The organism is Neptuniibacter sp. 2_MG-2023 (assembly GCF_030547495.1).
GTDB lineage: Bacteria > Pseudomonadota > Gammaproteobacteria > Pseudomonadales > Balneatricaceae > Neptuniibacter.
Window position 1 is genome coordinate 173,015 of record NZ_JAUOQC010000004.1, and the last position, 57,671, is coordinate 230,685.

Genomic DNA, 57,671 nt, shown 5'->3' on the forward strand with positions numbered 1-57,671 from the left:
TTAACGGCCTGACAAAAACGTCAGTTATTAGTGTGGAAGGAGATATAACTAAATACAATTAACCAATCAATTTTTCTTTACTAAATGCTTTAGCGACACTCATCCGATTAAGATGGGTTAAACCGAGTATGAGGGTGAGTAAAGGTTTGCATCTGTTGGATCAGATTCTGAATATCAGAAGATACAATCAGCATATCTAAATAATCGGCGTGGATAAAACCTTGATCTTTTGCTTTAACAAGAAAGCTAATTAAAGGCGTATAAAAGTCATTAATATTTAAAAAGGCTGAAGGCTTTGTATGCTCCCCCATTTGGGATAGCGTTATCACTTCAAATATTTCATCTAAAGTTCCACTTCCCCCCGGTAAGGCAATAAAGCCATCACTCAGAGAAAGCATTTTACATTTACGTGTTTGAAGCGAATCCACTTCAATAAGCTGAGTTAAACCTGGCTGTATAGACTCTTTCTTTTCTAAAGAGACCGGCATTACCCCCGTCACTTTACCGCCTTGGGATAAGCAACTTGAAGCGATGGCCCCCATTAATCCTGAACGAGCACCGCCGTATACTAAATGAATATCATTTTCAGCCAAATAGACACCAAGCTTTTTTGCTTGATCAATATAAATGGGATCAGCCCCTGACTTTGATCCACAAAATACGGCTAAGCTATTAAGCGAAGAGAGCATTCAGTCAATTAGACCTATACAAAAAATAGCAATCATTGCTACAGATAATAAGGCGATCCTTACGAGTCGCCTACCCTTTAATTTCACATAGCCCTCGTTATTCAACGGGTAATACGGGCATTAGCTGTTTTTAAATTCCGTATTCAAACGATCAAGTATTGTAGCAACTTCTACACTCGCTTTTTCCATCAAAGCCAAATGTGATGCTGCCGATTTCATATCACCGGAACGCGCAGCTTCTACAGCAGCAAGGCCCGACGAATGTACACGCTCATGTGGTGCATCAAGATTATTAAAGCTAGGTAATTGGCTATATTTATCTCGGCCAATACCATTAAAATACCAATTACCTAAGCGACAAGAGGTGTGATCAGCTAAGGCCGACAAATCATCTAATTTTCCTGTAACAATGCCTCGGTAAACATCATTCTTCCAAATAACATGATCTAATTTGACGCTTTCAATAAAAGAATCCGCAGCGCTATGGTCAATAACATCGCTCATACGCTCAGACAGCTGAACTACATCACGAACGCCACCTTTTATTTGCTCAGCCGAAGCAACAACTTCACTACTGAGCATATCCACTTGCCCAATATCTTCAGAGGCGGTTGTAGTTTGCGAACTAATCTGCGCAACTAAATTAGCGATTTCGTTACTGGCTTCACTTGCCTTACGCGCTAGGTTTCGAACCTCATCAGCAACAACGGCAAATCCTCGGCCTGACTCACCTGCACGGGCAGCTTCAATTGCTGCATTTAAGGCAAGCAGGTTAGTTTGATCCGAAATATCACGAATCACACCAACAAATGTTTCAATCTCTTGTGAAACAACTCGGAGTCCTTGAACATTGGAGTTTCCATCCTGGGCTCGTTGTTGGATAACGTGAACACGTTCTAAAATTGTTTCAACAGCGGTGCGTGTTTCATCAAAAATATGAAAAGAGCCATTTAGATTAGCCTTTTCATTTTCTAGGCGATCACCTGATTCAGAGATCGTGCCCCGAACATGGGTAATCAATCCATTCCCTTCAACCCAAGCCGCGCAAATAGCTTGTTTACCATCATCTTCGTTACTCTGAGTATTCTCTTGCTCATAGCAACGGCGCGTTAAAGTCTGGTTTTCAGCCATCAAATTTTGATTTTCTTTACGAAGCTGCTCAACTTCGTTCTGCAAATCTTTTAATTGAAGGTTCAATTTTCCTGAGAAAAACATCAACAATCCCTCTGACTACAACAAGTTATCTTGCATCGTATATTTATTTATCTAGCATCATATATTGATTAAATGCTTGTTTCATCGATTTGTTTACAATTGTAAGCATTTCTTGATCTGACTCTTATCTCACCAAATAGACCTACCTATTTTCCATGCAATCTTTATCTACCCTATCCCCAGACATAAAACTGACTTAAAATTGTTATGTTTTATGACTCAAGGTAATTTAAAGGATTTATAATGGCTAAAATATCGCTTAAAGATGATCAATATAGCGCGTTAGTAAAGGCCTATTTCGCCAAGCGTTCTCAACGCCAACTGTTAAACAAAACAGAATCAATTAAAATTGCCGAACGCTTAAATGAAAAAGTAAGCCTGCCGTTTTTGAGCGAGCCAAAAGAACAGGCCGTTTTACTAAAAATAATTCTAAAAATTGATAACTATCTATATGAAAGTCTTCCTAATGAGATCTATGAACTTATTCATAACATTGACGAAGGTTTCGACGACAGTGAAGCAGCTCAATTAGCCGCTCGCTTAAGTAAGCAAGCCCATGACGATATTAGCCTGCCATTTTTAACATCTCATGTGGAATATTACTCAATCACTTTTGTACTAACGCTTATCATCAACGCAATGCGAGAAGGCTCAGACTTAGATCATGCGATCAACGTCACTAAACATCCTCTTATGATGTGTGATGATTTTCCTTTCCCTGATCTATTTTAATTAAACCCAATGTCACTAGTAGTAATAAAGACGTTATATTCAAATCCGGTGATCTGATTATCTGGTTATAGCGTAGGGCATTTACTGTATTAACCAACTAAAGGTAGCACTATGATTTCAGCAGAAGCTTCTGCAGTTCGAGACCAGCTCATAGCAAAAGGTTTGGAAACACCCACCATTGATAATGGTATGAACCAAGAGCAGCGCTATGAGAAAATCAAGGGGTTAATGTCAGACGTCGTCAGCACACTGGGTATGAACTTAGAAGACGATAGCTTACTCGAAACACCGCACCGCATTGCCAAAATGTATGTGTATGAGATCTTTTCTGGTTTAGATTACGAAAATTTCCCAAAGATCACGATGATTGAAAATAAGATGGACCTCGAAGAGATGGTCAAGGTTCGCAATATCAGCGTATTAAGCTCATGCGAACACCATTTCGTGACCATTGATGGCACGGCAAAAGTCGCGTACATACCAAAAGATAAAATTATAGGTTTATCTAAAATTAATCGCCTTGTGCGCTTTTTTAGTCAGCGACCTCAAGTACAAGAACGCTTAACTAAACAGATATTAATCGCGCTACAAACATTACTCGATACTGATAATGTGGCCGTATCAATAAATGCAACTCATTACTGTGTAAAATCGCGCGGCGTAATGGATGTAAATTCTGAAACAGAAACAACCGCACTGGGAGGTATATTCAAATCAAATCCTCGTACACGTGCGGAATTCTTAACTTAAATATTTAATGCCGAGCTTATAGCCATGATGATAGTCGTTGCTATAAGTATTCAGAATTATTGATCGAAATAAGTTATCAGCGTGGGACACTATATGCAGAGATATGACTTATCAGAACCCTACGCTACTGCGTATACAACAAGCTTATTTTGAAATTGAAGAGTTTGCTCCATCTTGAAGAACAATAAATCATAGCTAGTCCATAAAGCATCTTCGATGCACGGAAATTTCTCACCGTAAAATAGGGCTAGAGAGTAGCGTTAATCCGAAAACAGTTACTGGATTCAAACAAGTAAAAGCTACACCATGGTAATGGCACTTAGCTTCTATCAATAAACTACTAGCGCTAAACTATCTGATACACTTAGCAAGAAAATAGAAAGTAAATTGGAGTTGCATGAATGTCTGATGAGCCATTTTTCCTAAAAGAAGAGAAAGAAAAACTAGGCCTGCAACGTGCTAATGCTCAAACAGAGGCAACACTTGAACCTCTTATGTTAGGAAAGCGTGTAAAAGAGATTCGCTTAAGCCAGAACCTAACACTAGAAGAGGCAAGTAAGCTAACCGGCTTAGCAAGATCTACCTTATCAAAGATTGAGAATGAACAAATATCACCTACGTTTACCGCAGTTAATAAACTCGTAAAAGGGCTCGGTATAGATATTCCTCAACTGTTTTCACAACCCAAGCGGGGAGCGGGAACAGGCGGACGCAGAGATATAACACGAGGCGGCGAAGGCCAGCCCCACCCTACTCCAACCTATGAACACGAACTACTGGCAACACAATTAAGCACAAAAAAAATGATTCCGTACCGCACAACAGTACGAGCAAGAACATTTGACGAATTTAATGATTGGGTCAGACATGACGGCGAAGAATTTCTATTTGTCTTGAGTGGTTCACTATTACTTTATACCGAACTCTATGAACCACTAGAGCTATTCACTGGCGATTCCGCCTATTACGACTGTGAGATGGGACATGCTTTAATTTCAACCAGTGATGAAGATGCGGAAGTTATCTGGGTAACCGCGTAAGCACCGTTTTTTTTGAACAATAGCGACTAAATTAATTGTTTTAAGGTTTAGTCCCAACGGCTGATATATCTTTAAAAAATGATCTGCCTCTCTTAACCGCCATCATTAACGGCCATACTTTTTAAGAAAAAAGTTACCAACCAAATCCGGCCAAAGCAATCCCATTACCCAACGGCCACTGTCCCTTGTTTACTAGCGTTTGTAACTGCTGTTTGGTATCAGTGGCAGTAAGCGCATCCAACTCTTTCATTAAAGCTGAAATTTCATCATAAAGTGAACTAGGGTTATCCTTACTAGACCATAGTTCATAGGTATCAATCGCAAAAACAGGGTGATTCTGTTCAGTTATAAAGTTTAACCAACGCTGTAAAAGGTCCGCATCGCTCGCATCAAGGAAAGGGATCAAATGCTTATACCGCTGGTTTAGACGTCCAATAACAACTGAACTATCCGCAATCAATATAGGATAGTTCGCACTTTCCTCACCGACTGCAACACTATCATCCGTTACCGAAAAGTTCTCTAACTCTGCTTCGGAAAACAATAATAACCAAAAAAGTGGAATTGTATAATTTGCTGCACACAACATCTCTGCATTGGTGGATTGTGTAGACATATTGGGATGCTTATCCATCCCCATTAAAATAATACGTGTTCCTAACATAGCGAGTTCCTACTGCTGTTCTATGCTGTAGCCCTGATCAGCAAGAGATTTCAATAGACCATCAACACCAATCAGGTGACCGACTCCGACTAAAACAAACTCAACCTCATCATTCTCTAACATTTGTTTAATCTGAGGTAACCACTGTTCGTTTCTTTCAACTAATAAGGACTGATACATACGGGGGTAGTTTAATCTCATATCGTCGATAACATCAGCTTCAAGCCCTTGCACATCACCACTTTTCCAATGCTGAACAATTCCTTTCATCATCACTTCTGTCTCTTTCATATCAGCCAAAGTCTGACGCAAAAACGACTCTTCATTCCCTTGCCCCATATTTACAATGGAGCCAATATGCGCATCTATAGCTTCCAGCTCGCCAACCGTCTTACCATCAGCGATCGCCTGCTGAAAGTAGAATGAATCTGCCCCCGCCTGTGAAATTCCTAAACGTTTAAACTCAACAGCGAGCATGGTCAACATAACACCCGCAGGCTTCATAGAGATAAACAGATTAGGCATCAATTCACGCTGTTTTAAATAAGTATTAAGCGCTTCGTAAAGCTCTGGTGAAATTATTTGATTTAATAATCGCCCATCTTGGTATGAAAGCTGAGACATAAGCTGCATCTGGATTTGAGGGTCAGACAACGCTGCTATATCTGTTTCAAAAATAACTTTATCTGCTTCACTGTAGGCCTGATCAAATTCAACAGGAAAAGGCAGATCTTCCTCAGCCAACAGATGTACCGTTCCCCCTAAAAATAATTGATGACCATTTTTAGCTACACGCCACAACGATGTTTCAGCAAATGAATAACAACTAAATAGAAGCATAATCATATAGATAGAGATTTTCATAACGGAACCTATTCAAGAGCGAAATACGTATTAAGGAGAGTAAAAGACTTAATGAAATTAATAGACTATCATCTAACACAAGAACTAAAGGTTAAAGATTTACACTTTCAAAACATAGAAATATATTTACAATTAAAATAAATAAAAATGGTATATCCATGACAGAGCTTACATCTTCAGACCTAAACATACTGCTTGTTGAGCCTTCAACAACCCAAAGAAAAATTATTAGGAAGGAACTAAACAAAGCATTAATTGAGTCTATAGATGAAGTTCAAACAATCAAAGATGCCATCGCGCGCATTGGCATTGTCAAACCGGATTTAGTCATCAGCACTCTGCACCTTCCTGATGGTTCAGCGATGGACCTCTTAAGCCATATTCGCCAACACGCTGACACAAGTGAACTGCCATTTATGTTAGTTTCAAGCGAAACACGTCATCGCGAACTAGATCAGTTTAAACAATCAGGTGTTATTGCAATTTTACCTAAGCCCTTTACCCATAATCACCTCACAACAGCAATTAATTCAACATTAGATCTACTATCAAATGATGAGTTAGAACTAGAATATTATGATCCTGCCTCACTACGCGTACTGGTTGTAGATGATAGTAAAATGGCACGAAAAATAATTATTAATGTATTAAATAACTTAGGTATTTCACAAATAACCCAAGCAATAGACGGGTCAGAAGCCATTACCCTCTTACCTCAAGGTTTCGATCTTATTGTGACTGATTACAACATGCCGATTATCAATGGACTTGAACTGACCGAGCATGTACGAAATAGCTCCGAATACTCCCATCTCCCTATACTTATGGTAACGAGTGAATCCACCCACACCCATTTAAGTAACGTCGCAAAATCGGGTGTAAATGCGATGGCCGACAAACCCTTCGAACCCGCCATGATTAAAAAACTATTAGCCCGCATATTAGAAGAGTAGAGTTTTATAATCCGTAACTCTAATAACTGACCATCAAGAAATGACAAATACCCATAGCAGATCGTGGTAGAGAACTTATATATCTTCAAGATATCCAACTTTAGCGACACAGCTGTTTAATTAATAAACAGTCATGTTTTATAACCTCAACCCATAAGATAACGGTATAAAACGGATAAAAAAACCTTCCAAACTTGCTCTAAACTGCATACAGTGTATAATGCGCGCTTTCCCACCAGAGCAGCTTATACTGTTATCGACTACTGTTGATGCAGTCCTGCCCTAATTCCAAACAGGTAACACAAACAGATGAATTCAGAAGATCAGCTATCTTTTGCTGAGCTTGGCCTTGCGGCTTCCGTGCTTAAAACGCTAGACGAAATTGGCTATGAAACGCCGTCTCCAATCCAGGCAGCCACTATCCCTCACTTACTAGAAGGTCGCGACCTTTTAGGTGTCGCTCAGACAGGTACCGGTAAAACAGCCGCATTTGCATTGCCATTGCTATCTCGCCTAGACTTAAAAAGCCGTAATACGCAGCTTCTGATTCTGGCGCCGACTCGAGAATTAGCTATTCAGGTAGCAGAAGCCTGCCAAACCTATGCCCGCAGCCTACCCGATTTCCACGTACTACCTATATACGGTGGTCAGGCATATGACAGCCAACTTCGCCAGCTTAAACGCGGTGCGCAAGTGGTTGTTGGTACACCCGGTCGCGTTATGGATCATATGCGCCGCGGTTCTCTTAAATTAAACAACCTTCAAGCACTCGTACTTGACGAAGCCGATGAAATGCTTCGTATGGGCTTTATTGATGATGTTGAGTGGGTTCTTGAACATACGCCAAACGAACGCCAAATAGCATTGTTCTCAGCAACAATGCCAGCTCAGATCAAAAAGGTTGCTCAGACTCATCTAAACAACCCTGCTGAAATACGTATCCAATCTAAAACTGCTACAGCAACTACAATTGCCCAGAAATACTTACGTGTTTCCGGCAACCAAAAACTAGATGCTTTAACACGTATTCTTGAGATGCAAACGTTTGATGCGATGCTTATTTTTGTTCGCACAAAGTCAGCGACGGTAGAATTGGCAGAGAAATTAGCCGCACGCGGTTATGCATGCGAAGCACTTAATGGTGATATCTCTCAAAACTTGCGTGAACGTACAGTTGAAAAACTAAAACGTGGCCACATCGATATATTGGTGGCAACAGATGTTGTAGCCCGAGGCCTTGACGTTGAACGTATCAGCCACGTACTGAACTATGATATTCCATACGATACGGAATCTTATATTCACCGTATTGGCCGTACAGGTCGCGCAGGACGTTCAGGTGAAGCGATTTTATTCGTTTCTCCACGCGAACAGCGAATGCTTAAATCTATTGAACGTGCCACACGTCAACAGATTGAACAGATGCAGCTGCCGTCAACAAATGATATCAATGAAAAACGTGTAAAACGCTTTGTTGATCGCATTTCAGAAACAATTGAAAACCAAGATCTTGAGTTCTATAAAAACCTGCTAACAGAATACCAGCAAGAACATGATGCAGACCCATTGGTTGTTGCTTCAGCACTTGCTCACTTATTACAGGGTAAAACCCCACTGTTGATGAAAGAGCAGGCTCGTCCACCTCGTCGTGAAAGAGAAGAGCGTGGAGAAAGAAATGATCGTGGTGATAGAAAATCTCGTCGTCAACCACAAGGAATGTCAGCTCAGGCTAAACCGCTGAAAGACAATCCAAATGTTGAAATGCAACGCTATATGCTTGCTGTTGGCCATGAACATGGTGTAGCACCAAAGAACATTGTTGGCGCTATTGCTAATGAAGCAGATCTAGATGCAAACCTTATTGGTTCCATTGAAATCTATGACGATTGCTCAACTGTAGATCTACCAGCGGGTATGCCTAAAGCTGTTGTACAGCAGCTCCGCAAAGCCATTGTTTGCGGTCAGCGCCTGAATATCAAAGATCTATCTAGTGATGCAGCACCAAGCGGTGGTCGTGGAAAAAGAGGCCCAAGCGGTAATAGCACTAACCGTAACCGCCCACCTCGTCGCGCTAAGAAAGATACAAGAAAAAGCAAAGACAGCTAAGGGATAACTCCCCTTACTAAGCTAAGGCTTAGTTCGCTCAAAGCTTTCATCGATAAAGGACGTTACCATAAAGGAATGCCCTTAACACACCGGATATTTTGCATCCCCTTCGCAAGATATCCGGTGTTTTTATTATTGCTCTCAAAAAGTATATCTAGGCGCTTTACTTACTCCCCTACCACCATAATGGCTTCCACCTCAATATCAGCGTCTTTCGGGATCTGTTTTACGGCGAAAGCCGCACGCGCCGGATAAGGTTCAGAGAAATACTTGGCCATTACTTCATTCACTTCAGCAAAATATTTCATATCAGAAAGTAAAATAGTAACTTTAACAATATCAGATAAAGAACCACCCGCTGCATCAGCAACCGCTTGCAAGTTTTTAAATACCTGCTCTGCCTGTGCCGAAAAAGATTCGGTAATCAGCTCCATTGTTTCAGGCACCAGTGGGATCTGACCTGACATATAGACGGTACTACCTACACGCACAGCCTGTGAATATGTACCTATAGCAGAAGGTGCATTTTCAGTACTGATAATACTTTTATTCATAATCGTTCCTGTCAAAATAATTGAGTCGAATTACTTTTATAGCGTCAATCAATAGTTAGGAATTTAATCAACTAACTATAAACTTAACCTCTGTATCTACTTAGGTGGTGCTAAACTAACTCGTACTTTAGCCGGCGCATTAGGAAAGAAAATACACTGCAATACCACATTGGATTCTTCTTCAAAATAGACCATGACACCTTTACCCCGATCCAACCAACGCACTTGATCGAAATCCTGGCCATCCCAATGTTGAGCCCACAAACTAGAGCTTGCTGCGCGTCGTTCAAAAGCTATGCCGCAATACTTTTCTGCTTGCTCTCTGTAACGCTCCCCCCAACACTCAAGACTTTTTTTACATGTCGCAGAGGCCGCCCGCGTATCTGTTCTTTTATACATTTGAACACACTTTCCCCTGACTGCTGGATCAGAATATTCTCGACATTGGTCCAATTCTGCATCATTCACTGCATAAGCAGATAGCGGTAATAATAAAACCAAAAGCCCTAAAATTTTACCCATAATCCCTTCCTTAATCCGGCCCCTTTTAATTTAGCAGTTTACACCGCCATAAGGATGCTTCCTAGTTTAGAAAAATTTTCACTCACCAACAGAAGAACACGTATAATAACGGCTTTAATGTGACTCGGAAAAAGCATGCAACGTGTAGACCTGCTCCTTGTAAATAACGCCTTAGCAAATACGCGCACCCACGCACAGCGTTTGATCAAAAATAACAAAGTCACAGCCTTTTACAAAGGCATTTGGCAACCTGTTACAAAACCGGGTCTTAAACTTGATGAGCATACAGAATTTAAAGTCGAAACCGACGATGCTGATCGCTTTGTTTCACGCGGCGCTTTTAAACTTTTAGCCGCATTAGAAAAACAACAATTAGCTGTTGAAGGTTGGATCGCCATTGATATTGGACAATCAACAGGCGGCTTCAGCGACTGTCTTCTTCAAGCAGGCGTGAGCTCTGTTATCGGCGTTGAGGTTGGCCATAGCCAACTAGCTGAGAAGCTAGCAAGCGATCCTCGCGTACTATGCTATGAACGCGTTAACGCCAGAGAACTCCCTAGCGAAACCCTGCTAGAACACACTAAACAAGGCAGCGGATTTGATCTTGCAGTCATGGATGTCTCATTTATATCTCAACTTAAAATACTCCCCTCTCTTATTCCTCTCATTAAAGACGAGGGCTACCTTATCAGTCTAGTCAAACCTCAATTCGAAGTGGGTAAAGAGGGTATAGGGCGAGGAGGAATTGTTCGAGATGCTAACTTATACCCTCTAGTAAAAACCAAAGTAATCGATTGCTGCGAGTCTTTAGGTCTTCAAATCTGCGAGTACTTTGAAAGCCCAATAAAAGGTGGCGATGGAAATAGAGAGTTTTTACTTATAGCAAGAAAAGCATAAGAAGCGAACAACGTACCCAAACCGCTCCTACCCTTATATATTGAATAGAGTGATTACCCTTAACTTAACGCTGAAAAGCTACATGTTTACCTATCAGCGTTTACTGAAAACTATCCAACAACTCAATATGCTTCTGCCTTGCAAGCTCCTGACGGCTTTGAGACTTATCTAAGGTTGCTGATTTCTCAGCATCTGACATATTGCTCCACTGCATAATTTCCTTAATAGATCGATAGCACCCCAAACAAACATCATTATCATCTAGGCAGCAATTGCGAACACAAGGTGAGCTAAATGGTTTTGCTGTTACAACCGGTTTCATTTTTTCACCTCTTTGTATCATACCTTCAACAAACCTAAACACACATCCAATAAGCATAGCAAAAAACCAAGAATCTCACCCAATGTAGGATTTTTTAAAAAAAGAAGGAACCTAGTTCTTAATAATGCATCCAAGTATGCAAGATACAATTGGATGGGTTAGGAATAATAATGAAGAAAATTATAGTGGCATCAATTATTGCTTTAAGTGGATTGGGCCTTAGTAGTCTAGTAATCGGCACCGAAAGTGCTTCTACCGAAGACCCTCTCCAAAACAAAGTGTCCACTCGCTTAGCCGTGGCTACATTTGCAGGCGGCTGCTTTTGGTGTACTGAGTCTGATTTTGAAAAGTTAAAAGGCGTTGTCCAGGTTATTTCTGGATACAGTGGTGGTGTAAAACCTAACCCCACTTACAAAGAGGTTTCATCGGGGCAAACAAAACATACTGAAGCGATTCAAGTGTTTTATGATCCTAATGTAATCTCTTACGAAGGTTTGCTAGAACGCTTATGGCGCGGTATGAACCCTACTGATGGCAAGGGCCAGTTTGTTGACCGTGGGCAACAATACAGACCTGCAGTTTTTTACCACAACGATGCACAGAAAAAAGCGGTTGAAGCCTCCATTGCTAAATTAGAGAAATCTGGCGTTTTTGATCAACCAATGGCCACTGAAATTAGCCCTTATACAAGTTTTTATAAAGCCGAAGATTATCATCAAGATTATTACCTCAAAAATCCTATTCGCTATAGTTACTACCGGAACGGGTCAGGTAGAGATCAATATCTCAGCAGCCGCTGGGGAGATGAGCTAAAAATTGATTACACACAATATACTAGCCAAGCTTCTGTTGCTGATGTAGCAGCCGATCGTTTCGTCACACCGTCGGAGCATTATCTACGCTCGGTCTTAACACCTTTACAATTTAATGTGACACAAGAAGACGGTACGGAACGCCCATTCGACAATGCATATTGGGACGAGAAACGTGAAGGAATTTATGTAGATATTGTTAGTGGAGAGCCTCTTTTTTCATCAAAAGATAAGTTCAAATCAGGTACAGGCTGGCCTAGCTTCACACAACCTATTCAGGGCGTACCGATCATTGAAAAAGAAGATAATTCTCTTTTTATGAAACGGGTTGAAGTAAGAAGCTCTAAAGCGGATTCTCACCTTGGTCATATCTTTAATGATGGTCCCGCTCCTACTGGACTTCGCTATTGCGTCAATTCAGCATCGTTACGCTTTATAGCAAAGGAAGATCTTATCAATGAAGGATATGCAGAATTTGCATCTTTATTTGAATAAAGGGCGTGATATTGTCATAGATGTGATTTAAAAAACGTTACTGAAAGGGTTAAGTAAAGCACCTAACCCTTTCAGTCTATCGATTATTCCATTCAATACATTCGTTGAGCGCCACACCAGAGCCACCAAAAATATCTAAGGCGCTTCCTATCGTCAGATCAACTTTTCCTCCAGACAAGTGCTCAACCAATTTAAGGTCATCTAAAGAGCGGGCGCCTCCTGCGTAGGTCACCGGTATTGGGCAAGAAAGACCAAGCAGCTTAACAAGATCCTCATCAATACCCCCCTGAAGCCCTTCCACATCAGCAGCATGAATTAAAAACTCAGCACAGTGCGATGCTAGCTCAGACAATGTCTCCGTATTAACCTCCATATCTGTGACGGTTTGCCAACGATCTGTAGCTATATGCCAACCCGATTCAGTACGCCTACAACTCAGATCTAAAATTAATCGCTCTACACCCGTTACCGCTTTAATCGTTTCCAGCCTTTCCCAACTAAATTGACCATCGACGAAGAGATATGAAGTCACAATTACATGGGAAGCTCCGGCCTGTAAAAACTCTTCTGCATTGCTATTGTTAACCCCACCACCAAACTGTAATCCACCAGGCCAAGCTGCTAACGCTTTCAACGCTTGCTCCTTATTACCGGGGCCTAATGCAATTACATGACCGCCCAAAAGCTGGTGTGTCTTATACAGCTCCGCATAATAAGCCGCATCATATGTACTAACAAAATTAGTATCTGCGCCACTCTCATTTAAGCTACCACCAACTATCTGCTTAACCTGACCTTGATGCAGGTCTATACATGGACGAAACTGAGTCAAAAAAAGCTCCAAATAATTAAGATAATAATTAGATATATTTTAACGATCTAAAAAAAGAAGGTACATTTTTATCTCTATAAGATTTATATAGCAATAACAGTTCAAATGAAGTTTGTAACTACAGTGATAAGAATACCATCACTTCAAATGCTGCCGAATACGCTTGCAGTCATATTCATTGTACTGTTTTTTGTATCCGTTACGTTGCTTATGCAAGCGATTCATCTTCTTACTATCTCCCCCCTTTCGCTTAAGGTTAGTAAGCTGCTTTATCGAATCTTGTATAGACTGGCATCGCTGGATCAACGCTTTATCGTCAGCAGACGATAAGGTAGATCCGAAAAGGGTGAGTAAAATGAATCCATTAATTATCCATCGAGTTGTCATAACCACTCCCTGTAAAAACAACTTTTAATATCTTTTTTTAGCCGAGATCACTTTCACTAAGTAGCCCTGACTTTCTACCGGCATTTTAGTACGTAAGCTAGACCATACATGCTCACTCGACGATCGGTTAATTATATTAAACGCCTCTTCTCGCTGAGAAGAGAAGCTTCTTAATACATTACCCGCTCCGCCATTATAAGCAGCAATAACACAATACTCTTTACTAACCGGGTTGCGAACCTTCACTAAATAACGAGTTTGTAAAATATGCAAATAAGCACACCCCATACGAATATTATTTTCAATATTGAACAAATAGGAGGCCGATGGCGTACCTGCGTAGCCATGAACCTCTTCAAACGCGTCCCTACCTGCGGTTGTTGGTACAATTTGCATAAGGCCATAGGCGGGCACCCAACTCACGGCATAGGGGTTAAAATTACTTTCAGTTTCAATAATGGCGTAAACAAGTGCTGGGGCTAACTGATATTTTGCAGCGTAACGCTCTACATAAGATGCGTATTTATGTTGTCGAGTAAGCTTATGCTGTTGAAGTAAAGGGAATTCAACGTAAGAGACACTTTTCTGTGAGCCGTCTGACATTTTAATCTGACGGGTATGAACACCTTGATTCAACAAATAGGCAGCATAACGATCTGCCCTCCACGCCCAACGAATCGGCTTATGATCTTGATCAACAATTTGATTGAATAAAAAAGGCTCATCTCCAAGCACAACCTCTTGATCAGAAAATAGGTCTACTTTCTCGGGGTTAGCCGGCGTCAAAAGCGTCTTGATAATTGATTGCTTTAAGAGCTGCTTATTTTGACTTTCCACTCTGACAATACCCGTTTCAAAATCAACTAGCGCGCGACTCGTATAGCCATCAGTATATTTCACATATTCTTTCGGGGATGGTTTTACCGAATCATCACCACCCCAAGCAGACGATATATGTGTAAGAAAACTATCAACTCGCTTTATATCGTTTACTAACGACTGAGGATTCGTGACCCAACTCCTTGCTTTACTCTGTGCGCGAGAGACAACAACATCTTCGATAGACCCTCCTCCTGCTACGCCCTGAGCAATACGAAAGGCATCATGCGTTGTGCAACCGACTAAGGTTAATGGCAAAGATCCCAGCAAAAATTTTCTTCGCGTTAAGGGCATAAACACCTCATTTATAACGACACAATCAGTTAAAGAGAAAAAGTTATGATTCAAACATCAGTTATCATGAGTCCAAACTAATGCCACGCCGCTTTTTTAAAATCCAATAAAAATAAAATAATAACGATAAAATTCAAGAAGTTAAAACAAAAACCATTAACTTTACACCTGTAAAGTACACCTAGGTCTTAATTTCAAATAGGATAGAATCCTGTATTAAACAAGAGAGTTCTTATATAAATAGAATCGTCTACTTAAATTAATGATCGTTTTAGTATCATACAAGCGTTATTATTTTTATGGCTAGCTACAATAAAAGATCAACTAAAAGATCAACTAAAAGAGATTAACACCTTGGCTTTCTCTGTTTTACTTGCAAGACAACCAATTCTTGATAAGGAGCTCAATACGATTGCGTACGAGCTGTTATATAGAGACGCAAAAGGTATAACCCTTTGATGGAACTCAAGCAACGGCAGAAGTCCTGTTAAACGCCTATAGCAGCATATTCCAAAATAACCGTGTTCAAGCTATTCCTGCGTTTATTAATTTCAATGCAGAATGGATTTATAATGGAAACCTACCGGCCCTTAGGCCCGAAGCCTTAGTACTAGAAGTACTGGAAGACGTAGCAATCACTGATGAAATTATCCACAGACTGCATACTCTTTCCGATAACGGCTACCGCATTGCTCTCGATGATTTTATCTATGATGAAAGCTGGGAACCTGCCTTAAAACTAGCGAAGATAGTCAAGATTGATATTCAGCTTCTTTCACCTACTCAACTCATTCAGCATGTCACTGCGCTGAAAAAAAAGAAGGTGACTTTACTGGCCGAAAAAGTAGAAACCTATGAAGAGTTTCAATACTGTAAGGAACTTGGTTTTAAACTTTTCCAAGGCTATTTTTTCTGTCGCCCACAGCTCATCGAGGGACGTAAATTATCCTGTGATGACCTAATAACCCTTCAACTAATTGCAGAGTTAGAAAACGCTAAGGCGACACCTAAATCAATTGAAGCGATCATATGCAAAGATCCAGAATTTGTTTTAAAGTTATTAAAAATCGTTAACTCAGCCCGTTTTTCTCTATCGAGAAAGATCAATAATATCTCCGAAGCGATAATTGCATTAGGCATAGATGAACTAAAAAAATGGGCTCTGCTTATTAATACTACCCAGCATCCTCATGTCTCCAATGCATTAACCCAAGAGATACTGACTCGTGCACGCATGTGTGAACTCGCTGCGGCAAATTATGATGCCGTAAATTCTAGTACTGCATTTTTAATAGGCATGCTTTCAGGTATGGATGCTATGTTAAATCTAGAGCTCAACGATATTATGGAGCAATTGCCCGTTTCCAAAGAGGTCTCAAATGCACTGCTTAAAGGATCGGGGACTCTAGGGCAGTTACTCAGTGATGTAAAAAACTATATGGCTGGCGAATGGGCTGTGCTTAACGATTCACATATTACCGATTCACTTGGCCATGCACAGGAAGAGAGTTTACGCTGGGTACAAGATACCCTACAAGAAATTAACTATCGCTAAGACTCAAATCGATTAAGCTCAAAAGTAATACTGCCACCTTTGTAAATTTCTAAATCCATTGGTTCACTTCTCACTAACTTAACCAATCCAACTCCAGGTGCATACCACTCGGTCTGCGTAACGGTAATATCTTGATAACCTAAGCGTGGATCAGCGTAAAGACTAATAACACCTGAAGCTTCTACCTTAACGCAATTCTCAAATCTACCTGCAGGCACAACCACACTGCTATTTAACGCGACAATTTCATAAGTGAGGCTAAATGCTTTTTTACTTGGGTCAGGTAGCGCTGAGCGCAGGCCATGTAAAGCATAAGAACGAGTTTCTGCCACCCAACTACGTCCCACTTCTAGATCCTCCTTATTAGGGAGAATTTTTATCTCTTTGTCATCAAACCTAGGGGTTAGCTCCACTACTGTACGTTTTGCAATTCGATAGCTACCCGTATCATCTTGCAATATATAATAAACGGTCCCATCGCTAGTCCTACGAGCGAAAACAGGCATACCACTGTAATCCCCCTTCAGGTCGATAGGCCCTAAATTCGTGATACTAAATTGTCGCTTCTGTGTTGTGTCAGTTAAATCTTCAAAAACGCTGTAATGCCACTCGACACCTTTATTGACGGGGAAATAATCATTTTCAGAAATATCCCCCTGACACCCCACTATAATGACTGACATTAAGAGAATACAAATAAAGCGCATATTACTTCTCCGGTAACGCGGGGTCTGGAAGCTTAACAAACTGTAAACCTAGATATTTCTGCCCTGCTCTATTTTTTTGTTTAGCGCCTTTTTCAATGGCTTGATTAGGGTTCAGTTCACCTAATTGTAGATTCCCATTATTTATTTCTCGAATTGCTGTTTCTAATTTACCATGCAAACCTAAATCATAATCCAGCTGAAAAGCTCTTGGCTCCTCTGCTAACTGATGATCAACCGTGGATGTTAACCACATATAAATACGACCTTCACTACCCATTTCTTTGTCTGGCTCTTCAACCACGGCATAATGTAATAGAAACCTTTCAGGTAAAGCGGTCTTGCTTGGCCAGCCCTGTGTCTCTTTCCAGCCCTGATAACTTAAGCTATAGAAGCCTATAGCTAAAATGATTAATAATGCTTTTACACCCCAAAAAATCCTGCTACAGATCAGCGAAAGCAGCACTAATGCAGTAAAAAAGACATAAGCTAAGGTTAAACCAAATAGCACTTCATTCATTTATCAATCGCCTTTACTAAACTTTTCTGTAACTGATTTATATTAGTAACTTGCCCTGCAGAAGTAAGTGAAAATCGCACGACCGTCTTCTCATCGCCTTCCTCTGCTAACACTGTTGTCTGATAATAAAGGACTTTCATCACCGGATTCACTTCAGCTAAATACACAGTCACTGGAACCTTTTTCTTTGTTTCACTCTTGAAATAATGGACATTAATAACAAACTCTCCCGAAGGACGTCCTCTAATCGTTAACACCTCTTGATTAAGCGGATTAATAATCTCTTTACCATTCACAACTTGTGTATCATTCGCCAACCCCCGATCATCACGATCAAGGTGCATTAACCCATCCTGAGCTTTTTTGTACCAAACTTTCGTTCCTTCAGGCCCTGTTGCCCATACATCAATGTCATTTGGATCTCCATCAGGCCAACTCACTGTAATAATAAATTCGGCTTTTGGATCAATAATGCCCGATTTAGCCGGAGGGTTTAAAAGCAATAAAGCGATCAGAAAAAGAAAAGTAAACGTTAATAAAACGTTAAAAAGAAGATCCGTAAAGGGATCTATATCAAAATTACTTTTGCGCTGAAAGAGGGACACCGCCTTCACCTCTATCATCTACAAGCAAGTCGGCAGTGGATAAACTAAAATCAATCGCCTCTAACAAAAGCCTATCAGCACAACGGTCAACCAATAACAACTGAATACCTAAAGACATACTCGCAATTAATCCAACCATCGTTGTGTTCATTGCGACCCCCATCCCTTGGGTCATCTGCTGCATTAACTCTTTTATATCAGAGATATCCAATTGTTCGAACGCAGAGATTGAGCTAAGCATCAAAACAAAACCAACAACGGTGCCCAATAACCCCAATTTAATAACAACCCCAGCCATAAACCAGCCAACTTGATGGGTTCCCCGCAAGGATTCAGCTAATACTTCCGTTGCTAATGTTTTATCAGGTTCTGAATGACTATTTAGCACTTTGCCCAAAAAGCCTTTAATGACTGACCGTCCCTCGAGTGAATCTTCCGATAAGAGCCTTAGATCATCTAGACTCAATTTTTTAATCTTAAATAGCATTAAAGACTGTGAAGCAATAAACCAGCTACGGTAACCACAATGAACAGAAACGGCGATGAACAGGATAAAAATTAGTGAACTAATTCTTGTAATATCTTGCGCAAAAATAGTGTGGAACAGATGCAGATCCCAACTTAGGAAAAGAAAGAATACAATCAGGCCCGCTAACAAGAGCCAATATAAAAACGTTGTATAGGTATATTGAGTAGACATCACTTTCCTATGCTTATCTTGCATTACAACTTCAGACTATAAAGGAGCCTGATAGAGAAACAACTAGAAGCACAAGAAAAAGAGACCAAAGAATAGATTAAGGCAAGCACAAAGTAGCAAGACTCCTACAAGGTAATTCAGGCACTTTTATTATAAATAATAAGACGGGAGCTATTGACTATAATGAAACACAAGATTTATTAAATCTAAATTACAGTAATCAACCTACTGAAAAATAAGGTTTTTAAAAGCTGTTCCTTTTTCAAGCAATAGGTTGAAATAGCGCTATTTGTGGGTGCTCAGCATGTTAACCAATTATTACTAACAAGTTTATCCACAGAGTTTGTTGATAACAAAATTGACTCAATAATTTTGTTATCACTGCACAGAAGACTAGCTATCTATCACTGATAATTCAGGCAGTGAATATAGCTAGGTAAATCAGCAGCAAGGAAAAGAGCACTACAAAATACCCTAAATTCCACACTCGCCAAACACTATTTATTCTCGTTAACCGATTCAAGCGTAGAAACTAAGTCTTTAAAGGCTTCACGGTTAGAATCATTTAACCCCATCAGAATTTGATGCGCTGAGATTATTCGCTCTTTCATCTCATCCACAGACTCTTGCACAAAAGGAAGCTCTTTCAAGTCCTTAATACTGGTGGGAAGTTCTTCAAGTAATATAAAAATATGATCAAAGCCCATTGTATACAAAATACTAGTAATATCAGGGTTTGTAGAGACTAGTGTAGGCTTACCAAGATTAGCATCACTCGCTTTAATAGATAACTTTGCAATAAGGCCTAATGAGGTGCTATCAATACCCTCAGCCTGAGTCAGATCGATTAAAATATTAGACACAGATGCTTTAGCTAGAGCGTCATTTATATGACAATCCAACGAAGTACAGAGCGTTAAGCGTACATCACCTACAAACTTTAAAACAAAGCTGCCATCAACCAACGCCGAATAAATTGAACCTTCTTGCATTATTTACTGCCTGCAAACTGTCATTATTGCAATATCATCAGGTGCATCATTTATAATATTAGGAAGCAATGCTTCCTTAATTACATCTGGGCCAGCACCATTCGCCGCAATTACAACATCAATAAGTCTCTGCTCTTTAGCACTCATATTCCCTTCAGGTAACATCTCTAAAATGCCATCCGAGAACAATGTAATTTCAAACTCATCTAACAACTGTAACTTTCGCTCATCAAATAAAGGTTCAGGAAAAAGCCCTACCGGCATTCCCCGCCCTTCTAGAAAGCGTGTACCAACTGCATCAGTCAAAATAGGCATAGGATGATGCCCACCTACAGCATAGGTCAAACTGGCCTCTTTGCTATCAAAAAGACCGATAAAAATACTTAAATGTTTTCCTAATCCAGTGTCCAACAACTCCGAATTGATACGGTAAAGCGTATTCACCGGCGATAAAATATCGAAACTTGAAGAGCGGTTATAATTCCTGACCAATCGGTTAGTCATGTTTTTTAACAGCACTGTAACTAAGGCAGATGAAGCACCATGCCCTGATACATCAGCTAGATAAAACATCGTTTTATCAGCGTCAATGGGGACCACATCAACAAAATCGCCACTTAAATACAATGAAGGAATTAATAAGTAACGAGCCAACAACCCTCCAACATTCAGCTCCTTATCAGGCAGCATATTCTGTTGTATTTGCAACGCTGCTTGCTGATCAATTTGAAGCTCACTGAGGCTCTTTTCTAACTCGTTTCGATAATGAAGCTTCTTCTCAATTAAGTCAGCAAGAAGTAAAAGCTTAGAAATAGAATCAGAAAAATCCGCACTCTTTTCAGCTATCTCGCTTTGAATAAAAACATCATTAGCCCCTTTTCGTAGTGCCAATAAAACCTGGTCACACTTAGCTTCCGGCATCAATACAAGTATAGGCTTAGGGGAATGGAGTTCAGCTAGGGAGGCAATATCGTCAACAGTGAAGGTTTCACTTAAACCCGCGATTATTAGTGAAAAGTCATGCTCATTGAGCAACTCTTTAGCATAATCACAATTATAAGCAGTTGAAACTTTTACCGGACGAAGTTCTATATGACTACAGGCATCAACAATCGAATCAATGGCTTCCGCAACATGATCAACTAATAAAATAGTTTGGTAAGTGTCTCTCATAACCTAGCCCTATTAAATAGGCGAAGATCTATGAGACAACAGAGTAGATGCTGCTGCCTTAACATACAATGAAAATTTATAAGTAACATTGCGTAAAAATTCAAAAACCCCAGCCTAAAATGTAAAGCTGGGGTTATGATTAACACTAGAAATTACTTTCATCATAATTTTCGCCATCGCCATCTACGATGGAAAAGGCTCGTTTCTGAAGATAGGCATCACGAACAAAGGTATATTTATCACCAGAGATCAGTTTTTCGGCTTCAAGTAATTCGGCGCGATCATTAATAATCCGCGTCGCATACATCGCATTACGAGCACCGTTATCATCTAACTGGCGTACAGGATCAACAAGATAATCAGGCACCCTGCCAATACCATCACGCACAGTTGTTGGGCCAAAGAAAGGCAAGACCAAATAAGGACCGCTTTCTACTCCCCAGTACCCAAAGGTCTGCCCAAAGTCTTCATCGTGCTTTTCAATACCCATTGGTGTAGCAACATCAATTAGACCGGCCAAACCAAAAGTAGAATTAAATGCGATACGAGCAAAATCTTGTGTCGCATTGCTGAACTTACCTTGCAGCAAGTTATTCAACAAAGTTCCGACATCAGATAAGTTTCCGAAAAAGTTACTAACACCCGTTTCAGCAATATCAGGCATAATTGCTTTGTAACCTTGAGAAACTGGCTTTAGTGCATAAGTATCTAAACCGTCATTAAAGCTAAACATCGCTCGGTTGAAACCTTCCCATGGATCAACTTCAACGTCAGCAGCAACAGAAGGCTGACTTAACATGATTGATACTGCACCAGCAACCAACAAACTACGTAATTTGGCTTTCATCCAGTTTCCCTTAAATTTGCTCACAATATTGAAGCTCTATTTTAGCTGAGTTAAGTAGATATGAAAAACAGGAAACGCGCTTATTTTCAAAAACAGCACAAAAGTAGTGATTATTTATAACGAAAAAAGGCTTCCCGAAGGAAGCCTTTTCTAAATTTCCGTAAGGAAATGTCGACTTAGAAGTCTAGACGGTAACCGATCTGCGCTTTATCACCGAAAGATGCATCATCGCTATCGTTATCGATGTATTCAGCAAATACACGGCCGTTACCCATAACGCGAGTAACACCTAGACCCCACTGATCAAGATCAGTAGTTAGGCTGTTGTCATCAAAAGTAGCGTAACGAGCGTATACAGATGTAGTACCTACAGTGTATTTACCCATCAAGTGAGTCGCATCTTGCTCTAGTGATGTACCAGTGTCTTTCTCACCATCTTCGTGAGTTAGCGCTACTGCAAATGGACCAGATTTGTAAGAAACAGCAAGACCCCAAACATCAGTATCTTCAACACCGCTCTCAACACTTGCAACAGAACCAGAGATTGTTAAACCGTTAACTGTATAGGTTGCAGCAACGTTGTAACCATCAACAGTATCATCAAGCGTACCATCTGAATCTGAACCACTAGATGCGAATACACCACCAGCAATAATTGTTAGACCAGAGATGTTTGGTGAGTAGTAAGCAATCGAGTTATCAACACGTTTGAAGTCTACTGCACCGTTAAGGGTTCTAGCTGCAACGTAGAAACGTTCACCATAACCGTTAGCACCCGGATTAAATACGCCTACTGGCGCATTGATCAATAGGTAGTGAGGGTGGTACTGACGACCTGCTAGCACTTTACCCCAATCGCCTTTAGCACCGATGTAAGCCAAACGTTTACCAAAGATACCAGAGCTATATGCCCCAGAATCCGCTGTAGAAACGTTTGCTTCCCAATGGAAAAGACCCGTAGTATTTTCTAAGCCTAGATCAACATCGCCTTTAATACCAATGCGAGAAGACTGGTCAACAAGATCTAGATCAGAATCTTCTGCCTGCTCCAAACCAATACGGAAAGATCCGTATAGCGTAGCATCAGCCTGTGCGATCATTGGTGCAGTCATAGCGCCAGCTACAGCTAGTGCAATCAGTGACTTTTTCATCAACATTTCCCCTTCAATATATTCAACATACTAGTAGTGAACTTTTAATTTTTTCTTATCGCAGCGCGCTCTAGGCGCACTTACTATATGAAAATACTACAAAAGAAAAACTTTTCAAACTAATGAATAAGTTTTTCTTATAATTTTTTAGTCGGCGAGACTACTAATAACTTTAATTCTCGCTTTATTCACCGCTTCAGCCTGTGGCAATAGAGTTAATAAACTCTCTTATAACAACACGTTAAGCAGGTGATTATAAATAAATTTCGCGCATTACATCATACCCCTCGAGCATGTGCAACCTTTGACTACATAATACATCTAAATACAGGCCCGACAAAAGTAGTACTTCCTTTATCCCTTGACCTATATCAAGGTATTACTTTACCCCACTGCTGTTTTAGACGTTTTTCAGAAACAGTCTTTTGTGTACCCAACTGCTGAGCAAAGAGTGAAACTCGGTACTCTTCAATCAACCAACGATACTCTTCTAAATTAGGATCATAGATGCCTTGTTCTACATTTCGCTGAAAGCGTGTCTTATATTGGCCATAAAACTTTTCTAGCTGATCACTTAGTAAACTCTCTTGCCTTAAATTACGTCTAAATTTCTCTAGACGTATCTCTATTGCTTTCAAATATCTGGGATAATGCATCAAGACTTCATGGGGCTGCGTTTTTATAAACTGAGTCCCTAACAGTTCAGCCAGTTGTTTTTTAATATCATTCAGCACAGGCACTTCATTTAATTGTACTTTACCTTTCAACTGCTTTTGGATTTGGTGGTAACTATCAAATAATTGGCTAATAACTATTAGTAAACTCTCGCAAGCTGGCACAAGCTCAGCTTTACATCTACTTAGCCGCTCCTCAAATTGTTCCGAATTGCGAATTAAATCATCATCCAATTTAAGCAACTGTCTAACTGAGTGCCAGATAACCTCTTCCATAAACGTTTGCTTATTTAAAAGCCCTGAACTGCGTAGGATAACTTTAGTGAGTTTTTCATTACTTAACGCTTTCCGAGCAAAACGAACTTGCTCTCGCATATTGAGCACAGCCAGCCTTACTATGCCATCAACACTTAGATTATTCGCTTCAGCTTGGTGAGGTTTTAAACATAACGTAACACTCTCTCCCCTATCAACAAGCGCTGGATAAGCTTCAATTTCGACGCCCGCATACTTATTCACTTTACAACTAGGTTCAAGTACTCCAAAGTCCCAATCTGTTAATCCCTCTCGTCCCCAGCTGCTCTCCTCACTTCTATCTGAACGTTCAGTTAATCGCTGACTGATTTGAGAGGCATACTTACTATTTAATTGCTCCCAGTCTCTGGACTCATCTAGCAGATGCCCGTTTTCGTCAACTAAACGCAAATTCATATGCAGGTGATTTTCTAATACAGTCTCACGTAGCTCTCGCGGCTGTATTCGAACACCCGTCATCCTAAGTAGATGATGCGCAAAAATCTCATAAAGATCCCCTACACCAAACTCCACTGCTTGCATAAAAGCATCAACATAGTTTGGAACCGGAACAAAATGCTTTCGCTGCTGCTTAGGCAATCCTCTAAGAATTGCGGTACATTTTTCCACCAGCATCCCTGGAACCAGCCATTCAATTGTTTTCAAAGGGAGAGACGTTAATAAAGGCAGAGGGACTTGCAAAGTCACACCATCATCATTAGCTCCCGGTGCAAAATGATAAAAGAGTTTCAGCCGCGCACCCTCTAGATTTAAATGATCGGGATAAATACTTTCAGAAACATGATCAGCAGAACGCTGGAGGATATCCTCCTCCTGCATGACTAAACACTCAGGATTATCTTGTTCAACACGCTTACGCCACTTTTCGAAACCCGCGCCATTAACTATATGTTCACCTGATAAGCTTTTAAGCCGCAAACGATAGAATTCGTAAAGCTGTTCCTCATCGACGAGCAGATCCTTCCTACGAGACTTAGCTTCTAATTTCTCAATCCCCTTAAGTAAGGCTCGATTCTTTTGCACAAACCGAGCTGAACTATTTAACTCACCTTCAACCAACGCTTGACGGATAAAGATCTCATGAGAAATTTCAACATCAATTTTCCCGTAGCTCACTTTTCTTTTAGGCACAATGATCATGCCATAAAGCGTCACCTGCTCCGTAGCGACCACCTCAGCTCTTTTTTTCTCCCAATGAGGCTCACTGTAATTTTTCTTAATCAGACTGGGGGCTAATTTCTCGGCCCACACAGGATCGACTTTAGCGATACAGCGGGCATAAAGCTGGCTAGTTTCAACCATCTCTGCAGCCATAACCCATTTAGGGGCTTTTTTATAAACAACAGAACCAGGAAAAAGAAAAAATCGTCGATTGCGCGCACCTAAATATTCTTTATTTTCTTGTTTAAAGCCCATATGACTTAATAGGCCCGCCAATAACGAGCGGTGTATAGATTCGTAAGATGCGGCTTCCTCACGCTCAACAAAGCTGTGTTCTTTTGCCTGTAATTCTTTACAAATAATATGTAACTGACGGTGAGTATCACGCCACTCGCGCATACGCATGTAGGAAAGAAAGTTCTTGTTACAGTATTTTCGTAACTGATTTTGGGTTAACTCTTGCCGTTGCGTCTCATATAATTCCCAAAGATTAACAAACGTCATAAAGTCAGATTCTTCATGGGCATAAAGCTTGTGCTTTTCATCGCTAGCTTGACGTTTATCTTGCGGCCTTTCCCTTGGGTCCTGTATCCCCAATGCACTTACTATCACTAACATCTCACGGAGACAGTTATTACGCGCCGATTCGATCACCATCCGCCCCAAACGCGGATCAATAGGGAGTTTAGCCAACTGCCAACCAATGGTTGTTATCTGACGTTTTGAGTTCACTGCTCCCAGTTCCTGCAGCAACTTAAAACCATCATTAATAAAACGATTATCTGGCGGATCAACAAATGGGAACTCTGCAATATCACCTAACTTAAGCGACAACATTTGTAGAATCACGGCCGCTAAGTTTGTGCGTCGAATCTCTGCATCGGTAAATTCAGGGCGGCTAACAAAGTCTTCTTCCGAATAAAGACGAATACAGATACCATCAGATACTCGACCACAACGACCCGCTCTTTGGTTTGCACTGGCTTGAGAAACGGTTTCAATAGGGAGGCGTTGCACTTTTGAGCGATAGCTATAACGACTAATACGAGCCAGCCCAGTATCAATAACATATTTTATACCGGGAACTGTTAGGGATGTTTCTGCTACGTTAGTTGATAAAACCAAACGGGTCCCCCTCGCCCCTTTTCCTTGCTGGAACACCCTATTTTGTTCCGCAAGTGACAGACGAGCGTAGAGCGGCAATATATCCACATGTTTAAGCTCAGCCTTACGCAAAAGGTCAGCGGTTTCTCTTATATCTCTTTCGCCAGGCAGGAAGATCAAAATATCGCCTTGCGGCCCCTTTCCCTGTTTTCTCTCCATATGTAAGAGTTCTTCAACAGCTGCCAAAATCCCCTGCTGCATATCCACTGTCTTTTCATCATCGGCAGAATAATCATGCAAAGGACGATAGAGCATCTCAACAGGATAAGTTCGACCTGAAACTTCAATAATAGGTGCATTATTAAAGTGTTTTGAGAACCGTTCAAGGTCAATTGTTGCAGAGGTAATGATCAACTTAAGATCAGGACGTTTAGGCAATATCCGTTTGATATACCCTAAAAGGAAATCAATATTTAGACTTCGCTCATGAGCTTCATCAATTATCAATACTTCATATTTCTCAAGAAAACGGTCATGCTTAGTTTCCGCAAGCAATATACCGTCCGTCATCAGCTTCACTTGAGTCGAGTCGTTAACCTGCTCATGAAAACGAACCTGATAGCCAACTCTCTCACCCAGCGTCGTATTCAGCTCTTCGGCTATTCGAGTCGCAACCGTTCTAGCAGCAAGCCGACGCGGCTGCGTATGACCAATCAGCCCTTTACAACCTAAACCTAATTCAAGACATATTTTAGGAAGCTGAGTGGTTTTACCTGAACCAGTTTCACCAGCGAGAACAACCACTTGATTATTTAAAATCGCTGCAGCAATCTCTTCTCTACGGGCACTAATAGGCAGATCAGAGTATTGAATATCTTGGCTTAAGCCTTTTTTCAATTCAACCTGTCGACAAGACGCATCTATTGCATCAGACAAAACAAGTAAGGCTTCCTGATTAGCCCCCTCACGTCGAGCTCGATCTAATCGACGCTTTAAACGGTAGCGATCAGCAATACGGCAATCAGGTAAGCGAGCAGATAACAGCTCAATAGAGAGGGTCAAAACACGTACATCCAAAACATAATTTAAAGTAAAGCATTCTACCTTATGAGGGTAACAGCACCAACTGATACAGCACGGCATAACCGCTATAATCACCTAATATGAGCAGTCACATCTTGGTTTACGGCCTGTTTTTATATTTAAATACCCAAAAGTGCTAATTAAACGCCAAAGAAAAATCCCCCCATATACTAAGTATTATGGCTAATTTTCTTGAACATTTTCTATTAAGCCGCAAAAATACAATCCAATTATGATTAAAGAGAATAATTCATGCGTAAATTTGAAGACTCATTACCACTTCAACTCCTTAAAGCGCGTGAAGCCAGTATGCTTTTTTTCCGCCCATTGCTAAATGAGTACTCTTTGACAGAACAGCAATGGCGCGTATTGCGCGCACTTCATGAATACAAAGAGATGGAATCAAAAGAATTAGCAACAAGCTGCTGCCTTTTAAGTCCCAGCCTTACAGGTATTCTCACACGCCTCCAGCAACAAGGTTATATAACCCGGAGAAAATCAACCGAAGACCAGCGTATAACGCTTATTAGTTTAACAAGTAAAGCCAATAAATTAATTCAACATTTAAGCCCTGAGATTGAAGCTAGATATAAAGCTTTTACTAACCGTCTAGGTGAAAAGAAGCTTGAACAATTAATGGATATCATCAAAGAACTTTCTAAAATCGAGCCATAGCGCTTAGCTTCTAGCCATAAAAACACTGATGCATCTCTTTTGAAAATGCACGCCTTCCTATTAACTGTTGACCAAAGAACTTATAAATGGAATCCAAAAAGGCGCGATTAGATCGATTTATCTCAATCAAAACAGGTATTAACCGCCGTGATGTCAGGCAGCTGCTTGCGCAAAAGAGAGTATTTATAAATGGCCAACCAGCAACAACAACCAATCAAGTTATCGATCAATTCACGCAAATAGAGTGTGATGGAAAGTGCCTTCAGAACAACAAACCAATCTACATAATGATGAACAAGCCTGTAGGGGTTATCAGCGCCACCAAAGATGATCAACACAAAACAGTTATAGACCTATTGCAACCCCAGTACGCCGATCTCCATATTGCAGGCAGACTAGACCTAAATTCGTCGGGTTTACTACTACTAACCAACCATGGCGAATGGTCACGCAACCTAACATCACCTAATAAAAAAGTTAACAAAGTCTATAAAGTGACGTTAGAAAAACCACTAACTAAAGAGTACGCAGAGATTTTTGCTAAAGGTATATTTTTTCCTTACGAGAATATAACTACCTTACCTGCCCAGCTTGAAATCATCTCTGAGCATGTCGCTGAAGTCACTTTAAAGGAAGGCCGCTATCATCAAATCAAGCGGATGTTTGGGCGATTTAGAAATCCTGTATTGAAATTACATAGAGTATCAATAGGTGCACTAGCACTCGACGAGAGTTTAAAACCTGGAGAGAGTCGAGAGCTAACAGCACAAGAAGTACAATCCTTAAATCATTAGCCCCAGCACATCTCTTCACTACTCTTAAATGGCTCGCCTACTGGCCCAATAAGTAAATAACAACGACAATCCAGGCAGTAAGATAAAACCAACAATAATCGGCACCAATGTTTCGTTAAAAGCTTGACCAACGACCACACCAGCAACAACGGCTATTAATGTAGAAACCCCGCCAATCACGCCCGAAGCTAAACCCGCAATATGCCCAAAAGGCTCCATAGATAAAGCATTAAGATTACCAAACAACAAACCGATTCCCATTAAGACCACCAGAAAATACCCCATTACGAACCATAAGGGTGGTACAGGGCTTAACCAATATGTACTTATAAGCACAGCAATTGAAATAATCAATGTGGCAACTTGAGTTCCCATAACTAGCTGCCTCAATCCAAAGCGCATAACTAATTTAGAATTAATAAAACTAGCCACACCAATTCCTGTGGCCAAAACAGCAAAATAAAGAGGGAATTTAGCCCCTAAATGATATAAATCCTGCAAAACCTGCTGAATAGAACTTAAAAAGCCAAGGAACGCACCAAAACCAAGTCCAGAAGCTATAACATACGCCATCGCCACCCGATTAGTGACTACTTCACAACAACCACTCACTATACTTTTAACCGAAAATTGACTTCGTTGATCTAAAGGCAAGCTTTCAGGTAAACGGAGCGCAAACCAAATTAAAATAAAAACAGCTGCAAAAAAAAGAAAAGCAAACATCATTCGCCAATTAGATACCAATAATATGCCTTGCCCTATAATCGGAGCGATGACCGGTACAAGAATAAAAACAGTCATAATCAATGACATCACACGGGCCATCTCAGAGCCATGACTTTTATCTCGAACAATAGCAATAGTTACTATGCGAGGACCCGCAGCGCCTAAGCCTTGTAGTAACCTGCCCACCAACATCATGCTCATATTGACAGCAAAAAGAGAGATAAGCGTGCCTAAAATAAAAATTGCAAAACCCAGATAAATTGATGGTTTTCGTCCAATCACATCAGCTAACGGGCCGTAGATAAGGTGCCCTATCGCCACCCCAATAAAAATCGTGCTGACTATCAATTGTGTATCATTATCTCTCTGAACACCTAGATCCTGACCTATTTGAAATAAAGCAGGCAACATCAAATCAATGGACATAGCTACAAAGCAGGTTACAAACGCCATTAATGCAACAAACTCAGTAAAACCGATCTCTGCTCTGGTCTGCAATATTTTCATTCAACCAATACTCTCAAGCTCATGCTTAAACATAAGAAAATAATTAACATGTAAACAATTTATTGATAGCGATTTTAGCATAACCCAAGCTGATTAAATTCAATTTACTCACAACACTTGAGATTTACGTGTTCGCTACAATGTGATTTTTTATACAGAAAAAGACGATGAAAGCTGTACTGCCACAGTGTAATTACAAATGTTTGCGGAGCTTTTTCCCCGCCAACTCCTCATCTAACAATGCACGTCGCAAAACTTTACCAACATTTGACTTAGGCAGGTGGGTTCTAAACTCAACCAAACGTGGAACTTTATAAGAGGTTAGCCTCTCTCGACAATAATCCCGTATTTGTTTAACAGTAAGACGCCTATTTTGTGTCACGATGAATAACTTTATCACCTCTCCTGATTGCTCATCAGGAAGCCCTATAACCGCACACTCGACAACATCAACATGACTCGATATAACATTCTCGAGCTCATTTGGATAAACAGGAAAACCGGATATATTGATAATATCTTTTTTACGATCGACTATCTGGAGCGACTCATCTTCCATAATACGCGCCATATCCCCCGTAGCTAACCAGCCAGCCTCATCAGGGATATTCGAACCATCTCGCCAATAACCTGACATAACCTGAGGGCCTCGAACATAAAGTTCACCGATCTCTCCTGCACACAACTCCTCCCCCTGCTCACCAACAATTCTCACCTCAGTCAGCGGTAGAGGTTGACCAACAGAACCAAACTGAGCACCTTGTACATAACTAACGGCGATTACGGGAGAGGCTTCAGTTAAGCCATAACCTTGATAGATTGGACAGCCCGTTAAGGATTCCCACTCATCGCTCACAGAACGAGTAAGTGCCATACCTCCAGATAAGGTCAACTTCAACCGAGTCATATCTAACTGTCCAAACATAGGGTGTCTGCACAGAGATATAAATAAGGTATTAAGGCCAGAAAAAATGGTGAAATCCCAGCGCCCAAGCTCATTCACAAAACCACTGGTATCTCTAGGGTTCGTAATTAGAACGACTTGAGCACCCATCAAAGGCATAACAAGACAGTTCAACGTAAAACCATAGATGTGATACACCGGCAACGGTGCAATGGCTACCTCTTCGCCTATCCTTAAACTTTCCGGAAGGCGGCTTTTAAGCTGAAGTACATTCGCAATCAAGTTACGATGACTTAAGGCGACACCTTTAGGCTCTCCCGTTGTTCCCACTGTATATTGTATAACAGCCAGATCATCTGGCTTTTGGTCAACAGCTTCCAAAGCACTCCGCGCCCCTTTAGCCAAAGCATCCCTAAACGATATAGCTTTAGGCACTTTATATTTAGGAACGATTTTACGAATATATTTTGCAATAAAGTTAAGCAGTACTCGTCGACTAAATGGATGCAGATCTGCTAGTTCAGTGACTAGCACCGTTTTAACTAATGTATTTGGGACAACCTTTTCAATCATATGGGCGTTATTGGCGAGAATAACAACCGCCTTAACACCTGCATGGTTAAATTGCTTAATGGTTTCTGACGCAGTGTATAGGGGGTTCGTATTAACAATCACCAAGCCGGCGCGTAAAGCCGCTAAAATACAGACTGGATATTGTAAAATATTGGGTAGTTGGATCGCGATACGATCGCCTGGTTTTAGCTCAGTGTGATTTTGTAAGTAGGAGGCTAGATGTTGTGCGGCCTCATCAAGCTCGGCATAGGTCAGCGTTGACCCCATATTTGAAAAAGCAGATTTATAGGCAAAGTCTTTACAAGCTCGATCCCAAAGCACTGTCAGATTAGGATAGCTCTTAATCTCCTGCTCAATTTCTTGCTCAATACTCAGCAGAGAATCTTGCTTTTCGACCACCTAAAACCTCCTCGAAAAGTGAAGTGATTACTACTGTACTAATCCCTTAACAAAAGTCACCAATTCACCAGGTTCCAGAGCGACCCACTCTTCATTCGCCGTTAATGGAACCGTTGCGATCACAGTAACAATATCACCAGGTTTTGTTTCTTGAACAAAATCTACTGTCACATCACAATCAGTTAAGCTAGCCTCACCAAAAGGCGCCTTACGCGTAATCCAAGACAGTTTGCTGCCACAAAATGCAAACAGGTGTGTTGACTCGGTTAATAACATATTAAAAACCCCCAACTCACGCAATCTCTCACAACAAGTATGAATAAACGCGGAAACCTCACTAAAATCATCAGGCTTTTTAGGAAAACGCGTTCTTAGTTCACCAAGCAGCCAACAAAAAGCATATTCGCTGTCCGTAGTCCCTACAGGGTGATAGTAAGATAAAGGAAGTGAAAAGAGCGATTTATCAAGCTGACCATTATGAGCAAACGTCCAAGTAAATCCCCAAAGTTCGCGTTGAAACGGGTGAGTATTCTCTAAACAAATATCCCCCACATTCGCTTGACGAATATGACTAATCACCACATGGCTTTTTATAGGATGCTCTTTAACTAAACTAGCAATTTTTGAATTCACACTAGGATTAGGGTCATGAAAGCAACGTACGCCCTTACCTTCATAAAAAGCGATACCCCACCCATCTTTATGTGGTCCAGTACCTCCGCCCCGCTGCATCAATCCAGCAAACGAAAAGCAGATATCTGTAGGAACATTGGCACTCATGCCTAATAATTCACACATACAAAGCCATTCCCAGCAAACCTATATTAAAGAACAACTCAGGAATCCGATTTACTATCTAAAACCACTTTATCAGGCAAGGAATCAATCGCATCCATACCCGTTTCTATTTTTTTACTGTCATCAGTTAACGCAGATACCTCTTTAAGACGGCGTTCTCCTAAAAAACATCCCTGCGGATGAATCGACATCTGCTTACTTTCAACCGTCGCACGCACCTGACCACCTGAATCTATATGAAGGTCATCACAGATGACTTCACCTTCAAGTAATCCACAAACATCAACGGCACGTGCCTTAATTAAACCGCGCACATGACCTGTTTTACCAATTGAAATATTATCTAACGAGCTAACATTACCTTCAAAAATGCCATCAATATGCATTTTTCCAATAATGCTCATATCGCCGCAAAACTTATTTCCTTCAGCAATTATTGTAATAGCTGACTGTGTTGATTTAGTGGATACATTTCTTTTAAGGATGCCCATTTAACGCCCTTAACCTTTGTAAACAAAGAGTCAAAATTTGTTATATTCCAAGAGAGAAAGGGTTCAGGGTCTATAGCTGTAAACAAGTGCCTTATCTCATAATGTAGATGAGGCCCAGTTGTCATACCTGTATTCCCACTATTCCCTATCAGTTGTCCCTTACTGACAAACTCTCCACTTTTTACTTTAATTGCATCCAGATGCGCAAAGTACGTTTTAAAACCAAAATTGTGTTGCAATATTATTAGTTTGCCAAAACCGCTACGTTCATTATAACCAGCATATTCTACAACTCCGTCAGCGGTTGCATAAATTGGCGTGCCCCTATTCGCTTTAAAATCAATTCCTTGATGCACTACCCGTTTCTTTCTAACCGGATGCATACGCGGCCCAAACTTATCCGATATACGAATGGCCTGTATAGGCACACCGTTAGGGATACTATGCAAAAAGAATAACCGTTTATTAGCCTCTATAGTTAATTGCTCAGCTCTCAACGGGTCAATATTCGTTTGATGTTCCACCCCCAATAGATCCTCTAGCCCATAAAGCGAACTATCTAAAGTAGAGTTTAATTCACCCATACGAATGTTTTCTTCTTCTAGCTTATCTCTCTCATGCTTAAGAGAGCTTAGCGATAAACTTAAATTCTTTAGTTCATCAATATATAACTGTTGGGAGCCCACCATCATTTCGTAACTTTCACTTAGCTCTTGATGATCCTCTTCAAGGTCGGCTAAGTTATCAGTTTTAACAACAAGCAAAGCATTAGAAACAAAAAAGCTGGCCGCAGACAATATAATAAAAATGAACAATAGGTACTTGGCCACTTGGCTAATCGTATATTGGCGTGACCCATAAACGGTTGTCAGCGTTATAACCAGTTTATTTCTCAAGTTAATACCTGTAACTATGCGTCTTTTTTACAAAGAACTAATCGACAAAAATCAAAGCAAACAAATATACCGATTTTCATACTATTGTCATAGTATTATAGGGGATTAATCCACCTCCCCCATTTCGATAATCGCTAAGCAAGCCAAGTTCCAAGAAATGAAAAACGCTTATTTACCGTCCAGCATTCGACCTAAACCACCTAAAACGGACCCCTCTCCTTTATCAGCCCCCCCCGACGATGGTGCAGATGCAATCAAGCGATCAGCCAACCGCGAAAAGGGTAAACTTTGCACCCAAACAGACCCCGTACCTCTGAGTGTAGCCAACCACAGACCCTCACCACCAAAGATCATAGATTTAAGCCCTTTCACCATCTCGATGTCATATTCAATTCCATCGGTAAAACCAACTAAACAACCCGTATCAACACGCAACACCCCGTTATTCAGTTCTTTTCTAACAACAGTGCCCCCCGCTTGGACAAACGCCATGCCATCCCCTTCGAGCTTTTGTAAAACAAATCCTTCACCACCAAAAAAGCCCGCACCAATTTTTTTCGAGAAAGCAATTTCAACCTTAGTTCCTAAGGCCGCACAGAGAAATGCATCTTTCTGGCAGGTGATTTGATCACCGTAATCCGCTAAATTAAGCGCAACAATACTACCTGGATAAGGTGCTGCAAAAGCCACTCGACGTTTACCCGAGCCTTCATTACCGAAATGGGTCATAAATACAGACTCACCCATAACCATACGTTTACCCGCAGAGAATAATTTCCCCATCAACCCTTGATCCGGTTCAGAGCCATCACCCATCTTCGTTTCGAACGTGATGTCCTCCTCCATATAATTCATCATACCCGCCTCGGCAATCACCTTTTCACCGGGATCTAGCTCCACTTCAACAACCTGAAGCGCTTCACCTATAATTTCATAATCAACTTCATGACAACGCATTTCTCGCTCCTTTCCAGGTACTCTTTTGTAAAATAGTGGGGCGTTGTAGATTTGATCTAAATAAAAAACAACGCCGTTAAAATCGATGGACAGTAAACCAATATTCCCACTTAAAGGGCAAGACCCATTTAACTTTCGTGCCTCTTCACTATTTATCCATAGGCTAAAAACCAAAAGAGTTGTTACTCTTTTTTCTACACCTATCCCCTAGCGGAACCATAACAACAAAAAATATCATTCGTGTGTTCCTCCAAAAGCATTTCACTAAAAACAACAAAATTGCGCTTAGGTCTTAGACATCAGTCTAAAAAAGACTCAAATGTAAAACCAATGTCTTATGCCAAGGCTTGCTTTTGTATATCTACCCACCAGATTGCGGTGCTATGGTGAAGATAGAAAGTTTCTTGGTAGCGGTAATCTAATAATGAAGCAAGCGACTTTCTCTCCTCAACTAAAATAAATAAGGCATATAAAAATGACCCAAAGAGAGATCGTGGTACTGAGTGGCGTGCGTACAGCTATTGGTAGTTACGGCGGAAGCTTAAAAGATATCCCACCCTGCCAAATGGCCGCAGAATGTGTTGCAGAAGCCGTCAAGCGTGCCGGCATAGCGCCCGAAGATATTGGCCACAGCGTGTTTGGTAATGTGGTTCATACTGAACGTAGAGATATGTACTTAGGCCGCGTAGCGGCTGTGAATGGAGGGCTTCCACACGAAACCCCTTCACTCACGTTAAACCGTTTATGTGGCAGTGGCTTACAAGCAATTATTACCGCAGCTCAACAAATAGAATTAGGCGTTTGTGATGCTGCGGTAGCTGGCGGTTCAGAATCCATGAGTAGAGCTCAATATTGGATGCCCTCTGCGCGCTTTGGTCTTCGTATGGGTGATGGGCAAATACTTGATGCTATGGTTGGTGCACTTACCTGTCCATTTGACGATAATCACATGGGAATTACAGCTGAAAATGTTGCTGAAAAATGGGGCATCAGCCGTGAAGATCAAGATGATTTAGCGGTACTTAGTCACAATAGAGCTGAAGCTGCGATAAAAGCAGGCACCTTTAAAGAGCAAATCCTACCGATCAATGTCAAAGTTAAGCGCGAAATGGTGCCTTTCGATACAGATGAGCACACACGCCATGGCTGCACTTTAGCTGATATGCAGAAGCTTCGTCCTGCCTTCAAAAAAGAGGGATCAGTCACGGCAGGCAATGCCTCTGGCCTTAATGATGCTGCCGCCGCCGTTACGCTTATGGCGGCTGACGTTGCTAAAGCAAAAGGATTAAAGCCTATGGCTAAACTTGTCGGCTACGCTTTTGCTGGTGTCGAACCTAAATATATGGGCATAGGCCCAATCCCTGCGGTAAGAAAGCTACTCGCAGATGCTAATTTGGATGTTTCGGATATTGATGTTTGGGAAGTCAACGAAGCCTTCGCCGCGCAAGCACTCGCCGTATGTCGCGATTTAGATTTACCAACAGATAAAGTCAATATCAATGGATCCGGTATCTCTTTGGGCCACCCTATAGGCGCCACAGGTGCAATTATTACCGTAAAAGCACTCTATGAGCTGCAACGTTCAGGTGGCCGTTATGCTGTAGCCACTATGTGTATCGGTGGCGGCCAAGGGATTGCTGCTTTATTTGAAAGACCTTAATGATCAACTAATTAACTAGTTATTTATACATACTAAAAGCCGGATAAATATCCGGCTTTTTTATATCTAAAATATATATCCCACCCTGACTCTCAAACCGCAACGGCTTCAGATTCTGGGCGTAAACGGTAACAGGGTTGATACTCTTGATAGTTGATTTTCATTCGTCGTTGAGCAACAAATGATTCTAGTAATTGATCCAAAGGAGCCATAATCGCTTCCTCACCACATATTTCAAACGGTCCATTTTCCTCAATAGCACGAATCCCAGGCTCTTTAACATTACCTGCAACAACACCAGACAGGGCCCGACGTAAGTTAGCTGCCAATTCAAAGTCTGGCTGATCTTTCATCAGCTTTAATCCCGCCATATTTTCATGGGTTGGCTCAAATGGCTGCTGAAAACTTTCTGGAATATATAACTGCCAGTTATAGTGAAACGACTCACTGGTTGCTTTTCTATAACGAGTCACTTGCTCCAAGCCTTCTCTCATGACCTCTGCAACATCATGGGGATCATCAATAATAATTTGATAGCGTTTACTGGCCTCATCACCTAAGGTCGCTTTAATAAAAGCATCCACTGTAGCAAAATAATCTTCACTACCTTCCGGCCCCGTTAGTACTAATGGGAAAGGCAAATTATGGTTTTTTTCATGTAATAAAATACCTAAAATATAGAGAATCTCTTCTGCCGTTCCTGCACCACCGGGAAATACAACAATCCCATGCCCTAAACGTACAAATGCCTCTAATCGTTTCTCAATATCAGGCATGATAATAAGTTCATTAACTATAGGGTTAGGACTTTCCGCGGCAATAATACCCGGCTCAGAAATCCCCACATAACGACCATTTTTTATGCGCTGTTTAGCATGAGAGATTGTCGCGCCTTTCATTGGCCCCTTCATCGCTCCAGGGCCGCAACCTGTGCAAATATTCAACCCTCGCAAGCCCATCTCATAACCAACTTTTTTTGTGTATTCATATTCAGGACGCTCTATTGAATGACCTCCCCAACACACAACTAAATCAGGCTGTATATGGGGGCGTATGGCATCCGCATGGCGAAGAATATGAAAGACTCTATTCGTAATGGTGTCTGACTCGCTTGCCCCTGGGCAGCATTCATCTACTTCAGAACCTACATACAGCAGATCTCTTAATACAGAGAATAGATGCTCTCTGATACCTGTAATGATTTCACCATTCACAAACGCAGCCGCAGGGGCATTAAGTAGTTCAAGCTGAACACTGCGATGTTTTTGGCTAATTTTTATATCAAAGTTACTAAATTTATCTAACACCATTTTGGTGCTATCAAGTGCACTACCACTATTTAAAACGGCTAAACAGCACTGGCGAAACAAACGATAAAGCCCGCCTTGACTCACATCTTGAAGTTTAGCTATCTCATAGGGAGATAACGTATCCAGGCTCTCTAATGGAGTAATACTGGTGGTTACGTACTTTTCTGCCATCATAATGACCATCTCCTGAATCGAGAAATATCTATATCAACTCGATTTACATCAAAAACATATGGATCTATCTTAGTTTTAAATTTTGCTTGTTACAGTGATATGAAAATACATAGCAATATTTACAACCTAAGTCTTGTTAAGGTTCTTAACTCATAAAATAAAAGAACCCGTTTAACTATAGAACAGAAAACAGAAACCCACAAAAAGCCATTCTAAATCAAAAACCTAGTTTAAATCTGGCAAAGGATTTCATTAACAAATTCAGGCACTATTTCACTTGCGGGGCCATAAATCTTATGATCAAAAACCGTTCCCACTCTAGATGGTTCAAGATTAAGCTCAACCGTTAATGCACCTGCAGCATTAGCAATCTCAACAAAACCGGCAGCAGGATAAACATGCCCAGAAGTGCCAATAGAGATAAATAGATCACACTGCTCCAACGCATTATAGATCTGCGGCATATGCATAGGCAGTTCACCAAACCAGACAATATCTGGCCGTAAGTTCCCTGATGACCCACAGCATTGACAGAGATCTTCTGGCTGTGAGTCTTGATCAATTCTGTAAATAACACCTGTTTCTTTGCAGCGTAAATTTAATAACTCACCATGCATATGTAGGAGGTTTCTACTTCCTGCCCGTTCATGCAAGTTATCAATATTCTGGGTAACGACTAAAACTCTGCCCGAAAATTTCTCTTCTAACTCAGCTAACGCATAATGACCTAAGTTAGGTTTTATCTCAGGTGACAATAGCTGATTACGGCGTTCATTATAAAAACGATGGACTAATCGAGGATTACGTTCAAACGCTTCAGGTGTCGCCACATCATCGACTTTATGATCTTCCCATAAGCCATCTGAGGCGCGAAAAGTCTTAATACCAGACTCTGCAGAGATACCCGCACCGGTCAATATCACTATAGATTCAATCGCCATATTAATTTCCTTGCAACAATTTGCCTCTTGTCATACTACAGCAACATATGTATTACTAGACTATGTGGAGTTGGCTACTTAGAAATTAGCGCGATAAATCTCATCGACTAAGATAAAAGTAACCAATCAATCAGCCTACAACTGAGAAACCCTAGTGGATCAAACGGACTATAACGTTTGCAGCATAACAAGAAGAATTGTGGCACCTAATCCTAGGCTTCGTCGCACTCGCCCTGACGTGAATCAACCTCTGGTTTACATTACTCCCCTCGGCTATAGAAGGAACCGGCTATGACCGCCTCTAAACTCTATATTCTCGACACCAACGTTTTACTTCATGACCCTAAATGCCTTTATGAATTCAAAGAACAGGACATCACTATTCCGATGACTGTTTTAGAAGAGTTGGACGATATAAAGGATAGAAAGAAAAATGTTTCTCAAGAAGCACGAGCAGCGATACGTGCTATAGATGACATCATCACCCACGCTAAAGATGCGGCTCAAATCACCAAAGGCGTAGATATTATTACCCCTCTGTCTAGCGCTAACAGTGATTATAAATTAGGACAATTGAGCATTTTCCCTGATCATGAACTTACCGCACGACAAGGCTTCCTACCGCAGAACTCCAACAAAGATAACCAGATCATTAACTGCGCGTTGCACTTACAAGCAACAAACCCTCACCGTGAAACTATTCTGGTCACAAAAGATATCAATATGCGCCTCAAGGCATTGGGCGCGGGTCTAAAAAAGGTTGAAGATTATAGAACCGATCAACTCGTTTCAGATATTGATCTTTTACCGGCAGGCCACTACAACATTGAGGGTAATTTCTGGGAGCAAGTTGAAGATGTCACTAGCTATCAAGAAGACACCCACACGTACCATCAAATAAGCCAAGAGGTGTTACCCAACACCTACCCTTGCGAATACCTTTACGATGATACAGAAGAGTTTGCCGCACGCGTCACCTCGGTTCGTGATGGCCAAGTTACACTTCGCGATTTAGGCGTAGACAGGCTAATGCAGCAAAACTGTTGGGGAATTGAGCCCATCAATATTTTCCAAGCCTTTGCCATGAACGCAGTCTTAGATCCTGATTTAGATCTGGTTATTCTTAATGGTGCTGCAGGTTCAGGTAAAACATTAATGGCCCTCGCCTGTGCCCTTGAAATGGTTATCGAACAACGCCGTTATAATAAGATTATTGTGACGCGATCAACACCACCTGTGGCTGAAGATATAGGTTTCCTCCCAGGAACAGAAGAGGAAAAAATGACCCCTTGGTTGAGTGCAATCCAAGATAACCTTGAAGCTATGCATGAGAACGATGAACGCCCTCAAAGCAGTGTAAAATATGCTATCGAGAAGGCAAACATCCAATTTAAATCACTCAACTTCATTCGTGGACGAAGTATTCAGGACGCAATTGTTCTTCTGGATGAAGCCCAGAATTTAACCCCTTCACAACTTAAAACGATAGTAACCCGTTGCGGTAAAGGCTCGAAAATTATCTGCTTAGGTAATTTAGCGCAGATCGATTCCAACTATTTAACCCCACTAACCTCAGGTTTAACTTACTTAGTGGAACGCTTTAAAGATTATGAAGGCGCCGCCAACATTCATCTTGAAGGTATTTTCCGCTCACGTTTAGCTGAATATGCAGAAGAACATTTATAGTTAACATAAACCAAAAGTGTGAAAAATAGACACCTAGTACCTAGCCTCACAACCCTAATATGATTAATTTAGGGTTGTGAGCTAAACAGCACAATCTTTACATTAACAAAACCTTATATATTGCGTTTTACGCTATATTGAATAGCTCAATTCAACTAGAATGGTGGGATGAGTACTTTTTTAAAAAATATCCTAAGCAAATTATTAATTGGCTTAGTCAACATTTATCGCTACTTGATCAGTCCCGTGATTGGGCCCCGTTGCCGTTTTTATCCAACCTGCTCAAGCTATATGATTGAAGCCATTCAAGTGCATGGACCGATTAAAGGTACATGGCTTGGCATCAAACGGCTTGGCCGCTGTCACCCCTATAATGACGGGGGCTATGATCCAGTTCCTGATAGCTGTTGTGAACAACATAAACATACAAAAGATGATAGCAATACAAAGCAAATCTAAAGATTTCCATTTATTTAAAGCCTAACCCTTCCTTTTGGACCTTTAGTGCAAGACATCTATAATTATTAATCTCAACCTCTTTAGCCCACAAGATATAGGGTTTAATATAACGACACTTCACAGAGATAGATTGAGCTGGGTAATATGTTCACACCGCTATCCGTTATTCTTTATATTAGCTTATATGTAGGTCTGCTTTTTTCTATTGCTCAGGTAGTTGAAAAACGCATCCAAAATAAACCTAAGCCCACATCAAGTAGCCCTTGGGTTTACGCATTATCCTTAGCGGTCTACCACACATCTTGGACCTTTTATGGCAGTGTAGGTTTTGCTGCATCTTCCGGCTTACTATTTTTAGGTGTCTATGGTGGGGCCCTGATAGGGATTATTTTCTGGTGGATTACGCTTAAACGCATGATTCAAGTGAAAGAAACATTCAGAATCACCAGTATCGCTGACTTTATCTCTACCCGTTATAACCGTTCTCAAAAGATCGCTGCAACAGTTACCCTCATCGCCCTAATCGGTATTGTTCCTTATATCGCTCTACAACTTGAAGCTATCATTAGCTCATTTGAACTGATCACTAATAGTCCTAACAGCGGCTCGCAGCATGATTTAGCGGGCTGGATCGTTACACTCTTCATGATAGGTTTTACCATCATTTTTGGTGTTCGAAGGCTTGACCCAACAGAACGCCACCAAGGAATGATGGCTGCACTCGTTGCGGAATGCCTAGTGAAACTCATTGCATTTATAGCTGTAGGTATTTTTGCTACCTATTATTTATTCGATGGATTTGGCGACATCTTAAACCGTCTAAAAGACGCAGACTTAGAGCATGTTGCCAGCTTTACAGCCACTAAAGACAGCGGGCTGATGTGGGCCACACTACTGATCTTAAGCTTCTCAGCAATACATAACTTACCTCGACAGTTCCATGTATCTGTTATCGAAAACGCCAATCACCGGCATATCAAAACAGCCATGTGGGTATTCCCACTTTATATGGTTTTAATCAATTTGTTCGTTGTGCCTATCGCCGCAGCCGGCTTACTAATGGGAATGCCTTCAGAATCAGCCGACTTTTTTGTGTTACTTCTCCCTCAACAATCCGGTAGTAGTGGTCTCACACTATTAGCCTTTATTGGTGGTTTTTCAGCGGCAACAGGGATGATTATTATTACCACAATGACGCTTTCAACTATGGTGTCCAATCATCTAATTCTACCTATACTGGAAAGAATCCCTTCCCTACAGTTTATCCGAAGCTACTTATTACAACTGCGCTGGTTGGTTGTTGCCCTTATTTTAATGGGAAGCTTGTTATTTGCTAACGAGTTCTCAGATGCTTATATATTAGTAGCCATTGGGCTTATCTCGTTTACTGCTGTTCTACAATTTTCTCCCGCTTTATTTGGTGGTATTTTCTGGAAAAAGGGCAATAGTCTCGGTGCCCAATTAGGCTTACTTTCTGGCTTTTGTATATGGTTTTATAGCCTTTTGGTTCCCACATTTATTAAGCAAGGGTGGTTTTCAGAAGACCTATTAACCAATGGGCCTTGGCATATACAAGCACTGAGACCTGAAGCACTTTTTGGACTTGAGGGTTTACACCCGATCACCCATGCGGTTTTTTGGTCTATGGTATTTAACATCAGCTGCTACATTATCGGCTCTCTAATCTTTAGCCCAAATAAAAGCGAAAGAAACCTTAGAACTGAATTTATCAGCTCGATGACCACAAGGAAAAAACGTAAGGCACGCCCTACAGGATTAGACGCTTACATCCCTTTACAGCTTAAAATTGAAGAAGCAAAAAGCCTCTTATCAAATTATATTGATGAAGAGAAAGCGACCAATGAAGTACTTACCATCGCCGAAGATTTACAAGTCTCTAAAAAAGAAACTATCACCATTATAGAGCTCGTCGAGTTCCATCGCATGGTGGAGCATGTGCTCGCAGGCTCTCTAGGTGCAGCCAGCGCACATAATGCTATAGAGAACACGATCCGCTACAACCAACGTGAAGAAGCTGACTTAAAGGCCTTATACAGCCATATATTCTCTGAGCTACAAACAACAGAGAAAGATAGCGACAGTGATAGCAGTGTCAGCATGACAAGCTTTGGCTTGATCGAAGAGCTACAGACACAGCTCGATAAACTAGAAGACAAAACAGCACGTCAGCAGGAAACTATTGATCAACTCGAAGATAAAATTGAAGCCCGTTATCAGGAAATAATGAAATACCGATTGGAATCACAAAAGATCAAACAGGAAAATTTATTGTTAAGCAAAGAACTTAAGTTATTAAAAGGTGATGAGGAAAAGAATCCATAACTTAAAATCATTGTTGTTTTAGAATTTATGTAAAAAAAGAGCCTCAAATGAGGCTCTTTTCAATCATAAGAAAAATACTTAGAAACTAAGCTTCTTCTTGTTTATGCATATGAACGTCCATTTGAGGGAAAGGGATACTAATACCTTCCTCATCAAAACGTAATTTAACCGCTTCAGTTGTGCCCCAAAGCACTGCCCAGTAATCAGCAGAGTTGACCCAAGGACGTACAACAAAATTAACACTACTATCAGCCAATTCTGATACAGCGATAACAGGTGCTGGATCTTTTAGAATACGGTCATCTGCAGCAATGATCTCAGCTAATACTTCTTTTGCCTTGCGTAGATCATCATCATAGCCAATACCAAATACCATATCGATACGACGTGTATCACGCGCAGAGAAGTTAGTGATTACGCCGCTATAAATAGCACCATTTGGAACGATAACTTCACGGTTATCACCTGTACGCATAATCGTGTTGAAGATCTGGATATGCTCTACCACAGCAGAAACACCCGCAGCCTCAACAAAATCACCTTCACGGAAAGGTTTAAAGATCACTAGCATAACGCCAGCTGCGAAGTTCTTCAGAGAATCCTGAAGAGACAAGCCAATAGCTAAACCTGCAGCACCAACCAAAGCGATAAGTGATGTAGTATCAACACCTAAATGGCTTAATGCAGCAACAATTACAAAAAGTAGCATCACAACATTAGCTATAGATGTGATGAAGTTAATCAACATATCGTCAAGCTTAGATTTACGCAGAACGCGTTCTAACAGTTTTATCAGCTGTTTAACAACCCAACGACCGATAAAAAAGATAGCAAGCGCAATAAGAATATCTACGATCCATGGAAAGACGTAGGCGTCAAAGAAATTTTCCATTTAGTTCCCCTGAAGAATTAATTACTATTTTTTAAACGATTAAAAAATAAAGTGAACGAATTAAAACAATATGAATCTTAACAATAGCCAAACAGGCATACTGAGGCTGTCTCGCTTCTTGGTAATACGTAACTTTACCTCACTGTTTAGTCAGTTATGGAACTTTTTACGTCTTTACTTACAAAACAACCTGTTAAGCAGCCAGTTTAATCCGTACAATATGACAAATTCTAGTGTTCAAACAACTGTATCAATGAAAAAGTTAATTCTAGCCACAATTCTACTCTTTTCTGCCTCCGTCCATGCTGAAAAAGGTCATATTGCCGATGACGCAATGATCTATGTTCATAATGGCCCGAGCAATCAATATCGTATTATCACACGCATCCCCAGTGGTAGCTCTGTTGATATACTAAAACGAGATCCAAAGACGAAGTATGTCCAGATACGTATGTCTAAGGGGCGCATAGGTTGGGTTGAACCGACCGCTGTAGACCCAGGCGATAGTATCTCGGTTCGATTACCGAAGCTCCAAAGCAGTCTTGAAGAAAGCCAAATCACAGTCGCTGAGCAAGCCGCTAAAATAGAGACACTGCAAAGTGAATCAGGTGGTATGCGCGAAAAGAACCAGCTTCTAACCAGTGAAGTAGCAGAATTAAATGCGACCATCAAAGAGCTTAATTTTAAAATTGAGTCTAGCGATGAAAGCAATCTAATGCGTTGGTTTACACATGGCGGTCTAGTAGCTTTAGGGGGTGTAATTCTAGGTTTGATTCTCCCATACTTCCCTAAACGAAGAAAACGGAAAGATGAGTGGTTTTAAGCTGTATATTTGAGTCATAAAAAAACCAGGTTTATTTGCCTGGTTTTTTTATATTTAACCCACAAAGGCATTGACATAAGTTAAAGATTAATGACGAAAACATTAATGCTCCAAAACTTAGCAATTTCCTTTTATATACATTAAAAAACAAGAATATACCTTTAAAATCAACAAGATAAATAGCTGGTTATTTTTTAACCAGATATAAAATAGAGCCATTTTATAGGGGCTTAAGTTGCTTTCCCAAGGGTTGTTTACAGGGTTATCCACAGACACTGGGGACAAAGTGGTTAAGCCCAATAACCATCCCTGATTGAACCCCTTATTGCACTGCACAAGGTTACTCACACTTATAAGTGTCCAGCAAAAGTTAGAGGTTAGCGCACCAATATAGTTCTGCTTTTGCACCAAAATTAATGACCAAATTATTTGATTTAGAAAAACAATCGAGAAGATTAATAGATCTAATTAGTCATCCCTATAAGAAGCTGTTTCAATACACTCAACTTAAATATTAGAAGGAAGGTCCAGCAATGAAACGTATTACTATTTTTGGTCGTGAAGGTTGTGGTTTCTGCGTAAGAGCAAAAGAGCTATGTGAAATAAAAGGTCTGGACTATCGTTACATTGATATTCATAAAGAAAATATCAGCAAAGAAGACTTAGAAAAAACAGTAGGCAAACCTGTTGAAACTGTTCCTCAGGTATTTTGCGGCCAAGAGCATATTGGTGGTTTTACTGAGCTGGAAGCGTTTCTGACTCAAGCTGGCGTTTAAAAATAAAATATTACCCCAATATAGTAATAGAAGCCGTAAGCTGTTTTAAAAACTTTTACGATGCTACAAAAAGAGATCTATCATTTAAGCTGAGACTTAATCATAGTTTTTTAGATCTTTCTTTTTGATAATAGTGATCTCGTTTAGGTTATACTGAAATTACGTTATAGCTGGTCCAATACCGGCTTAGGAGTAGGTTATGATGACATTTACCGTTCTTCTTGCTATTGCTGCTGGAATTATTATTCTGCAGCTTTGGGAAAATAGTAAAGCTAAAGTAAAACCGATTCGCATAGAAAGTCGTATGGATGAGTTAGAGCAACAAAGACGACACCATCGCGGCCGTTAAACGTTTGGTATTTCTTAAATAGATCTACATAAATTGCAGCTCAGTTTGTATCAATCTGAGCCGTTTATTTATCACCTGTATGCCATGTAGATTATTTCCACAATCTCAGAGCTAAACCTCCCGCTCTTTCCGTTCGCCTTTCCGTTGCTAGTAATAAAACAGATTCAGTTGCAATAATATCCAACACCTTTTTGGCACGGGTAACGCCGGTGTACAACAACTCTCTACTTAATAAGGGACTGTCAGTTGGTGGTAATACCATCATCACTCGCTCAAACTCAGAACCCTGACTTTTATGGATCGTCATTGCAAATACAGTGTCATGCTCAGGTAACCGACTGGGCAATACTGATCTCAGCTCTCCACTCTCTTCAAACCAAACCTTTAGACGACCAGTATCATCAAAAGCAGCGACACCTATATCACCATTAAACAGAGAAAGAGAGGTATCATTTCGAGTGATCATAATAGGACGGCCTGGATACCATCCCCCCTCTTCCTTAATCAAGCCTCGCTCTCGCAGTCCGGTATAAATACGATCATTAAGACCTTCCACTCCATAAGCACCCTGACGACGTGCGCATAAAAGCTGGAAGCGCGTCATGTTAACTAATAACTGTTGTGGATTGTCTCCAGAGAAAAGGCCTTTAAAGAGTTCGGCATAAATATCGACACAAGTGTTGATCATAGCCTCATAGCTATCTTGCGACAGGTAGTGATAATTAAGATCACTATAACCCGCTTTAATCACGGCTTTTACATCAGTACAACAACCCGCATTGACGGCCCTTGCTAAATAACCGATACCACTTTGATCATCAAAGCGATAACTTTTATGTAACATTGCGAGGCTATCCGAAAATGTACTACTAGCCCCTACAGGCAAAGGTTGTGCTAACTGGCAAAGCTTATTCAGCTGAGAAGATTGCTGTGCCGAATAATAAAGCTTATCCGGCCAACTACAGATATCACCTAAAACACTACCCGCTTCAACCGACGCTAACTGATCACGATCTCCCAGCAAGACTAAACGTGCGGAAGCAGGCAAGGCTCTAAGCAAACGAGACATCATTGGTAGATCAACCATCGAGGCTTCATCTAACACTAAAAGGTCGAGGTGTAAGGGGTTTTCTGCATCATGCCGAAAACGGATACTATTAGGAATAACCCCCAACAAACGGTGCAGAGTACTCGCTTCTGATGGTATTTCAGCTTTTAATTGAGGCTCAAGATCCAATTTATGCTTAGCACTAGAAATAGATTCAGCTAAACGCGCAGCCGCTTTACCTGTAGGCGCTGCAAGTTGAATAGTAAAACTATCCCCTTTTGCTTTCTGTTGCTCAATATAAAGCGCGAGCAGTTTAATAACAGTCGTTGTCTTGCCTGTGCCCGGGCCACCACTGATAACAGAGAAACGTTTTTGTACTGCTAATGCAGCCGCCACTTTCTGCCAGTCAATCTCTTCCGTATTTGCGGTGGGAAAGTAACTTCTTAACCCGGCTTGCAGCAGAACCTCATCGGTTTCAATCGAGACTGCACGCTGTATCAACGCCTCAGCAACCGAACACTCGTATTGCCAATAGCGATAAAGATAAAACCTTTCTTTATCAAGAACTAGAGGGGTAACAGGTTCGCCAGAACCTAATACTAATTCATCTAGTTCAACACGCGACCAATCTATCTTTATCAACAGATCGCTGATTTCATCCGGCCAATAATCTTGGGGAGATTGAAGCCGAGAAAGAGGTAAACAAACATTACCTGTCGCCAGCTCATAACTAACCAAAGCGGATAATAAGATATTCTCTGGAGAGTAAACGATTTTATCCGATAAAAAATGGGCTAACTGATAATCAACTGAGCGGATATAACCTAAGCCAACCCATCGTTTAAGTTGAAAAAGGTAGTTATCTTTCTGGTCATCGACTGGGTTCATCATAACGCGTTACCTCCCAAGCCTTCACCTGAAAATAGTTGATCCAGTGCTTCAATTAAAGCCTGCTCAGGACGACAATTAAAAATCCCTGAGTTATCCGCCAAAGGACCGATCCCCCTCAGAAATAAGTAATAAACACCTCCAAAATGGCGCTCATAATTATAATCAGGAATACGCTGTTTCAATAAGCGATGTACAGCCAAGGTATACAGTAGATATTGCAGGTCATATCTATGCTCGATCATAGCCTCGTTTAGCGAGGTTTGGTTATAACAACCGCTCTCATAACCGAGATGATTCGATTTATAATCGACTATGTAATATCGCTCTCCATCACGAAAGATCAGATCAATGAAGCCTTTAAGCATGCCTCTTAAAGGCTCAAATGATAAAGGCTTAGCTTTGGCTGAAAGAGGATCGTACTTGCGAATAAGCACCTCTAAATCAGAGACTGTCACCCTATCAGCCCTGAGCATAAACTCCATCTCAACTAATCGATCAGAATCAGCAACACCGCCTAGTTTCAAACCGTTACTCGTCAAATCAGTCGTCAATATATCGGTAATTAGCTGCTCAATAACCGGCAACCATTCCACTTCATAACCGGCCAATACCAATTGATCGCTTATCTGTTGAGAAAACCCCTCGTCTAACAAACCGCCAGACTGAGTTTGCGCGTGGATAAACGCGGGAAAACTAATCTCTTCAAAAATACTGTGTAAAAAGGTTCCTGCATTTGCCCCTTTAGGGAAAGTGAAAATATTACGGCCTTCAGGTATATCTACTTCGACAAGCTGAGTAGCCTCATCCACCACCTCAAGATCCAAGCCAGGCAGATCGGGTATATAAGCCGTGCTATGACGGCTAAGAGCAGAATAACTGCTGACACGCCACTCTCGATCAATACTCCCTGTAAACGTCTGCGCTGCTAACCTTGGATTTACTACATCATCCGCCGTAAATAGATCTTTTTGAACACCATGATCCGGTGGAACAACCACCTCTATAGCGGGAGAGCATAAGGCTAACTCAGATAAAGCCTCTTCCAGTGAGCGGCCAGATTGGAGCAATAAATACCCTAAGGCACTGTCTTTTAGGCGGGATGCTTTACTATTACCAATACGTATATCGCTCACACCCACATAACAACGATAAACCGAACGGGTCAATGCCACGTAGAGCAACCTTAACTCCTCAGCTAAACGCTCCTTATCTGCTTGCTCAAGCGCCGCTGCGTTTTTACCCATATCCAAAATGGATTGTCCATTTTCATCATGATAAAGGGCAGTTTTAGCTTCTCTAAAACTGCAAGCAAAAGGCAAAAACACAATGGGATATTCTAAGCCTTTTGACTTATGAACCGTCACGATGGTAACTAAGTTTCGTTCACTTTCAAGGCGTAAGATTTGATCATCATTGGCACTAGAAGGATTGCTAATCTGCTCATTAAACCAACGCAGTAATCCAAGCGTACCCTCTAACTGACTGCTAGCCTGCTGCAATAACTCAGCTAGATGCAATAGATTGGTTAATCGCCTTTCACCTGAGGCTTGTTGTAATGTTTTAGCCGCCAAATTCCGCTGATGCAAAAGCTGGGTAAGCATAGGTAATACCCCCCGCTTTAACCATAGATCACGATAGCCAGTAAATTCAGTAACAACCTGTTCCCAGAGATTTTCATCATGGTTGAGAGCATCAAGTTGCACTATATCCAGTTGCAATAACTCGGTCGCAAGCGCAGCTTTTAAAGTACGTTCCTTTTGCGGTGTTTCAACTGCAGCTAAAATTAACGACAGCTCTAACGCTTCGATAGAAGTAAAAATAGAATCTTGGTTACTTAAATAAACAGAGGGGTGCTCATACACCGCCAGTGCACGACGCACCTCTTCTGCTTCAAAACGATCACGTACTAATACAGCAATATCTGACCCTTCAATCTGTCGCTCATCAATAGTCACGTCAGAATTAAGTAAGCGGTCAATCTCAGCGGCGGTACTTTGAGCAAATGTAGTTAGATACTGCCCTTTCTTTAAGGGAGTTTCCTCTGGATGACACCAAAACGTAAGAGCTGCCGGTTTATGCTCTTGTAGCTTAAGCTTTTTAGCCCCTTTATCCGCCGCTTTTACTGGATAAAATGGAATATCTTCATCATAAATAAATGCAGAATCCGCAAACTCAAATAACTTGTTAACCCCATCAACCATTGCTCGAGTCGAACGCCAATTAGTATCTAAGGTATAAGTTTCTTTCACTGAACGCCGTGCTTGTATATAGGTGAAAATATCCGCACCACGAAAAGCATAAATAGCCTGTTTAGGATCACCGATCATCACCAATGCTGTATTAGATTGATCCGCATATAAAGATGAAAAAATACCGTACTGAAGTGGATCTGTATCTTGAAACTCATCAATCATCGCAACAGGAAATTGCTGATTAATTGCAGTAGAGAGCGCACTGCCTTTTTCAGATCGAAGCGCATCACTTAAATCCGTCAGCAGATCATTAAATGTTTGTAACTGATACTGTTTCTTAGCTTGCTGTAAACGCTCACTGACCTCTTGCAGTGCTCGCCCTAATAATATCTCTCTGATAGGCAAAGGCTGAGAGAGTAAAGCATCTAATTCCACAAATAATGGGTGCTGTGGCGCCTCACCTTTATCTGTTTTTTCATTAAGCACTGTTTGGGTGAACCGCGTCATCACCTTCAACAAGCTTGAATTAGGTTCTAACTGTTCAGATGCCGCATACTGATCGATTTGCGCGAGCCATTTAGGCACACTCGCTTTGGTATAACTCCGCTTATTGACACCTGAGGCCTGAATTAAAGCGATAAGGTCATTATCATTTGCTAACCAAGACTGTTTGAAATGATTCAACGCCTCTAAACGTTCATCATAGGCCTCCTGTAAAGAGGCCCCAGACAGATCCGGTTCAACCTTTAAATCTGTATGGTTCAGCAGCCCTCGCAGCTGAGACATTAACTCATCAGGTCCTTTCCAACATTCTGATAAGACTAACTCAGTTAAATCATTATTAAGTGGATAGATGGTGTTGCGCCAAAAATCGACAACCGCACTACGAATCAAGCTCTGATCATCTTTTGTTAGTTCGTTATCAAACAATGAACCACTTTCAAAAGCATGACGTTTTAGCATCCTCTGGCAAAAACCATGGATAGTAAAAATAGCAGCCTCATCCATCTGACGAATCGCCTGCTCAAGCAATTTAATTGCTTGAGCATGATCAGCTGATTGCTGCTTTAATGCGATTAGAAAGGGATCGGATATATCTTTATTTGCCTGCAAAAATGCGGAACGCGCATCCACAATTCGACTACGAATACGGTCTCTTAACTCTTCGGTGGCGGCTTCAGTAAAAGTTACAACCAGAATTTGATCTGGACCTAAAGGCTTATCATTAATATTGCCTAAGCCTAAAAGGAGCCGTAAGTACAAGGCCGTAATAGTATAAGTTTTTCCCGTTCCTGCACTTGCTTCAATAAGCTGTTGCCCTTGAAGCGGGAAAGTTAATGGATCTAAAGGTAAAATATTACTCATCTTTACCCTCCTCCATGTAGTCGAGCATCGGGGCATAGATGGCCTCTGCTAAAGGCACAAAATGCTCCAAAAACTGCGCATAGTCAGGATAAGCTCGACGTATATAGGGATCATCTTGCAAACCTGCTTTATGACTACCCCCGTAAAACAGGGTTTCTATAGATGCTAAAGCTATATCAGGGTCTTTTTGATATTGCTTAAAGTACTCACGTGCGCTGTTAGCATCAAATGCTTGAGGTGCATTCATACCTTGTTGGTAAAACTCAACGATGGTTTTTAAATAAATATACGCTTGTTCTTTTTCTACAGCGCGGTAGTGAACTTTACCAGACAACCCTCGATATACGGTATTACGACACTGATCTGAAGACAAACACAACGCTAAATGCTCAACCCAGCTACCCAGACGATCACGAGCATTGATCTCAGCGGGTCGATAACGTAATAAGTGGGCTGGATAACAATGGTCTAGCCAGCCCTGTAAAAGTAAATTAGGAAAGGCTATCTTGACCTCTAAGCGTTGTGGTTCACCCTCACATAGAGGCAATAACTTGTGCGCTAATTCAGTACAGTCATGACGAATCCGAGCAAGCTTTAATTGGCCATTGGTTGCAACAGGCAAGGCGCCTTCTGCAAGTATGGTCTGATCTAACTGGTTAAGATCACCATCCGACAGTGCCGTTTCAAGATAACGTTGTTTAATTAAATAAGCTTGTAAACCATCCAGCGCAAAAGGCTCTTCATCTTGAGCTTTAACTTCATGATTAGCAAAAAACACTTTTAAACGTTGATTGAAAAAGCTGCGACAGGGATTCTTTAAAAAACTAATAATAGCATTAAGTTCAATCTGCTCTTGAGGCTCTTCAACTAAGGCATCGACATAAAAAGCAGAAGGCGCTTCGCTCTCTGCACTTGCCGCGGGTAACCACTCACGGGCATAACTAAATAACGACGATGACGAATCTTGTGGCAAAAAGTACACGGGGCTGAAGGGTACCATCGGATGCTGTTGAATCAAACGGGCTCTTAATTTCTCACCTGACTCACTCGTAGAAAGCGCTTGATCTCCCTCTAAAACATAGCTTTGTGTCACATAGTCTAATAATTCACTCACTAATACCGATGGAATTTTCTCATTATTATCTTTGATAGAGCGCCCCACAAAACTGATATATAAACAGGCTTGCGCAGATAAGAGCGCCTCTAAAAAAAGATACCGATCATCATCTCGACGTGAACGATCTCCCCGTCGAGGGTAATCAGTCATTAAATCAAAGCCGACAGGTGGGATACTCCGTGGATAGGCTGAGTCATTCATCCCTAATAAACAAACCACAGAGAACGGAATAGAGCGCATAGGCATTAACGTACAGAAGTTAACAGCCCCCACCATAAAACGCTGAGACGAGCGCTGTTGATTAATTCCATTTATCAAATAATCAGCCATCACGGTAGAAGACAAGGGCAAAACATAGTTCGCATCGCTAAGCTGCTCTTGTAATGCTTGCAAGGTTTGTCTAATTCCATTCAGAGGTATTTCATCGGCTTCATCAGCACTATAAATGGCATCTAATAAACCATTAATAATATCAACCCACTCCGCAAGCTCATGTTCACCACTAAAACTGTCTTTTACCTCATCGAGAAGATCTATAAAATCAGCTAGCTTGCCTAAAAGTTCAGCTTCAAGACCTTCAATCTCCATGTAAGGTGCAATATCTTGCCAATAACCTACCTCTTCCCCTAGCGCATAGCCTGCTAACATTCGACGCAAACCAAAACGCCAACTATTTTGTTCAAACAAGGGCAATTGCCATAAGCTTCGCTGTTCAGAATCCATCCCCCAACGGATATTAACCTGATCGACCCAGTACCTTAATCGCTGAAAGCTCGGCTCATCCAGATCAAAACGTCGCATAATTGCAGGCACTTCCAGCAATTCAAGAACATCCGATACGGTAAAGCGGCTACTATCGAGTTTTACGAGTTTCTCAAAACTTAGTAATAAAGGGTTTTCTTGGCGACTACTCCGATCAGATATGGAATAAGGGATATAGCGTTCAAAGGGTACGCTAGAAAAAACAGCATCAATATAAGGAGCATATTGAGCTACATCAGGCATCATGATAATGACATCGCGGGGCTTAAGATTAGGATCATTCTCAAACATAGCGAGTAATTGATCATGCAAGACTTCAACCTCTCGTAAAGCACTATGGCAGCTATGTACAATCAATGATTGGTCATCGCTTGTAATAGAGTGTTTATAAGAACTTGTGGAAGGATCTTCTGGAAACTGAGCAGGATTGTCTAAATCTAGGATGTCTTGTTGAATACTGCTAAGTAAACAATGTCTTTCAAGATCCGCAAAAGCATCAATCTCATCACCAACACTTTCACCAAGACAGTCTTGTAATTGATAAAGATAATCACGTCCAAGCTTACCCATAGAGGCAAGTAATGGATTACCTTCAGCATAGTCACTGTAATCAAGTTCAGGCTTACTGAACCAGCGTCGATTCATTCTAGCGATCTGCTTTTGATCAACAATATCCCCCCAGTAATAACGACAAGGATTGGTCACCATGAGGTGTACATCAATACGTTCGCCTAAGACTTGCAAAGCTTGAACATAATTCTGAGGCAGTGCAGAGATACCAAAGACAAATAAACGCTTAGGGAGTTTGTCTATATCACCAATGTTTCGTACCGACTCAACAAACGCACTGAACATATTTGCTCGGTGCCAATGAGGTTGACTTAACGCTTTAGTCTGCTGGGTTAATGCACGCCAAAGAATCGGTTGCCAAGGGTGACGCTCTGCGGCCAAAGAACCGCCTTGCTCCCAATCAGCAACCCACTCGGGTCTATAGACGAGATATTGGTCAAAAATATCTGCAATTTTATTACATAACTGATAGAGCCTAAACCTAGACTCATCATCAGCTAGGTAGCTCCTAAGAGCAGAAAATTCATCTGTCCCCAATAGATCCGGTAGCAGTAACATCAACTTCCAACTCATCGCTTCCTTATTAAAAGCGGAGCGGGCGGGTACCCCTTCTAACACTTCGAAAAAACAGTGCCATAAAAAAGAGGCTGGCAGTGGAAAGTCCACAGATGCGGCAATACCAGATGATGCAGCCAGTTCCAATTTAAGCCACTGTGCCATGCCAGGGCTTTGCACTAAAATCTGCTCTGCACGAAAAGGGTCAGAAAGAGGGTCTCGTCGAATAAGTTCAACAAGTAGATCTTTCAATACAAGTAATGAGTTGGAATGATAAACCTGAAACATCCGTTTCCTGATTTAGTAATCGTTATGAGGAGTAATAGCTGTACTTTACTCAACTCAGATTTCTTTGTCAGGAAAAATCTCTATAAAGTCAGCGCATTAACCTTATAGACTTGAATCGCAGAGAATTGAAAACCTAACACTATTTACTTTTAACTCAGAACCACTAACGAAGTTAACCTGAATATTAAAAGGCGCTTAATAGCCGTTAAAGTAGGTAATTAAGGGGACGAAGTGGGGTCTTTTGATTCTACCTCTAATGCAGGCAAGCTACCAAAGCCCTCTTTTTCCGACCAATAATCGCGCCCCTGCTCAACTCGAACAACCCCTTTAAAGCGCTGTTTAAGATATTCTACTGCGTCAGGTAGCGTATCAATATCACAGAGGATAACCCCACCGCGTTCATTGTCTGTAGAAAAAAGATAACTTTTCATCGTGCCTCCATGTAGGTAAGCGAATCATTACACAGAGCCAAGAAAGGTTAAACCGTTATAATGCAGTTTTTTCCTTGGCTTTTGGCTTTATACAACCCTTCATCTGCGCGGGTCATAATACTTTGTACATTATCCCCTACAATATAAGAGGTTAAGCCGATACTAACACTCACATTAAGCTTACCACTCGTTCCTTCAGGCAGTATAAATCGATAATTTTCTAAACTTTCTCGAATACGATTAGCAACCTTAACCGCCCCCTCAATATCAGTGGAAGGCAGTAAAACCGCAAACTCTTCTCCGCCATAACGATAGCCGCTATCAAGCCCCCGAAGCGAGGACTGAATCAAAGAGCCAAAGGTTTCTAAAACTTTATCTCCCATTAAATGACCAAAAGTGTCATTCAGCTTTTTAAAATCATCAAGATCGAAAAAACACAAGGTAAACTCATGATGATAACGTCGCGCTTCATCCAGCGTGGCTTCTAACTTCGTATAAAAATGTCGGGTGTTATATAAGCCAGTTAGACTATCGGTCACACTTAACTCTTTATAAGTACGTTCCCGCTCAAGCAACTCAAACTCAGCAATTTTTCTAGCACTAACATTCTCGAGGGTTTCAATGGCGCCTATTAAATTTCCCTCAGGATCCATGATGCCTGCTGCAGTAAAGTGTAACCACTCACCATCAGATCCACACTCAGGGAAAAAATCCTCAGCTTCATATGCATCATCGATTAACGCAGAGCGTTTACATTTGTTGGTATAGTAGTGCTCAACATCTTCATATCGCCCCCCTTGAAGTATTAAATCAGCTAAACAAGGGCGCGGAGTTGAATAAAAGGGTTTCCAGTGATGCCCTGTTCCAATCATCTCTTCACGACTCAGCCCACTTAACTTTTCAAGTGCTGAATTCCAATGCAGAACCACATGGTTTTTATCAAGAACAAATGTGGGTAAAGCAATACGGTCAAATACTTGAACAAGTAATGAAGGGTCTGCCTTATCACAAAAAAATAAAGAGCTTTTTGTAGAAGATTTATCATTCAGCGCTGATTCTACAGAATGAGAGATAGATCTAACCTTGGAATCCATAATAATTAAGAGCACCTGCAGCGAAGCATATTAAGACAAACGTCATACAAGCGAAATAAGATATAAATAGGCCAACAACCCATTACAACCTTTACAACAACGCCACAAACATCATAAGTTGAAGTCCATTATCATGATTAAGGTAAGGTTAATCATTAACCTTGATCAAATATTATAACAATTGATCAATAATCAATCTCTTAGACTTATTACGCACTTGCAGCATAAAAAGGTAGTATAAGAAAAGTAGCCAATAAGTGTAGATCTCGATCTCAATCGTTCCAAAAAACCACTGGATCACAACGCTCTAAATAATTCCCACTCGAAAAGCAGAGAACAGAACCCGCAGTCATAGGCGTTGACTGAGGCAGAAGTGAATGGCTGGCAATAATTGCTATATCCGCATCGTTTTCAGTCATAATCGTCAGAGGGAGTGCACCGTTCAACTTAACGCTATCACCCGAAAACTGCTGATAAGCCAAAGGCTCAATATCTGAACTCAGGGAGGTATAAGAAAACATCATTTCGCCATCCCAATACATAAAATTATGTGGCGCTAACTTCTCTAATCGTCCTGCATAATCAGCCACCAGCGCTAACCTCATTTCATGATCAGGTCGGCCCTCTTTCCATA

At 41.0% G+C, this 57,671-nt stretch carries 51 protein-coding genes (1 of these 51 cut by a window edge); 17 read left to right on the forward strand and 34 right to left on the reverse strand.

Features of this window, described 5'->3' with window-relative positions; genetic code table 11:
- Nucleotides 1–107: 107 nt before the first annotated feature.
- Complete coding sequence (locus Q4486_RS05870) at nt 108–689, reverse strand: TIGR00730 family Rossman fold protein (protein ID WP_303518721.1); 582 nt, start codon at nt 687–689, stop codon at nt 108–110.
- Nucleotides 690–809: 120 nt separating this feature from the next.
- The gene (locus tag Q4486_RS05875; RefSeq protein ID WP_303518722.1) at nt 810–1,904 is read right to left on the reverse strand and encodes a methyl-accepting chemotaxis protein; all 1,095 of its coding nucleotides are present in this window, start codon (nt 1,902–1,904) and stop codon (nt 810–812) included.
- A 243-nt stretch (nt 1,905–2,147) separates the two neighbouring features.
- Between Q4486_RS05875 and Q4486_RS05880 the strand changes: the two genes are divergently transcribed.
- The 3 genes from Q4486_RS05880 (at nt 2,148) to Q4486_RS05890 (ending at nt 4,426) form a co-directional block, all read left to right on the forward strand.
- Complete coding sequence (locus Q4486_RS05880) at nt 2,148–2,636, forward strand: hypothetical protein (protein ID WP_303416792.1); 489 nt, start codon at nt 2,148–2,150, stop codon at nt 2,634–2,636.
- Nucleotides 2,637–2,747: 111 nt separating this feature from the next.
- On the forward strand, nt 2,748–3,386 hold the full coding sequence (folE, locus tag Q4486_RS05885; RefSeq protein ID WP_067864337.1) for a GTP cyclohydrolase I FolE: 639 nt from the start codon (nt 2,748–2,750) through the stop codon (nt 3,384–3,386).
- Between the two features lie 401 nt (nt 3,387–3,787).
- Nucleotides 3,788–4,426 (forward strand): helix-turn-helix domain-containing protein, encoded by a 639-nt coding sequence (locus Q4486_RS05890; RefSeq protein WP_303416795.1) that lies wholly within the window; start codon nt 3,788–3,790, stop codon nt 4,424–4,426.
- 133 nt (nt 4,427–4,559) lie between these two features.
- Here Q4486_RS05890 and Q4486_RS05895 read toward each other — a convergent pair whose 3' ends face one another.
- Together Q4486_RS05895 and Q4486_RS05900 are read right to left on the reverse strand one after the other, a co-directional pair.
- A complete protein-coding gene (locus tag Q4486_RS05895; protein ID WP_303416797.1) occupies nt 4,560–5,090 on the reverse strand; it encodes a hypothetical protein in 531 nt (176 codons plus the stop codon).
- 9 nt (nt 5,091–5,099) lie between these two features.
- Nucleotides 5,100–5,954, reverse strand: coding sequence for a TraB/GumN family protein (locus Q4486_RS05900; protein ID WP_303416799.1), 855 nt, complete (start codon nt 5,952–5,954; stop codon nt 5,100–5,102).
- Between the two features lie 158 nt (nt 5,955–6,112).
- On the opposite strand from Q4486_RS05900, the gene Q4486_RS05905 reads away from it, so the two are divergent.
- Nucleotides 6,113–6,907, forward strand: a complete 795-nt coding sequence (locus tag Q4486_RS05905) for a response regulator (protein ID WP_303518723.1) — start codon at nt 6,113–6,115, stop codon at nt 6,905–6,907.
- Between the two features lie 309 nt (nt 6,908–7,216).
- Nucleotides 7,217–9,013: a DEAD/DEAH box helicase gene (locus tag Q4486_RS05910; protein WP_303518725.1), complete on the forward strand. Its 1,797-nt coding sequence runs from the start codon at nt 7,217–7,219 to the stop codon at nt 9,011–9,013.
- Nucleotides 9,014–9,180: 167 nt separating this feature from the next.
- On the opposite strand, the gene Q4486_RS05915 is transcribed toward Q4486_RS05910, so the two are convergent.
- Nucleotides 9,181–9,567 (reverse strand): RidA family protein, encoded by a 387-nt coding sequence (locus tag Q4486_RS05915; RefSeq protein WP_303416805.1) that lies wholly within the window; start codon nt 9,565–9,567, stop codon nt 9,181–9,183.
- A gap of 96 nt (nt 9,568–9,663) precedes the next feature.
- Nucleotides 9,664–10,089, reverse strand: a complete 426-nt coding sequence (locus tag Q4486_RS05920; protein WP_303416807.1) for a hypothetical protein — start codon at nt 10,087–10,089, stop codon at nt 9,664–9,666.
- Between the two features lie 135 nt (nt 10,090–10,224).
- On the opposite strand from Q4486_RS05920, the gene Q4486_RS05925 reads away from it, so the two are divergent.
- Nucleotides 10,225–10,986 carry a TlyA family RNA methyltransferase gene (locus Q4486_RS05925; protein WP_303416809.1) on the forward strand — a complete coding sequence of 254 codons (762 nt, stop codon included), beginning with the start codon at nt 10,225–10,227 and terminating at the stop codon, nt 10,984–10,986.
- A gap of 100 nt (nt 10,987–11,086) precedes the next feature.
- Here Q4486_RS05925 and Q4486_RS05930 read toward each other — a convergent pair whose 3' ends face one another.
- The gene (locus Q4486_RS05930; protein ID WP_303518727.1) at nt 11,087–11,308 is read right to left on the reverse strand and encodes a DUF1289 domain-containing protein; all 222 of its coding nucleotides are present in this window, start codon (nt 11,306–11,308) and stop codon (nt 11,087–11,089) included.
- Between the two features lie 170 nt (nt 11,309–11,478).
- Here Q4486_RS05930 and msrA point away from each other — a divergent pair, with 170 nt between their 5' ends.
- Nucleotides 11,479–12,615, forward strand: a complete 1,137-nt coding sequence (gene msrA / locus Q4486_RS05935) for a peptide-methionine (S)-S-oxide reductase MsrA (protein ID WP_303518729.1) — start codon at nt 11,479–11,481, stop codon at nt 12,613–12,615.
- A gap of 76 nt (nt 12,616–12,691) precedes the next feature.
- Here the strand turns inward: msrA and hisA are convergent, their stop codons facing one another.
- From hisA to Q4486_RS05950, 3 genes are all read right to left on the reverse strand, one after another.
- Nucleotides 12,692–13,447, reverse strand: a complete 756-nt coding sequence (gene hisA, locus Q4486_RS05940) for a phosphoribosylformimino-5-aminoimidazole carboxamide ribotide isomerase (protein ID WP_303518731.1) — start codon at nt 13,445–13,447, stop codon at nt 12,692–12,694.
- 138 nt (nt 13,448–13,585) lie between these two features.
- A complete protein-coding gene (locus tag Q4486_RS05945; protein WP_303518734.1) occupies nt 13,586–13,834 on the reverse strand; it encodes a hypothetical protein in 249 nt (82 codons plus the stop codon).
- Between the two features lie 24 nt (nt 13,835–13,858).
- Nucleotides 13,859–15,007, reverse strand: a complete 1,149-nt coding sequence (locus tag Q4486_RS05950) for a murein transglycosylase domain-containing protein (protein ID WP_303518737.1) — start codon at nt 15,005–15,007, stop codon at nt 13,859–13,861.
- Between the two features lie 565 nt (nt 15,008–15,572).
- On the opposite strand from Q4486_RS05950, the gene Q4486_RS05955 reads away from it, so the two are divergent.
- Entirely contained in the window at nt 15,573–16,562 is a 990-nt protein-coding gene (locus Q4486_RS05955; protein ID WP_303518793.1) for an EAL and HDOD domain-containing protein, read from the forward strand.
- On the opposite strand, the gene Q4486_RS05960 is transcribed toward Q4486_RS05955, so the two are convergent.
- From Q4486_RS05960 to hrpA, 9 genes are all read right to left on the reverse strand, one after another.
- A complete protein-coding gene (locus Q4486_RS05960) occupies nt 16,559–17,269 on the reverse strand; it encodes a hypothetical protein (RefSeq protein ID WP_303518739.1) in 711 nt (236 codons plus the stop codon). The two genes, Q4486_RS05955 and Q4486_RS05960, sit on opposite strands and share 4 nt — an antisense overlap.
- 1 nt (nt 17,270) lies before the next feature.
- Nucleotides 17,271–17,786 carry a hypothetical protein gene (locus Q4486_RS05965; RefSeq protein WP_303518741.1) on the reverse strand — a complete coding sequence of 172 codons (516 nt, stop codon included), beginning with the start codon at nt 17,784–17,786 and terminating at the stop codon, nt 17,271–17,273.
- Nucleotides 17,783–18,391 (reverse strand): hypothetical protein, encoded by a 609-nt coding sequence (locus Q4486_RS05970; RefSeq protein ID WP_303518743.1) that lies wholly within the window; start codon nt 18,389–18,391, stop codon nt 17,783–17,785. The genes Q4486_RS05965 and Q4486_RS05970 overlap by 4 nt, the downstream gene beginning before the upstream one ends.
- Nucleotides 18,366–19,091, reverse strand: coding sequence for a MotA/TolQ/ExbB proton channel family protein (locus tag Q4486_RS05975; RefSeq protein WP_303518745.1), 726 nt, complete (start codon nt 19,089–19,091; stop codon nt 18,366–18,368). The genes Q4486_RS05970 and Q4486_RS05975 overlap by 26 nt, the downstream gene beginning before the upstream one ends.
- 497 nt (nt 19,092–19,588) lie before the next feature.
- Nucleotides 19,589–20,083, reverse strand: coding sequence for an STAS domain-containing protein (locus Q4486_RS05980; protein ID WP_303416823.1), 495 nt, complete (start codon nt 20,081–20,083; stop codon nt 19,589–19,591).
- A gap of 3 nt (nt 20,084–20,086) precedes the next feature.
- Nucleotides 20,087–21,256, reverse strand: a complete 1,170-nt coding sequence (locus Q4486_RS05985; RefSeq protein WP_303416824.1) for a PP2C family protein-serine/threonine phosphatase — start codon at nt 21,254–21,256, stop codon at nt 20,087–20,089.
- Between the two features lie 145 nt (nt 21,257–21,401).
- Nucleotides 21,402–22,103, reverse strand: coding sequence for a VacJ family lipoprotein (locus tag Q4486_RS05990; RefSeq protein ID WP_303416826.1), 702 nt, complete (start codon nt 22,101–22,103; stop codon nt 21,402–21,404).
- A gap of 176 nt (nt 22,104–22,279) precedes the next feature.
- Nucleotides 22,280–23,254, reverse strand: coding sequence for a porin (locus Q4486_RS05995; protein ID WP_303416828.1), 975 nt, complete (start codon nt 23,252–23,254; stop codon nt 22,280–22,282).
- 371 nt (nt 23,255–23,625) lie between these two features.
- Nucleotides 23,626–27,570 (reverse strand): ATP-dependent RNA helicase HrpA, encoded by a 3,945-nt coding sequence (gene hrpA, locus Q4486_RS06000; RefSeq protein ID WP_303518746.1) that lies wholly within the window; start codon nt 27,568–27,570, stop codon nt 23,626–23,628.
- 273 nt (nt 27,571–27,843) lie between these two features.
- On the opposite strand from hrpA, the gene hpaR reads away from it, so the two are divergent.
- Complete coding sequence (gene hpaR, locus Q4486_RS06005) at nt 27,844–28,266, forward strand: homoprotocatechuate degradation operon regulator HpaR (RefSeq protein ID WP_303416831.1); 423 nt, start codon at nt 27,844–27,846, stop codon at nt 28,264–28,266.
- A gap of 86 nt (nt 28,267–28,352) precedes the next feature.
- The gene (locus Q4486_RS06010) at nt 28,353–29,060 is read left to right on the forward strand and encodes a pseudouridine synthase (RefSeq protein ID WP_303518747.1); all 708 of its coding nucleotides are present in this window, start codon (nt 28,353–28,355) and stop codon (nt 29,058–29,060) included.
- Nucleotides 29,061–29,084: 24 nt separating this feature from the next.
- Here the strand turns inward: Q4486_RS06010 and Q4486_RS06015 are convergent, their stop codons facing one another.
- From Q4486_RS06015 to Q4486_RS06040, 6 genes are all read right to left on the reverse strand, one after another.
- Complete coding sequence (locus tag Q4486_RS06015) at nt 29,085–30,293, reverse strand: multidrug effflux MFS transporter (protein ID WP_303416834.1); 1,209 nt, start codon at nt 30,291–30,293, stop codon at nt 29,085–29,087.
- Nucleotides 30,294–30,486: 193 nt separating this feature from the next.
- On the reverse strand, nt 30,487–32,169 hold the full coding sequence (locus Q4486_RS06020) for an AMP-binding protein (protein WP_303518748.1): 1,683 nt from the start codon (nt 32,167–32,169) through the stop codon (nt 30,487–30,489).
- Nucleotides 32,170–32,199: 30 nt separating this feature from the next.
- On the reverse strand, nt 32,200–32,967 hold the full coding sequence (locus Q4486_RS06025) for a class II glutamine amidotransferase (protein WP_303518750.1): 768 nt from the start codon (nt 32,965–32,967) through the stop codon (nt 32,200–32,202).
- A gap of 38 nt (nt 32,968–33,005) precedes the next feature.
- Complete coding sequence (locus tag Q4486_RS06030) at nt 33,006–33,458, reverse strand: polymer-forming cytoskeletal protein (protein ID WP_303416839.1); 453 nt, start codon at nt 33,456–33,458, stop codon at nt 33,006–33,008.
- Nucleotides 33,401–34,354, reverse strand: coding sequence for a M23 family metallopeptidase (locus Q4486_RS06035; RefSeq protein ID WP_303518752.1), 954 nt, complete (start codon nt 34,352–34,354; stop codon nt 33,401–33,403). Before Q4486_RS06035 ends, Q4486_RS06030 begins: the two co-directional genes overlap by 58 nt.
- A gap of 168 nt (nt 34,355–34,522) precedes the next feature.
- Complete coding sequence (locus Q4486_RS06040; protein WP_303518754.1) at nt 34,523–35,311, reverse strand: TIGR00266 family protein; 789 nt, start codon at nt 35,309–35,311, stop codon at nt 34,523–34,525.
- Between the two features lie 475 nt (nt 35,312–35,786).
- Here Q4486_RS06040 and bktB point away from each other — a divergent pair, with 475 nt between their 5' ends.
- On the forward strand, nt 35,787–36,971 hold the full coding sequence (bktB, locus tag Q4486_RS06045) for a beta-ketothiolase BktB (protein ID WP_303518755.1): 1,185 nt from the start codon (nt 35,787–35,789) through the stop codon (nt 36,969–36,971).
- A 92-nt stretch (nt 36,972–37,063) separates the two neighbouring features.
- Here the strand turns inward: bktB and ppnN are convergent, their stop codons facing one another.
- Nucleotides 37,064–38,455, reverse strand: a complete 1,392-nt coding sequence (ppnN, locus tag Q4486_RS06050) for a nucleotide 5'-monophosphate nucleosidase PpnN (RefSeq protein WP_067864259.1) — start codon at nt 38,453–38,455, stop codon at nt 37,064–37,066.
- Between the two features lie 230 nt (nt 38,456–38,685).
- Entirely contained in the window at nt 38,686–39,396 is a 711-nt protein-coding gene (gene cobB / locus Q4486_RS06055) for a Sir2 family NAD+-dependent deacetylase (RefSeq protein WP_303518757.1), read from the reverse strand.
- 291 nt (nt 39,397–39,687) lie between these two features.
- On the opposite strand from cobB, the gene Q4486_RS06060 reads away from it, so the two are divergent.
- From Q4486_RS06060 to Q4486_RS06070, 3 genes are all read left to right on the forward strand, one after another.
- Complete coding sequence (locus Q4486_RS06060) at nt 39,688–41,082, forward strand: PhoH family protein (protein WP_067864253.1); 1,395 nt, start codon at nt 39,688–39,690, stop codon at nt 41,080–41,082.
- Nucleotides 41,083–41,250: 168 nt separating this feature from the next.
- A complete protein-coding gene (gene yidD / locus Q4486_RS06065) occupies nt 41,251–41,541 on the forward strand; it encodes a membrane protein insertion efficiency factor YidD (protein WP_067864248.1) in 291 nt (96 codons plus the stop codon).
- A gap of 144 nt (nt 41,542–41,685) precedes the next feature.
- A complete protein-coding gene (locus Q4486_RS06070; RefSeq protein ID WP_303518761.1) occupies nt 41,686–43,884 on the forward strand; it encodes a hypothetical protein in 2,199 nt (732 codons plus the stop codon).
- Nucleotides 43,885–43,969: 85 nt separating this feature from the next.
- On the opposite strand, the gene Q4486_RS06075 is transcribed toward Q4486_RS06070, so the two are convergent.
- On the reverse strand, nt 43,970–44,776 hold the full coding sequence (locus Q4486_RS06075; RefSeq protein WP_067864242.1) for a mechanosensitive ion channel family protein: 807 nt from the start codon (nt 44,774–44,776) through the stop codon (nt 43,970–43,972).
- Nucleotides 44,777–44,846: 70 nt separating this feature from the next.
- Between Q4486_RS06075 and Q4486_RS06080 the strand changes: the two genes are divergently transcribed.
- From Q4486_RS06080 to Q4486_RS06090, 3 genes are all read left to right on the forward strand, one after another.
- On the forward strand, nt 44,847–45,599 hold the full coding sequence (locus tag Q4486_RS06080; RefSeq protein ID WP_303416855.1) for a TIGR04211 family SH3 domain-containing protein: 753 nt from the start codon (nt 44,847–44,849) through the stop codon (nt 45,597–45,599).
- Between the two features lie 533 nt (nt 45,600–46,132).
- A complete protein-coding gene (locus Q4486_RS06085) occupies nt 46,133–46,375 on the forward strand; it encodes a GrxA family glutaredoxin (protein ID WP_067864239.1) in 243 nt (80 codons plus the stop codon).
- A gap of 199 nt (nt 46,376–46,574) precedes the next feature.
- Nucleotides 46,575–46,724 carry a hypothetical protein gene (locus tag Q4486_RS06090; RefSeq protein ID WP_156473660.1) on the forward strand — a complete coding sequence of 50 codons (150 nt, stop codon included), beginning with the start codon at nt 46,575–46,577 and terminating at the stop codon, nt 46,722–46,724.
- A 91-nt stretch (nt 46,725–46,815) separates the two neighbouring features.
- Here Q4486_RS06090 and recD read toward each other — a convergent pair whose 3' ends face one another.
- From recD to Q4486_RS06120, 6 genes are all read right to left on the reverse strand, one after another.
- Entirely contained in the window at nt 46,816–48,663 is a 1,848-nt protein-coding gene (recD, locus tag Q4486_RS06095; RefSeq protein ID WP_303518762.1) for an exodeoxyribonuclease V subunit alpha, read from the reverse strand.
- A complete protein-coding gene (gene recB / locus Q4486_RS06100) occupies nt 48,660–52,220 on the reverse strand; it encodes an exodeoxyribonuclease V subunit beta (protein ID WP_303518764.1) in 3,561 nt (1,186 codons plus the stop codon). Before recB ends, recD begins: the two co-directional genes overlap by 4 nt.
- Entirely contained in the window at nt 52,213–55,512 is a 3,300-nt protein-coding gene (gene recC, locus Q4486_RS06105) for an exodeoxyribonuclease V subunit gamma (RefSeq protein ID WP_303518766.1), read from the reverse strand. Before recC ends, recB begins: the two co-directional genes overlap by 8 nt.
- Before the next feature lie 218 nt (nt 55,513–55,730).
- On the reverse strand, nt 55,731–55,943 hold the full coding sequence (locus Q4486_RS06110) for a hypothetical protein (RefSeq protein WP_303416865.1): 213 nt from the start codon (nt 55,941–55,943) through the stop codon (nt 55,731–55,733).
- Nucleotides 55,944–55,990: 47 nt separating this feature from the next.
- On the reverse strand, nt 55,991–57,037 hold the full coding sequence (locus Q4486_RS06115) for a diguanylate cyclase (RefSeq protein WP_303518768.1): 1,047 nt from the start codon (nt 57,035–57,037) through the stop codon (nt 55,991–55,993).
- 272 nt (nt 57,038–57,309) lie between these two features.
- Nucleotides 57,310–57,671, reverse strand: partial view of a class II glutamine amidotransferase gene (locus Q4486_RS06120; RefSeq protein WP_303518770.1) — the end only. 424 nt of this gene lie beyond the right edge of the window; 362 of the gene's 786 nt are visible here — the last part of the coding sequence; the start codon falls outside the window, past its right edge; the stop codon is at nt 57,310–57,312.

Bases quoted from the DNA above. Each gene is read 5' to 3' on its own strand.
- Q4486_RS05870 (WP_303518721.1), bottom strand. From the start codon at position 689: ATGCTCTCTTCGCTTAATAGCTTAGCCGTATTTTGTGGATCAAAGTCA.
- Q4486_RS05875 (WP_303518722.1), bottom strand. From the start codon at position 1,904: ATGTTTTTCTCAGGAAAATTGAACCTTCAATTAAAAGATTTGCAGAAC.
- Q4486_RS05880 (WP_303416792.1), top strand. From the start codon at position 2,148: ATGGCTAAAATATCGCTTAAAGATGATCAATATAGCGCGTTAGTAAAG.
- folE (WP_067864337.1), top strand. From the start codon at position 2,748: ATGATTTCAGCAGAAGCTTCTGCAGTTCGAGACCAGCTCATAGCAAAA.
- Q4486_RS05890 (WP_303416795.1), top strand. From the start codon at position 3,788: ATGTCTGATGAGCCATTTTTCCTAAAAGAAGAGAAAGAAAAACTAGGC.
- Q4486_RS05895 (WP_303416797.1), bottom strand. From the start codon at position 5,090: ATGTTAGGAACACGTATTATTTTAATGGGGATGGATAAGCATCCCAAT.
- Q4486_RS05900 (WP_303416799.1), bottom strand. From the start codon at position 5,954: ATGAAAATCTCTATCTATATGATTATGCTTCTATTTAGTTGTTATTCA.
- Q4486_RS05905 (WP_303518723.1), top strand. From the start codon at position 6,113: ATGACAGAGCTTACATCTTCAGACCTAAACATACTGCTTGTTGAGCCT.
- Q4486_RS05910 (WP_303518725.1), top strand. From the start codon at position 7,217: ATGAATTCAGAAGATCAGCTATCTTTTGCTGAGCTTGGCCTTGCGGCT.
- Q4486_RS05915 (WP_303416805.1), bottom strand. From the start codon at position 9,567: ATGAATAAAAGTATTATCAGTACTGAAAATGCACCTTCTGCTATAGGT.
- Q4486_RS05920 (WP_303416807.1), bottom strand. From the start codon at position 10,089: ATGGGTAAAATTTTAGGGCTTTTGGTTTTATTATTACCGCTATCTGCT.
- Q4486_RS05925 (WP_303416809.1), top strand. From the start codon at position 10,225: ATGCAACGTGTAGACCTGCTCCTTGTAAATAACGCCTTAGCAAATACG.
- Q4486_RS05930 (WP_303518727.1), bottom strand. From the start codon at position 11,308: ATGAAACCGGTTGTAACAGCAAAACCATTTAGCTCACCTTGTGTTCGC.
- msrA (WP_303518729.1), top strand. From the start codon at position 11,479: ATGAAGAAAATTATAGTGGCATCAATTATTGCTTTAAGTGGATTGGGC.
- Q4486_RS05945 (WP_303518734.1), bottom strand. From the start codon at position 13,834: ATGACAACTCGATGGATAATTAATGGATTCATTTTACTCACCCTTTTC.
- Q4486_RS05950 (WP_303518737.1), bottom strand. From the start codon at position 15,007: ATGCCCTTAACGCGAAGAAAATTTTTGCTGGGATCTTTGCCATTAACC.
- Q4486_RS05960 (WP_303518739.1), bottom strand. From the start codon at position 17,269: ATGCGCTTTATTTGTATTCTCTTAATGTCAGTCATTATAGTGGGGTGT.
- Q4486_RS05965 (WP_303518741.1), bottom strand. From the start codon at position 17,786: ATGAATGAAGTGCTATTTGGTTTAACCTTAGCTTATGTCTTTTTTACT.
- Q4486_RS05975 (WP_303518745.1), bottom strand. From the start codon at position 19,091: ATGTCTACTCAATATACCTATACAACGTTTTTATATTGGCTCTTGTTA.
- Q4486_RS05980 (WP_303416823.1), bottom strand. From the start codon at position 20,083: ATGCAAGAAGGTTCAATTTATTCGGCGTTGGTTGATGGCAGCTTTGTT.
- Q4486_RS05985 (WP_303416824.1), bottom strand. From the start codon at position 21,256: ATGAGAGACACTTACCAAACTATTTTATTAGTTGATCATGTTGCGGAA.
- Q4486_RS05990 (WP_303416826.1), bottom strand. From the start codon at position 22,103: ATGAAAGCCAAATTACGTAGTTTGTTGGTTGCTGGTGCAGTATCAATC.
- Q4486_RS05995 (WP_303416828.1), bottom strand. From the start codon at position 23,254: ATGAAAAAGTCACTGATTGCACTAGCTGTAGCTGGCGCTATGACTGCA.
- hpaR (WP_303416831.1), top strand. From the start codon at position 27,844: ATGCGTAAATTTGAAGACTCATTACCACTTCAACTCCTTAAAGCGCGT.
- Q4486_RS06010 (WP_303518747.1), top strand. From the start codon at position 28,353: ATGGAATCCAAAAAGGCGCGATTAGATCGATTTATCTCAATCAAAACA.
- Q4486_RS06015 (WP_303416834.1), bottom strand. From the start codon at position 30,293: ATGAAAATATTGCAGACCAGAGCAGAGATCGGTTTTACTGAGTTTGTT.
- Q4486_RS06025 (WP_303518750.1), bottom strand. From the start codon at position 32,967: ATGTGTGAATTATTAGGCATGAGTGCCAATGTTCCTACAGATATCTGC.
- Q4486_RS06030 (WP_303416839.1), bottom strand. From the start codon at position 33,458: ATGGGCATCCTTAAAAGAAATGTATCCACTAAATCAACACAGTCAGCT.
- Q4486_RS06040 (WP_303518754.1), bottom strand. From the start codon at position 35,311: ATGCGTTGTCATGAAGTTGATTATGAAATTATAGGTGAAGCGCTTCAG.
- bktB (WP_303518755.1), top strand. From the start codon at position 35,787: ATGACCCAAAGAGAGATCGTGGTACTGAGTGGCGTGCGTACAGCTATT.
- ppnN (WP_067864259.1), bottom strand. From the start codon at position 38,455: ATGATGGCAGAAAAGTACGTAACCACCAGTATTACTCCATTAGAGAGC.
- cobB (WP_303518757.1), bottom strand. From the start codon at position 39,396: ATGGCGATTGAATCTATAGTGATATTGACCGGTGCGGGTATCTCTGCA.
- Q4486_RS06060 (WP_067864253.1), top strand. From the start codon at position 39,688: ATGACCGCCTCTAAACTCTATATTCTCGACACCAACGTTTTACTTCAT.
- yidD (WP_067864248.1), top strand. From the start codon at position 41,251: ATGAGTACTTTTTTAAAAAATATCCTAAGCAAATTATTAATTGGCTTA.
- Q4486_RS06070 (WP_303518761.1), top strand. From the start codon at position 41,686: ATGTTCACACCGCTATCCGTTATTCTTTATATTAGCTTATATGTAGGT.
- Q4486_RS06075 (WP_067864242.1), bottom strand. From the start codon at position 44,776: ATGGAAAATTTCTTTGACGCCTACGTCTTTCCATGGATCGTAGATATT.
- Q4486_RS06080 (WP_303416855.1), top strand. From the start codon at position 44,847: ATGAATCTTAACAATAGCCAAACAGGCATACTGAGGCTGTCTCGCTTC.
- Q4486_RS06085 (WP_067864239.1), top strand. From the start codon at position 46,133: ATGAAACGTATTACTATTTTTGGTCGTGAAGGTTGTGGTTTCTGCGTA.
- Q4486_RS06090 (WP_156473660.1), top strand. From the start codon at position 46,575: ATGATGACATTTACCGTTCTTCTTGCTATTGCTGCTGGAATTATTATT.
- recD (WP_303518762.1), bottom strand. From the start codon at position 48,663: ATGATGAACCCAGTCGATGACCAGAAAGATAACTACCTTTTTCAACTT.
- recB (WP_303518764.1), bottom strand. From the start codon at position 52,220: ATGAGTAATATTTTACCTTTAGATCCATTAACTTTCCCGCTTCAAGGG.
- recC (WP_303518766.1), bottom strand. From the start codon at position 55,512: ATGTTTCAGGTTTATCATTCCAACTCATTACTTGTATTGAAAGATCTA.
- Q4486_RS06110 (WP_303416865.1), bottom strand. From the start codon at position 55,943: ATGAAAAGTTATCTTTTTTCTACAGACAATGAACGCGGTGGGGTTATC.
- Q4486_RS06115 (WP_303518768.1), bottom strand. From the start codon at position 57,037: ATGGATTCCAAGGTTAGATCTATCTCTCATTCTGTAGAATCAGCGCTG.